Origin of the sequence: Streptomyces olivaceus (assembly GCF_000721235.1) — a bacterium.
In the GTDB taxonomy this organism is placed as follows: Bacteria; Actinomycetota; Actinomycetes; order Streptomycetales; family Streptomycetaceae; genus Streptomyces; species Streptomyces olivaceus.
This window is the reverse complement of record NZ_JOFH01000023.1, coordinates 1-56,783: the sequence shown is the minus strand read 5'-3', so window position 1 is coordinate 56,783 and position 56,783 is coordinate 1. Positions and strand designations below refer to the sequence as shown.

The following is a 56,783-nucleotide window of genomic DNA, read 5'->3' as shown; positions in this document are numbered from 1 at the left end:
CCGTCGCGGACGTCTCCTTCGACGTGCGCAAGGGCGAGGTCTTCGTCGTCATGGGCCTGTCCGGCTCCGGCAAGTCCACCCTCGTACGCTGCCTGACCCGCCTGATCGAACCGACGGCCGGGTCCATCGCCATCGACGGCGAGGACGTCCGCGCGATGGACAGGTCCCGGCTGCGGTCCCTGCGCCGGCACCGCGCCGCCATGGTCTTCCAGCACTTCGGCCTGCTCCCGCACCGCACCGTCCTCGACAACGTGGCGTACGGCCTGGAGATCCAGGGCCTGAGCCGCGCCGAACGCCGCGAGCGGGCCGCCGGAATCGTCGCCAAGGTCGGCCTGGAGGGCCTGGAGCAGCGCAGGCCCGGCCAGCTCTCCGGCGGACAGCGCCAGCGCGTCGGCCTCGCCCGCGCCCTCGCCGTCGACCCCGAGGTGCTGCTCTTCGACGAGCCGTTCAGCGCCCTCGACCCGCTGATCCGGCGGGACATGCAGGAGGAGGTCGTCCGGCTCCACCGCGAGGAGGGCCGCACGATGGTCTTCATCACCCACGACCTCCAGGAGGCCCTGAAACTCGGCGACCGCATCGCCCTGATGCGCGACGGCCGCGTCGTGCAGCTCGGCACGCCGGAGGAGATCGTCGGCTCGCCCGCCGACGACTACGTCCGCGAGTTCGTCCGCGACGTCCCGCGCGAGCAGGTCCTCACCGTCCGTACGGCGATGCGCCCCGCCTCCTCGTCCGACGAGGCGGGCACCGGCCCGGAGATCCGCCCCGGGGCCACGGTCTCGGAGGCCATCGAGGCCGTCGCGCGGGCGGGCGCACCGGCCCGCGTGATGGACGACGGCCGCTGCGTGGGCGTGGTGGACGCGGACGCGCTCCTCGAAGTGGTGGCGGGCACGGCCGCGAGCGGTCGCGGCACCGGAACGGCACGTGCGGGCGCCGTGAGTGCCCCCGGGCGGGAGAGGCCGAGCGCGGGGGAGAAGCCGAGCCCGGAGGGGAAGCCGAGCGCGGGGGAGAAGCCGGGCGTGGAGGAGAAGCCGAGCCCGGACGAAGAGCCGAGCGCGGAGGACAAGCCGAGCCCGGACGAGAAGCCGGGCGTCGGGGAGGCACCGGCCACGCGCCGCGAGCCGACGACCCCGCCCTCCACCGAGGAGCCGGTCTGATGGCAACGCTCACGGCCACGGCCCACAAGCCCGCCCCACCCGGCATCCTCGCCAACCGAGCCGTCCGCAAGCTCCTCGTCCTCGCCGTCGCCGCAGCGGTCCTCGCCCCCGTCGCCGCCACCCAGTGGCCCGGCGCCGCCTGGCCCACCGCCCTCACCGTGGACCTCTCCGAGCCCCTCGGCAGGGCCAGCGACTGGATCATCGACAACCGCGACAGCCACCCTCTGTTCCTCTACTTCTTCGGCCACGTCAGCAACGTCGTTGTCCTCGCCGTACGCGCCGTCTACCTCGCCCTCCTCGCCGTCGGCTGGGCCGGGGTCACCGCGGTCGGCGCCCTGGTCGCCTGGCGCGTGGCCGGCGTGCGGCTGGCGCTCGGCACCGCCGTGGCGTTCCTGGCCTGCGGACTGCTCGGCATGTGGGTGCCGACGATGCAGACCCTCGCCCTGATGGTCGTCGCCGTCCTCGCGTCGGTCGTGGTCGGCGCCCTGCTGGGCCTGGCCGCGGGCCTCTCCGACCGGATGGACCGTGCGCTGCGGCCGGTCCTCGACACCATGCAGGTGCTGCCCGCCTTCGCCTACCTCCTCCCCGTCGTCCTGGTCTTCGGCATCGGCGTCCCCGCCGCCGTCCTGGCGACCGTGGTCTACGCCGCCCCGCCCATGGCCCGGCTCACCTCGCTGGGCCTGCGCGGCGCCGACAAGGAGGTCCTGGAGGCCGTCGAGTCGCTCGGCACCACCGCCCGCCAGCGCCTGCTGACCGCCCGTATCCCGCTGGCCCGCAAGGAGCTCCTCCTCGGCGTCAACCAGACGATCATGATGGCGCTCTCCATGGCCGTCATCGCCTCCGTCATCGGCGCCGGGGGCCTCGGCGACCGCGTGTACCAGGCGCTCGCCTCGGTCGACGTCGGCGCCGCGCTCGCGGCCGGCATCCCGATCGTGCTGCTCGCCGTCGTCCTCGACCGGGTGACCGGCGCCGCGGGGGAGCGGCTCGGTGGACCCGGGGAGGCCGGGAAGTCCCCGCTGACCTGGCTGTACCTGCTGCTCGCCGCCGCGGCCGTCGCGGTCGCCGGGCGTCTCGGGGACTTCCTCGACTGGCCCGACGGGTGGGAGCTGAACATCGCCGAACCCGTCAACCGGGCCGTCGACTGGATGACCGCCCACCTGTACTCCGACGTCCCCGTCGTCGGCGGCACCGCCGACTGGGCCGCGCACTTCACCAGCTGGGTCCTCAACCCGCTCCGGGACGGCCTGCAGTGGCTGCCCTGGTGGTCCGTGCTCCTCGTCGTCGCCGCCCTGGCCTGGCTGATCGGCACCTGGCGCACCGCCCTCACCGCCGTCCTCGCGATGGCCGCGATCGGCGTGCTCGGCGTGTGGGACCCGTCCCTCGACACGCTCTCGCAGGTGCTCGCCGCCGTCGCCGTGACCCTCGTCATCGGCTTCGCCACCGGTATCGCCGCCGCCCGCAGCGACCGCTTCGAGCGGCTGCTGCGGCCCGTGCTCGACGTCTTCCAGACGATGCCGCAGTTCGTGTACCTGATCCCGGTCGTCGCCCTCTTCGGCGTCGGCCGCGCGCCGGCCGCGGCCGCCGCGGTCGTCTACGCCCTGCCGGCCGTCGTCCGCATCACCGCCCAGGGCCTGCGCCAGGTCGACCCGGCCGCGCTGGAGTCGGCCCGCTCGCTCGGCGCCAGCAGCGGGCAGCAACTGCGCCAGGTCCAGCTGCCGCTGGCCCGCCGGTCCCTGCTCCTCGCCGTCAACCAGGGCGTCGTCCTCGTCCTCGCCGTCGTCATCATCGGCGGACTCGTCGGCGGTGGCGCGCTCGGCTACCAGGTCGTCTTCGGCCTGGCCCAGGGCGACCTGGCGGCCGGCCTGGTGGCGGGTGCCGCGATCGTCTGCCTCGGGCTGATGCTCGACCGGGTGACCCAGCCCACCGAACGCCGTACGCCGAAGAAGGGAGCCTGACATGCGACTGCGTACGACCTCGGCCGTCGCGGGCGCGGCCGCGCTCGCCCTGCTGACCGGCTGCGGCGCCGCCGACATGACGAAGCAGGCGTCCCCGTTCGCGAACGCCCAGGGCGCCAGGACGGTCACCCTCTCCGTGCAGTCCTGGGTCGGCGCGCAGGCCAACGTGGCCGTCGCCCAGTACCTGCTGGAGCACGAGCTGGGCTACCGCGTCGACACCGTCCAGGTCGACGAGGTCCCCGCCTGGGACGCGCTCAGCCAGGGCCGCGTCGACGCCATCCTGGAGGACTGGGGCCACCCCGAGCAGGAGCAGCGCTACGTCGAGGACAAGAAGACCATCACCGCCGGCGGCGACCTCGGCGTCACCGGCCACATCGGCTGGTACGTCCCGACGTACTTCGCGAAGCAGCACCCGGACGTCACGGACTGGAAGAACCTCAACAAGTACGCCGACCTGCTGCGCACCGCGGAGAGCGGCGGCAAGGGCCAGCTGATGGACGGCTCCCCGTCCTACGTCACCAACGACAAGGCCCTGGTGAAGAACCTGGACCTGGACTACCAGGTCGTCTTCGCGGGCTCCGAGGCCGCCCAGATCACCCAGATGAAACAGTTCGCCAAGGAGAAGAAGCCCTTCCTGAGCTACTGGTACACCCCCCAGTGGCTGACCGAGAAGGTGCCGATGACCGAGGTGAAGCTGCCGCCCTACAAGGAGGGCTGCGACGCCGACCCGGCGGAGGTCGCCTGCGCCTACCCGGTCACCCCGCTGCAGAAGTACCTCAACACGGGGTTCGCGGAGAACGGCGGCAGTGCGGCCGAGTTCCTGAGGAAGTTCAAGTGGACGACCCAGGACCAGAACCAGGTCTCCCTGCTGATCGCCGAGCAGAAGCTGCGGCCGGAGGAGGCCGCGAAGAAGTGGGTGGACGGCCACGAGTCCGTCTGGAAGGGGTGGCTGTCCTGACCCTCGCCGTCCCCCGCCCGCGTACCTGCGGGCGGGGGCCGCGCGGTCACCGCTTCCCGCTCACCGGTCCGTGCCGTGCGTCGGACGGGCCGTCGCGGGAGAGGCGGTCCCGGTCGTCACGCGTGCTGCCCCGGGCGGTAGTGGCCGGGCGTCAGGCGGCAGGTCACGCCGAAGCGGTTCCAGGTGTTGATCACGGCGATGGCGGAGATCAGCTGTGCCAGCTCCGCCTCCCCGAAGTGCGCCGCGGCCTTCCCGTACACCTCGTCCGGCACGAAGCCGTCGGTCAGGACGGTGACCGCCTCGGTCAGCTCGATCGCCGCCAGCTCCTTCTCCGTGTAGAAGTGCCGCGACTCCTCCCACGCGGCGAGCTGCACGATCCGCTCCACGCTCTCGCCGGCCGCGAGGGCGTCCTTGGTGTGCATGTCGAGGCAGAACGCGCAGTGGTTGAGCTGCGAGGCGCGGATCTTCACCAGCTCGGACAGCTTCGGGTCCAGGCCCTGGGTGGCCGCCTTGTCCAGGCGCAGCATCGCCTTCCAGACCTCCGGGGCGTGCTTCGCCCACTCCAGCCGGGGGGACTGCTCGGCGGCAAGCGGCTCGGTGGCCGGGACGGTGTTCTCGTCGGTCGTCGTCATGCCACCGAGCCTAGGAACGAAGCAGCCCACGGGTATGGTCCACTTCCATGGCGAAACCCTGGGCCACTCTCGGCTTCGACCTGCACCTGGAACCGGCGGGCCCCGGCCTGCGCCGCGGCCTGACCGGCGCCCTGCGCGAGGCCGTCCGCACCGGCCGCCTGGCTCCCGGCACCCGGCTGCCCTCCTCCCGCACCCTCGCCGCCGACCTCGGCATCGCCCGCAACACCGTCGCCGACGCCTACGCCGACCTGGTCGCCGAGGGCTGGCTCACCGCCCGGCAGGGCTCCGGAACCCGCGTCGCCGACCGCGCCGTCGTACCGCCCGCCGACACCGCGCCCCTCCCGCGCGGACCGGCCCGCCCCGCCTACGACCTGCGTCCCGGCACCCCCGACCTGGCCTCCTTCCCGCGCGCCGAGTGGCTGAAGGCCGCCCGCCGCGCCCTCACTGCCGCCCCCAACGACGCGCTCGGCTACGGCGACCCGCGCGGCCGTCCCGAACTGCGCGGTGCGCTGGCCGGCTACCTCGCCCGGGCCCGCGGCGTCCGCGCCGACCCCGAACGCCTGCTGGTCTGCGGCGGCTTCGCCCACGGCCTGACCCTGCTCGCCACCGTGCTGCGGGCGCGCGGCGTGCACACCGTCGCCGTCGAGTCGTACGGTCTCCACGCCCACCGCGACCTGCTGGCCGCCGCCGGACTGCGCACCGTCCCGCTGCCCCTGGACGCGCACGGCACCGACCCCGACGTCCCCCCGGGCGCGGGCGCCGTCCTGCTGACGCCGGCCCACCAGTTCCCGCTCGGCATGCCCCTGCTCCCCGACCGGCGGGCGGCCGTCGTCGACTGGGCGCGGCGCAGCGGCGGCCTGGTCCTGGAGGACGACTACGACGGCGAGTTCCGCTACGACCGCCAGCCCGTGGGCGCCCTCCAGGGCCTCGACCCCGACCGAGTGGTCCACCTCGGCACCGCCAGCAAGTCCCTCGCCCCCGGCCTGCGGCTGGCCTGGATGGTGCTGCCGCCCGGCCTCACCGACGCCCTCACGGCGGCCCGCGGCGGCCAGGACACCAGCGGGGCCCTGGACCAGCTGACCCTGGCCGAGTTCCTGTCCTCCGGCGCCTACGACCGCCACGTACGCTCCGCCCGCCTGCGCTACCGCCGCCGCCGTGACGCCCTGGTCGCCGAGGTCGCCGCCCGCGCCCCCGAGGTGCGGGTCACCGGCATCGCGGCCGGCCTGCACGCCGTGCTGCGGCTGCCGCCCGGCACCGAGCGGCCGGTGCTGCGGGCCGCGGCCTGGCAGGGACTCGGCCTGCACGGCCTGGCGCCCTTCCGCCACCCCGACGCCACGACCGACCCGGTGGACGCCGTCGTCGTCGGCTACGGCACCCCGCCTGACCACGCCTGGGCGGGGGCCCTGGAGGCGCTGTGCCGGGCGCTGCCGTAGAGTCCCTCCGCGATGTCGGCCGTACACTCGATCAGTCCAACTGACGTATGAAAAGCCGAAAGACGCGCAGCAGCAGCGACGCGCACCGATGACGCGCGCCGAAGGCATACGACGAAGCCGCACGACGAAGCCGCAAGACGAAGACGCACACCGGGGGAGAGAAGAACATGGCGGACACCCGACGACGGCTCCGGTCGAGCACCGTCGTGCTCGGCGGCATGGGAGTGCTGGCGGCGACCCTGAGCGCCTGCGGCTCGGACCCCGACCGCCGCTGCGTGGACCGCGACAGCTACGACTACCTCAACGGCTACAAGGTCGTCGCCGACAAGAACTGCAAGTCCGGCGCGTCCGGCGGTTCCTCCGGCAGCAGCTCCTCCGGCGGCTCGTACGGCAAGGGCGGCAAGAACAAGGGCGGTTCGAAGTCCGCGGGCCACGCCGACTGGTACTACGACGGCGACGTCAGCGGCGGCTGGGCCGACTCCGGCACCTTCAGCCGGTCCGAGGCCGTCGACCGGGGCGGCTTCGGCTGCTCGGGCTCCGGCAGCGGCGGCGGCTGACCCCGCCCGTGGAACGCCGCACCCTCGCGCCCCGCCCCGGCTGGCAGCAGACCGTCGAGGAGCAGGGGCTGATCTACCCGCTGACCCGCTACCCCGACGACTCCCTGCGCCCCTACTGGGACGAGAGCGCCCACTACGTCTTCTCGCTGCCCGAGGTCGAGGCGCTGGAGGAGGACGTCGAGGAACTCCACCGCATGTGCCTGACGGCCGCCGGGCACATCGTCACGCGGAACCGGTTCGCCGACCTCGGCATCACCGACCCGCGCGTCGTCCGCGCCGTCACCGAGGCCTGGCACCGCCGCGCCGAACTCCCCTCCGTCTACGGCCGCTTCGACCTGCGCTACGACGGCACGGGGCCTGCCAAGCTCCTGGAGTACAACGCGGACACGCCGACCTCCCTCGTCGAGGCCGCGTCCCCGCAGTGGTTCTGGATGGAGGAGCGCTTCCCCGGCGCCGACCAGTGGAACAGCCTCCACGAACGCCTCGTCGACGCCTGGCGCGAGCAGGCCTCCCTCCTCCCGCCCGGAAACCCCCTGTACTTCGCGCACTCCTCGGACGACGAACTCGGCGAGGACCTGATGACGGTCGCCTACCTCAAGGAGACCGCCGAGCAGGCAGGACTGGAGACCGACTGGATCTCCATGGAGGAGATCGGCTGGGACCGCCTCTCCGGCCGCTTCGTCGACAAGAAGCTCCGTTTCATCCGCAGCCTCTTCAAGCTCTACCCCTGGGAGTGGCTCACCACCGACCGCTTCGCCGGCCACGTCCTGGACACCCTCGACAACGGCGGCGGCACCGGCACCACCCTGTGGATCGAGCCCGCCTGGAAGATGCTGCTCAGCAACAAGGCGCTCCTCGCCATCCTGTGGGAGCTGTACCCGGACCACCCCAACCTGCTGCCCGCCCACCTGGACGGCCCCCGGCGGCTGGCGACCACGACCGGCTGGGTCGCCAAGCCGCTGCTGGGCCGCGAGGGCGCGGGCGTCACGGTCCACGAGCCCGGCACCGACCCGGCCCCGCGCCCCGAACCGTGCTGCTACCAGGAACTGGCCCCCCTGCCCGACTTCGACGGCAACCGGGTCGTCCTCGGCGCCTGGGTCGTCCGGGACGAGTCCGCGGGCCTGGGCATCCGCGAGTCGTCCGGCCTGGTGACGGACGAGTATGCCCGCTTCCTGCCGCACGTGATCCTCTGACCCCGGGGGGGTGCTCTCCCGCATCCCGGACACCGCCGCGTCGCCCGGACCCACCCGGTACCCTGGCCGCGGGCCGTGACTGGCGCGCTGGGATGGGAACGACCATCGGGGAGCGGCCCGGGAAGAACACGTGCCGTGCGCCTGGGCCGACCGAACGCCGACTACAACGTCCGGAGACCCCCATGCCCGCAGACCTCACCCCCGAGTCCACCGCCTACCGCGCCGCTCTCGACGTGATCCGCACCGTCGAACCCCGTGTGGCGGACGCCATCGGCCAGGAGGTCGCCGACCAGCGCGAGATGCTCAAGCTGATCGCCTCGGAGAACTACGCGTCCCCGGCCACGCTCCTCGCGATGGGCAACTGGTTCAGCGACAAGTACGCCGAGGGCACCGTCGGCCGCCGCTTCTACGCCGGCTGCCGCAACGTCGACACCGTCGAGGCCCTGGCCGCCGAGCACGCGCGCGAGCTGTTCGGCGCCCGCCACGCCTACGTCCAGCCGCACTCCGGCATCGACGCCAACCTCGTCGCCTTCTGGGCCGTCCTCGGCGCCCGCGTCGAGGTGCCCTTCCTGGAGCAGGCCGGCGCCCGCCAGGTCAACGACCTGACCGACGCCGACTGGGCCGAGCTGCGCCAGGCCTTCGGCAACCAGCGGATGCTCGGCATGTCCCTGGACGCCGGCGGCCACCTCACCCACGGCTTCCGCCCGAACATCTCCGGCAAGATGTTCGACCAGCGCTCCTACGGCACCGACCCGGCCACCGGCCTCATCGACTACGAGGCCCTGCGCGCCTCGGCCCGCGAGTTCAAGCCGCTGATCATCGTCGCGGGCTACTCCGCGTACCCCCGGCTGGTGAACTTCCGGATCATGCGCGAGATCGCCGACGAGGTCGGCGCGACCCTCATGGTCGACATGGCGCACTTCGCCGGCCTGGTCGCGGGCAAGGTGCTCACCGGCGACTTCGACCCGGTCCCGCACGCGCAGATCGTGACGACGACCACGCACAAGTCGCTGCGCGGCCCGCGCGGCGGCATGGTCCTGTGCGACGACTCCCTCAAGGACCAGGTCGACCGCGGCTGCCCGATGGTCCTCGGCGGCCCGCTCCCGCACGTCATGGCCGCCAAGGCCGTCGCCCTCGCCGAGGCCCGGCAGCCCGCGTTCCAGGACTACGCGCAGCGCATCGTCGACAACGCCCGCGCGCTCGCCGAGGGCCTGACCCGGCGCGGCGCCACCCTGGTGACCGGCGGTACGGACAACCACCTCAACCTGATCGACGTGGCGTCCTCCTACGGCCTCACCGGCCGCCAGGCCGAGGCCGCCCTCCTCGACTCCGGCATCGTCACCAACCGCAACGCCATCCCGGCGGACCCGAACGGCGCCTGGTACACCTCCGGCATCCGCATCGGCACCCCGGCGCTGACCACGCGCGGTCTCGGCACCGCCGAGATGGACGAGGTCGCGGGCCTGATCGACCGCGTCCTGACCGCCACCGAGCCCGGCACCACCAAGTCCGGCGCCCGCTCCAAGGCCTCCCACGTCCTGGACGCGAAGGTCGCCGACGAGATCGCGCACCGCGCGACCGACCTGGTGGCCGGCTTCCCGCTGTACCCGGAGATCGACCTCGGCTGACCCGGACGGTGTTCCCGCGGGGGCGTCCCTGACCGACCAGGGGGCGCCCCCGCCGCCGTACCCGCTGTCCCCCCCCGCAGACGGACTGGAGACGGACTGGAACACCCCTGTACCGAACCCGTGCCGGAGTGCGCCCCGGGGCCTGAGAGAATGATGAACATGGCCTCTGAACGTCCCCGCGTGCTCTCCGGTATCCAGCCGACCTCCGGCTCGTTCCACCTCGGCAACTACCTCGGCGCCGTCCGCCAGTGGGTCGACATGCAGGACACCCACGACGCGTTCTACACGGTCGTCGACCTGCACGCGATCACGGTCCCCCAGGACCCGAAGGAGCTGCGCGAGAACACCCGCGTCGCCGCCGCCCAGCTCCTCGCGGCCGGCCTCGACCCGGACCGCTGCACCCTGTTCGTGCAGAGCCACGTCCCCGAGCACGCCGAGCTGGCCTGGCTGGTGAACTGCATCACCGGCTTCGGCGAGGCCTCCCGGATGACCCAGTTCAAGGACAAGTCCGCCAAGCAGGGCAACGACCGGACCACCGTCGGCCTGTTCACGTACCCGATGCTGATGGTCGCCGACATCCTGCTCTACCAGGCCGACCAGGTCCCCGTGGGCGAGGACCAGCGCCAGCACCTGGAGCTGACCCGCGACCTCGCGGACCGCTTCAACCAGACCTACGGCGACGCCTTCACCGTCCCGAGCGCCCACATCCTCAAGGAGACGGCGAAGATCTACGACCTTCAGGAACCGACTGCCAAGATGAGCAAGTCGGCGGCCACCCCGAAGGGCCTGATCAACCTGCTGGACGAGCCGAAGGCCACCGCCAAGAAGGTCAGGAGCGCGGTCACGGACACCGACACCGTGATCCGCTTCGACCGCGAGCACAAGCCCGGCGTCAGCAATCTGCTGTCGATCTACTCCACCCTCACGGGCACCGGGATCGCGGAGCTGGAGCAGAAGTACGAGGGCAAGGGCTACGGCGCGCTGAAGACGGACCTCGCCGAGGTCGTCGTGGAGTTCGTCACGCCGTTCCGCGAGCGCACCCTGGAGTACCTGGACGACCCCGGGACGCTGGACGCGATCCTCGCCAAGGGCGCCGAGAAGGCCAGGACCGTCGCCGCGGAGACACTCGCCCGGGCGTACGACAAGGTGGGCTTCCTGCCCGCCAAGCGCTGAGCCCCGGCGGCGTCCGGGCCCACCGCCCCCCGCCGCACCCGCCGCCACCCGTGCGCCCCGGCATGCCGCCGTAGCGCTGCACATCACTCCGGTTGCGCCTGCCCCGGGCGTGGCGGTGGCCGTACAGTCGATAACCGGGTGTCCGGCAGAAGGACACACAACGACAGGAGACGAAGTGGGGACCGTAACGATCGGCGTGTCGATCGCGGTCCCGGAGCCTCACGGCAGCAAGCTCCAGCAGCTGCGCGCGGGCTTCGGCGACCCCGCGGCTCACGGCATCCCCACGCACGTCACCCTGCTGCCGCCGACGGAGGTCGACGGCGGCGCGCTGCCCGCGATCGAGGCGCATCTGGCCGAGGTGGCGGCGCGCGGCCGGCCCTTCCCGATGCGGCTGTCCGGCACCGGCACCTTCCGCCCGCTCTCACCCGTGGTCTTCGTCCAGGTGGTCGAGGGCGGCGCGGCCTGCTCCTGGCTGCAGAAGCGGGTCCGCGACACGCACGGCCCGGTACCCCGCGAACTGCAGTTCCCGTACCACCCGCACGTCACCGTGGCGCACGGCATCGAGGAAGCGGCGATGGACCGCGCCTACGAGGAGCTGTCCGACTACGAGGCCCAGTGGCCCTGCACCGGCTTCGCGCTCTACGAACAGGGCACCGACAGCGTGTGGCGCAAGCTGCGCGAGTTCCCGTTCGGCACCGCCACGGTGCCCCCGCAGACGGGCCGCGTGGAGAGCGGCACGCTGCCCGGCCGGTAGGCTCCCGCGGTCACACCGGCAGCCGCCGGAACACCGTCCGCGGCAGGTGCCGCAGGGCCGACATCACCACCCGCAGCGCGCCCGGCACCCACACCGTCTCCGAGCGCCGCCGCAGCCCCAGCTCGATGGCCGCGGCGACCGCCTCGGGCGTCGTGGCGAGCGGCGCCTCCTCCATCCCCTCGGTCATCCGCGACCGCACGAACCCGGGGCGTACGACCATGACGTGCACGCCCGTGCCGTGCAGCGCGTCGCCCAGGCCCTGCGCGAAGGCGTCGAGGCCGGCCTTGCTGGAGCCGTAGATGAAGTTGGCGCGGCGGGCCCGCTCACCGGCGACGGAGGAGAGCACCACCAGCGAGCCGTGCCCCTGCGCCTGCAGCGAACGGGCGGCGACCAGCCCGGCGCAGACCGCGCCGGTGTAGTTGGTCTGCGCGACCCGCACCGCGTTCAGCGGCTCGCGCTCGTCGTGCGCCTGGTCGCCCAGGACGCCGAAGGCCAGCAGCACCAGGTCGATGTCGCCCTCGGCGAACACCTTGCCGAGCGCCTCCTCGTGGGACTCGGGGTCGAGCGCGTCGAAGGCGACGGTGCGCACCTCGGCGCCCGCGTCCCGCAGCTGCTCGGCCGCGCCGTCCAGAGCGGGGGAGGGGCGTCCGGCCAGCCAGACGGTGCGGGTGCGGCGGGCCACCAGACGGCGCACGGTGGCGAGCGCGATCTCGGAGGTGCCGCCGAGGACGAGGAGGGACTGGGGGAGGCCGAAGGCGTCCTTCACGACTGCTCCAGAGGTGTCGGGGGTGGCGGGGGCGTCACAGGGCGAGGCGGCGGGCCAGGTCGGAGACGAACACCCCGCGGGGGTCCAGTTCCGCGCGCAGGGCGCGGAAGTCGTCCAGGCGCGGGTACATCGAGGCGAGCAGGTCAGGGCGCAGCCGGGAGTCCTTGGCGAGGTAGACCCGGCCGCCCGCGCCGGCGACCTCCTCGTCCAGCTCGTCCAGGAGGGCGCCCAGGCCCGGCAGACCCGCGGGGACGTCCAGCGCGAGCGTCCAGCCCGGGACGGGGAAGGAGAGCCAGCCCGGGTCGGCCTCGCCGAACCGCTTGAGGACGGCCAGGAACGAGGGGCAGCGGCGGGCGGAGAGACGCCGGACGATCCGCCGCAGCGCCTCCTCCCGGCCGGTTCCGACGACGAACTGGTACTGCACGAAGCCCCCGCGGCCGTAGACCCGGTTCCAGTGCGGGACGCCGTCCAGGGGGTGGAAGAAGGTGGAGATGCGCTGGAGCCGCCCCCGGCTGAACCGGGGTGCCTTGCGGTACCAGACCTCGTTGAACAGGCCGACCGTGGTCCGGCCGAGCAGCCCGTCCGGTACGAGGTCGGGGGCGGCCGGCAGGCGGGAGGTGCGGAAGGCCAGCGGCGCACGCCGGGCGCGGGAACGGGCGGGCAGCGCGTCCAGCGGGGCGTGGTCGCCGCGGGTGAGCACCGCGCGGCCGGTCGCCCTGCCGCGCGCGAGGAGGTCGATCCAGGCGACCGAGTAGCGGTAGCGGTGGTCGGTCGCCGTCAGACGCGCCATCAGGTCGTCCAGGTCGGTGGCGCGCTCGGTGTCGACCGACATCAGCGACGTCTCGACCGGCTGGAGCCGCAGCGTTGCCGTGAGGATCACGCCGGTCAGCCCCATGCCGCCCGCGGTCGCGTCGAACAGGGGCGTGCCCGGGACGACGGTGCGGACCGTGCCGTCGGCGGTGAGCAGCTCCAGGGAGAGCACGTGCCGCGCGAACGACCCGGACACGTGGTGGTTCTTGCCGTGGATGTCGGCGCCGACGGCCCCGCCGACCGTCACGTAGCGGGTGCCGGGCGTCACCGGCACGAACCAGCCGAGCGGCAGCAGCACCTCCATCAGCCGGTGCAGGGACACGCCCGCGTCGCACAGCACGGTGCCGCCGTCGGCGTCGATCGCGTGCACGCGGTCCAGCGCCGTCATGTCGAGGACGGCGCCCCCCGCGTTCTGCGCCGCGTCCCCGTACGCCCGCCCCAGTCCCCTCGCGATGCCGCCGCGCGCCCCGCAGTCCCGGACGGCGACGGCCGCCTCCTCGTACGTCCGCGGACGGACGAGGAGCGCCCCGGTGGGTGCGGTGCGGCCCCAGCCGGTGACGGTGCCCCAGTCGGCGTCGGGGCGGTGGGCGCCGGTGCCCCGGTCGGTCTCGGGAACGGTGTCGGCAGACATGGCGGTGACCGTATCGCCCCTATGTGACTGATTAGTTCTGAAACATCATGCTCATACCCGAAACGGGTGATTAATGGTATGTCGCACGATCATGCCCGCCCTTCCGTGCCGCGGGCGGGAACAGTGAGCCCCCATGGACGACCCCTACGACATGGACCACCGGATCGTCACGGCGCTCAGGGCCTGCGGCACCGACCCGCGCGTGGCCGGCGCCGCGCGCGCCCTGTCCTGGGCCGGGGAACACGGGGCGCTGTGGCTGGCGACGGGGCTCGTCGGCGCCGCCGTGGACGCGCCCCGGCGCACGGCCTGGCTGCGCGGCACCGCGCTCACCGCGGGCGCCCACGCCGTCAGCGTGGGCGTCAAGCGGATCGTGCGCCGCCCGCGCCCCGCGCACGTCGTGCCTCTGGTACGCACCGCGGGCCGGCACTCCTTCCCCAGCTCCCACGCCACCTCCGCCGCGGCGGCCGCCGTCGCCCTCGGCGCCCTCGGGGTGCGTGCCGCCCGGCCGCTCGCCGTCGCGGTGTGCGTCTCCCGGCTGGTCGCCGGCGTCCACTACCCCTCCGACGTCGCGGCGGGCGCCGCCCTGGGCGCGCTCACGGCCCGGCTCGGCGCCGACTGGATGCGTGGAGGCACCCTTGGCTGACACCGCCGTGACCGGTACCGCGGTCACCGACCCCGCAGTCCTGCCGGACCGCGCCCCGGGACGGCGGCGGGAGCCCGCGCCGCCCCGCGCGGGCGGTGTACCGGCCGGCCTGCTGCGGACCGCGCGCCCCCGCCAGTGGGTGAAGAACGTCCTGGTCGTCGCGGCCCCGGCCGCCGCCGGCGAGCTGTTCTCCGGTCACGTCCTCGGCCGCCTCGCCCTGGTCTTCGTCCTGTTCACCGCCTGCGCCGCCGCCGTCTACCTCGTCAACGACGCCCGCGACGCCGAGGCGGACCGCGCCCACCCCGTCAAACGCCACCGCCCGATCGCCGCCGGGCAGGTCCCGGTGCCGCTCGCGTACGCCGTCGGCGGCACCCTGGCCGTCCTCGCGCCAGCCGCCGCGGCCCTGCTGTGCCCGCCGCCCGTCGCGGTCCTCCTGACCGCCTACCTGCTGATGCAACTCGCGTACTGCGTCAGCCTCAAGAACGTCCTGGTCGTCGACCTGGCCGTCGTCACCACCGGCTTCCTGATGCGCGCGGTCGCCGGCGGACTCGCGCTCGGCATCCCGCTGTCGCGCTGGTTCCTCATCACGACCGGCTTCGGCGCGCTGTTCATGGTCGCCGCCAAGCGGTACTCCGAAGCCGTGCAGATGGCCGGGAAGGCGGGCGCCACGCGCGCGCTGCTCACCGAGTACACCACCGGTTACCTCCGCTTCGTCTGGCAGCTCGCCGCCTCGGTCGCCGTCCTCGGCTACTGCCTGTGGGCCCTGGAGGAGGGCGGTGTCCCGCACGCCAGCGTGCTGCCATGGCGCCAGCTCTCCATGGTCGCCTTCGTCCTCGCCGTCCTGCGCTACGCCGTCTTCGCCGACCGCGGCACCGCCGGTGAGCCCGAGGACGTCGTCCTGCGCGACCGCGCCCTCGCGCTGATCGGCGTGGTCTGGATGGCCATGTACGGACTGGCGGTGGCCAATTGGTAGCCGAACACCGACGCGAACTGCTGGGCTTCGCCTCGGCCGGGCTGCTCGCCTACGCCGTCGACCTCGGCCTCTTCACCTGGCTGCGCGGCCCGGCCGGACTCGACCCGCTCACCGCCAAGGCGCTGTCCTTCGTCGCCGGGTGCTCGGTCGCGTACGCGGGAAACGCGCTGGGCACCTACCGCCGCACCAGGACCCGGGGCCTGCGCCCGTACGCCGTGTTCTTCGCCGTGAACGCCGCCGGAGCCGCCGTGCAGCTCCTCTGCCTGGCCGTCAGCCACTACGGGCTCGGCCTGACCTCGCAGCGCGCCGACACCGTCTCCGGCGCCGGAATCGGCATGGTCCTGGGCACGGCCCTGCGTTTCTGGGGCACTAGAACGCTGGTCTTCCGATCCGGTGACGGCGCCGGGGAGGAGACCGGACCGCTCACCCGGGGTGGATCCGGTGACCGGACGAGATCATGGAACAGGACGAGCGGGGGCAGGGTCGGATCATGGACTGGCTGAAAAAACTCCCCGTCGTGGGGCCTTGGATCGCGCGCCTGATGACCACGCACGCGTGGCGCTCGTACGAACGCCTCGACCGGGTGAAGTGGTCCCGGCTGGCCGCCGCCATGACCTTCACCAGCTTCGTCGCCCTCTTCCCGCTGCTCAGCCTGGCCGCAGCCGTCGCCGCCGCCACGCTGAGCGGGAAGCAGCAGGAGAAGCTCCAGGACAAGCTCGCCGACCAGATCCCCGGCATCTCCGACCAGCTGGACATCCAGGGCCTCGTCGACAACGCCGGCACGGTCGGCGTGATCGCCGCCCTCGCGCTGCTCTTCACCGGCATGGGCTGGGTCGAGGCCACCCGGGGCTGCCTGCGCGCCGTGTGGGAGCTGCCCGACGAGGAGGAGAACCCGGTCCTGCACCGGGCCAAGGACGCGGGCGTGCTCGTCGGCCTCGGCGGTGCGCTGCTGGTCACCGTGGCCATCTCCACCGTCGCCTCGGCGCTGGTCGGCTGGATCATCCGCTCGATCGGCCTCGCCGAGGGCGGTGTCGGCGGGGCCCTGCTCCACGTCGCCGCCTTCGCGGTCGCCGTACTCGCCGACTTCCTGCTCCTGCTGTACGTGCTGACCCTGCTCCCGGGCGTCCAGCCCGAGCGCCGCCGCCTGATGGTGGCCGCACTGATCGGCGCGGTCGGCTTCGAACTGCTGAAGCTGCTGATCAGCGGCTACATCCAGGGCGTCGCCGCGAAGAGCATGTACGGCGCCTTCGGCGTCCCCGTCGCCCTGCTGCTGTGGATCAACTTCACCACGAAGCTGCTGCTGTTCTGCGCCGCCTGGACGGCGACGGACAGTGAGAAGCACCCAGACGGCGAGGACGGCGGGAGCGGCGCCGGGGGCGGCACCGGTCAGGGCGTCACGGACGGGTCCGGCGGCGGACCAGGTCCGGCAGCGGCCACTTCCGGTTGACCAGGAACGCGCCGCCCGCGAGCAGCACCAGCACCCCGGCGGTGATGCCGGCCGCGATCCCGACCCCGCCGCCGCCCGTGGCCTGCGCGCCCGCGACGGGCTCCGTGCCGGCGGCGCCCTTCCCGGCGCCGCCGGCCTCGCCGGACGCCTCGGGGGAGGGGTTCTCGGCGCTCTTCGGGCCCACCAGCCGGCCCACCGGCTGGACCTTGCCGGTCGCCTTGAAGCCCCAGTCGAAGAGGCGGGCGGTCTCCTTGTAGACCTCGTTGTGCTCGTCCTTCGCCGGGTTCATCACCGTGACGAGCAGCACCTTGCCGCCCTGCTCGGCGACGCCCGTGAAGGTCGAGCCCGCGTTGGTGGTGCTGCCGTTCTTCACGCCCGCGATGCCCGGGTAGACCTCCACGTCGGAGTCGCCCGACAGCAGCCGGTTGGTGTTCTGGATCTCGAAGGACTCGCGGGACGTCTTGCCCTTCTTGTCCTTCTTCGTCTCGCCCGGGAACTCGGCGCTGACCGTGGAGGCGTACTCGCGGAAGTCCTTCTTCTGCAGCCCCGAACGGGCGAACAGCGTCAGGTCGTACGCGGAGGAGACCTGCCCCGGCATGTCGTACCCGTCGGGGCTGACCACGTGGGTGTCGCCGGCCTGCAGTTCCTCGGCGTGCGCGTTCATGTCCGCGACGGTCTTCTCGACGCCGTCGTTCATCGCGGACAGCACGTGCACCGCGTCGTTGCCGGAGCGCAGGAAGACGCCGAGCCACAGGTCGTGGACGGTGTAGGTCTCCTCCTCCTTGACCCCGACCAGGCTGGAACCGGCCCCCATGCCCGCCAGGTCGGAGAACTCGACCTTGCGCTTCGCGGTCTTCGGCCACTTCGGCAGCAGCGTGTCCGCGAACAGCATCTTCAGGGTGCTCGCCGGGGCCAGCTTCCAGTGCGCGTTGTGCGCGGCGAGCACGTCGCCCGACTCGGCGTCCGCCACGATCCACGAACGGGCCGTCACGTCCTTCGGCAGCACCGGTGCCCCGCCCGCCAGGTCCACCTGCGTCCCGGGCTTCCCGAGCCGGGCGCCGCCCACGGCCGACATCGACGCGGGCGGAGTGGCCGACGGGCTCGACGAGGGGCTCGGGGCGGCGAGCGCGGCGGGAGAGATCACCGCGAGAGCGGTCAGGGCGGCGGAGGTGACCGTCAGGGAGCGCCTGAGGGCCTTCTTGGGTGCGGGCACGAGCGGAAACGTACCCTCCGCGAGCGGCGCCCTCCCACCCCCCTCCCCACCCCGTGCACGGATCCGGACGGCGTGCGGCGATACTGAAACCCTGCCGTGCTCACCCGGGGGGCCACCCCCGGACCCCCGGCCGCTCGCCGGTGCGCGGAGTTGTGAGGAAAGGTCCGTTTCTGTGAAGCTCAGCCGCCCCGTCTCCTGGTTCCTGCTCGCTTTCGGGGTGTGGAGCTGGTTCATCTGGATCACTTTCGTCAAGAACCTGGTCAACGACGGCAGCGGGCTCGCTTTCGAGGACGGCGACCCGACGGCCTACTTCTGGGTGCACCTGCTGCTCGCGATCGTCTCCTTCGTATTGGGGACGGTCGTCGGGCTCATCGGGTTGCGCTCGGTGCGCGCACTGCGCCGAACGTCATAGGCGTCGAGGACGTCACAAGCGAGGGGATACGACGACATGGTGGTCGTCTTCGTGCTGGCCGCGCTACTGGTGGTGGGCGTCCTGGTGACGGCCAACTGGTACGTGTGGCGGCGCCTGTTCCGCGACACGACCCGGGCTCCCGGACCCGTCCGCAGGATCGGCGCGGCCGTGATCGCGGGCGGCTGGGTGCTCACGGTCGGGGCGCTGGTCGCCGAGCGCGCGGGTGCGCCCTTCTGGCTCCAGCGGGCCCTGGCCTGGCCCGGCTTCCTGTGGCTGGCCCTGTCGCTGTACCTGCTGCTCGCGGTGGTGGCGGGCGAAATCGTCCGGCCCCTGCTGCGGCGGTACCTGGAGCGCAGGGCGGCCGCCCGGCAGGCGCGGGCGACGACGGGGGCGGAGACGGGGGTGGAGCCGTCGGCCTCCCCGGCCGCCGCCGACGAGCGCATACCGGCCGGCACGGCCCCGCCGCAGACGTCCGACGCGCCCGACGCGCCGCAGACGTCCGACACGCCTGACACGCCGAAGGCGCCCGACGCGCCCGAATCGCCCGACACGCCGTCCTCCAGGACCACCGACACCACCGAGGGCGCCGACGGCTCGGACGCCGGAGCCGCGAGTCCCCTGGCCCGCCCCTCCCGCCGCCTGTTCGTCTCCCGCGTGGTCGCCGGTGCCGCCGCCGCGGCGGCCGTCGGGACGGTCGGCCACGGCACGTACGGCGTCCTGAGCGGTCCCAAGGTCAAGCGGGTCACCGTGCCGCTGGCCAGGCTCCCGCGCGCGGCGCACGGTTTCCGCATCGCCGTGGTCAGCGACATCCACCTGGGCCCGGTGCTCGGCCGGGGCTTCGCCCAGCAGGTCGTCGACACGATCAACTCCACGCAGCCCGATCTCGTCGCCGTCGTCGGCGACCTGGTCGACGGCAGTGTGAAGGACCTCGGCCCGGCCGCGGCGCCGCTGTCCCAGCTGAAGGCCCGGCACGGCGCCTACTTCGTCACCGGCAACCACGAGTACTTCTCCGGCGCCGAGCAGTGGGTCGCCGAGGTACGGCGGCTCGGCCTGCTCCCGCTGGAGAACGCCCGCACCGAGCTGCCGCACTTCGACCTCGCCGGCGTCAACGACGTGGCGGGCGAGGACGAGGGCCAGGGACCCGACTACGCCAGGGCCCTCGGCGACCGGGACCGCTCCCGCGCGTGCGTGCTCCTCGCCCACCAGCCGGTGCAGATCCACGACGCCGTCGACCACGGCGTCGACCTCCAGCTCTCCGGGCACACCCACGGCGGCCAGCTCTGGCCCGGCAACCTCATCGCCGGTGCCGCCAACCCCACGGTGGCCGGCCTGGAGCGCTACGGCGACACCCAGCTGTACGTGAGCCGCGGCGCGGGCGCCTGGGGGCCTCCCACGCGCGTGGGGGCGCCCTCGGACATCACGGTGATCGAACTGGCCTCGCGGAAGGCTTAGCTTCGGCAAGGCGCCGTCACGGCACGCTCACACTGCTCTGCCAGGTTGGCGGCCATGACGAACCGACCTGATCGACCACTGCGCCCGTCCCGCCGCCGGACCCGCCGCGGACGGGCCGCCCTCGGCGCCGGCCTCGCGCTGGCCGGGACGGCGTACGGCATGGGAACGGCCCTCGGGCAGCCCGTGCCGGGGCCCGCGACCGCGCCCGCCGACGGCGGTGTCCGGGCGTACGACGTCGCCGGTTACGACGTGCGGGTGACCTACGACCCCGAGGCGTCCCGGCTGGAAGGCGACGCCGAGGTCGCGGTGCGGGCCACCGCGGACCTCGCGCGGTTCGACCTGGACCTCGCACTGACCGCTCGCTCGGTCGACATCGACGGGGAGCCCGCGCGGAGTTTCTCGCGGTCCGGGGACGGCAGCGTCACCGTGGTCCCCGAGGAAGCGATCGAGGAGGGCCGCACCTTCACCGTGCGGGTCCGCTACGACGGGGACCCGGGCCGGTCCAACCCGAGCTGGGCCAGGGGCGAGGACGGCGGCGTCATCACGGTCCTGGCCCCCGTGGGCACCTGGTTCCCCGGGAACGGCGACCCGGACGACACGGCGGACTTCCGGCTGGCGGCGACCGTGCCGGACGGCTGGACCGTCGTCTCCGGCGGCCGGGACAGGCCGGTACGGAGACACGGGGGCCGGTCCACCTTCGACTGGCGCTCCACGAAGCCCCTGCCCGCGAAGGACGCGCTGTTCGGGGTCGGGAAGTGGGACGTGGAGCGCACGCGGCTCGCCGACGGGACACCGCTCACCACGGTCTACGCGGCGGGCCGGAAAGCGGAGTTCGAGAAGTACGCCGATCAGCAGCGCGAGATCATGTCGTTCCTCTCCTCGGAGTTCGGCCCGTATCCGAACGACACGCTGGTCTCCTACTTCCTCGACTCCGTCTCCGAGGAGGTCCCCAACCTGGCGGTCCAGGGAGGTGTGATCTTCCCGAACGCCGAGAACGAGGCGTACTTCGACGCCACCGTCGTGGCCCACGAGCTGACGCACCAGTGGTACGGAAGCCTGGTGCGGGAGAAGGAGCAGCGGAACCTCTGCCTGAGTGAGTGCTTCGCGTCGTACGCCCAGTGGATGTGGCCGGAGTTCGGCGCGGGCGAGGACCTGGACGCGAAGTACCGGCAGGAGATCGAAGAGCACCGCACCGACGACGGGTTCTGGCAGCAGCGGCTCTCCGAGGGCCGGGGCGTCTACGACAAGGGGCCGGTCATGCTCCACGCACTGAGGCGGCAGATCGGCGAAGCCGCGTTCGCCGAGGTGCTCAGGGAGTGGCCGGCCCGGTACGGCGGCACGGCCCCCGAGTGGGCCGAGCTGGAGAAACTGGTCCAGGAGGTGTCCGGACAGAACCTCAAGGGCTTCTTCGACGCCTGGGTACGGGGCGACCGCGCCCCCGCCGACGCCTACCTCCGCTCCCGCTCCTGAGACCGGGACGCCGTCTTCTTCGCCGGGTCCGGCAGGGCACTGGTCATCCCGGGCAGGAAGTCCGTGAACAGTTCGTGCACCTCGCGCACCAGCGGGCGCAGCACCCGGAAACGGGCCAGTACGACGCCCCGCGCGGTGAGCCGGGCGCCGCGCTCGGCGAGGCGGTAGCTGCGCTCGCGGCCCTCCGTGCGGTCGAAGATCCAGTACAGGACGAGGCCCATCTGGGAGAGCCACATCAGCTCGGGCAGGACGTCCCGCAGGTCCTCGGGGACCTTCGTCTTCGCCCCGGCGAGCACCGCGCGGTGGATGCTGATGGCCTCCACGCGCGCGTGCTCCGACTCCGGGGAGAAGGGGCTGAGCGGGCTGTCCGGGTCGGCGGCGTTCTTGAAGAACTGCACCGCGAACTCGTGGTACGGCGTGGCGATGTCCAGCCACACCTTCAGCACGCCCGCCAGCCGTGCCTCCAGGTCGGTCTCCTCGGCGAGCACCGCGCGGACCGCCGCGCGGTGCTCGGCGGCGATCCGGTCGTAGAACCCCTGGATCAGGTGCTCCTTGCCGGCGAAGTAGTAGTACGCGTTGCCGACGGAGACCCCGGCCTCCTGGGCGATGGCCCTCATCGTCGTCCGGTCGTAACCGCGTTCCTGGAACAGCCGCATGGCCGTCTCCAGGATCAGCGCGCGGGTCTGCTCGGACTTGCTGAGGTGGGCTCCGCCGTCGGGGCCGTCGTTGGTCGCAGGCACGGGTCCGAAGCCTATCCAGTGGCGCAGGCGCCGCCGTCACAGCCCGGCCCGGTGTACAGCCAGCCCAGGCGCGGGTCGTACACCCAGCCGTCCGCGCGGCGGTACGCGCGGCCCCCCGGCGGACGCTGCCCGGCGCGCCACTTGGCGGCGGCCAGGACGGCTCCGCGGGCCAGCGCGGCTCCCGCGGGCGTGCTGAGCCGGTGGGAGAGCCCGCGGTACCCGCGCAGCGCCCACAGGACGACGACCCAGGCGGCGGCGCCCCGGTAGACCTGCCCGGCGTCGCCGACGGCGGTGACCTCGTCGAGGGCGGCCGCGTGGTCGAGCCCGGGGAAGCGCTCGCGGGCCTCGTCGGACCCGGCCGGGACCAGGTCCAGCGGCACCAGCCGGGGCTGGCGCAGGAGCCAGTCCCGCACGTGGGTGCACAGGGAGCACTCGGCGTCGTAGAGGACGGTGAGCCGGCGCACGGGGGCGCCGGCTGTCGTCCCCGGAGCGGGGGCCATCGGCTCAGGCCCCGGCCGTCGGGGCCACCCAGCCCTGCGGCGGAACCGGCGGCACCTGCTCGCGCTCCATCATCCCGCGCCGCCGGATCCTGTTGAGCACGTACACGTTGCCCAGGTGCATCACGCCGAGCACGAGCAGCACCACGCCGAGCTTGGTCGAGAGCGCCTCGAAGACGCCGCGGGTGTCGGCGATCGTGTCGTCGCCGCTCAGGTAGAGGGCGACGAAACCGAGGTTGACGAGGTAGAAGCCGACCACCAGGAGGTGGTTGACGGCGTCGGCGAGCTTCTCGTTGCCGTGCAGGACGTCGGAGAGGAAGACCCGTCCGTTGCGGCTGAGCGTGCGGGCCACCCAGATGGTCAGACCGATGCTGACGACCAGGTAGATGACGTAGGCGATGACGGTGCGGTCCATGCCCCACCCCTTCTTGAACGCGTTCAAAACGCTGGCAGAGGTGACTGTAGACCCGTTTTTGAACACGTTCAAGCCGCATGCCGGCTCACCGGGAGCGGCTCAGGCACGGCGGCCCAGTTCTGGGCGCTTGGAGTAGTCGGTCAGGCCGATGACGTTGCCCCACGGGTCGGCGAACTCGACGGTCCAGCCGGTGGCCACGGGGAACGGCTCGTCCAGCGGCGGCACCCCCGCCTCGCGCAGTGTGCGCGCCGCCTTCCGGGCGTCGGTCACCTCCAGCCACACCCGCGAGGAGGGCCACATCGGCGGCTGCCGCCCGAACTCCTCCGCGCGCAGCAGGAGTCCCGGCGTCTCCGCGCCCACCTTCAGCAGGGCGATCCCGGCCTCGTCGAGCCGGTAGGCGACCGGGAACCCGGCCCGCTCGTAGAACCCGACGGCCTCGGCGAGGTCCCCGACGGGCAGCAGTACGTTGTCGAACCCGAGCAGTTCGTACGACTCGTCATCTGACATGGCGTCAGGCTAGGACGATCGTCGCCGGGAACGGCTGATTGTCAGTCCCCGTCGGGCGCGCTCTTCGGCCGTCCGGCGGCAAGGATCTCGGCGACGTCCAGGGTGACCTCCGCGCCGAGCGAGTCGGGCAGGGTGACGATCTCGCCGGGGGAGTGCACACGGTGGGTGTAGTAGTCGGCGCAGTCCGGGTCGGTGAGCACGTGCAGGCGCTGGTGCTTGCGGTCGACGATCACGTAGACGGGCACCATGGCGGCGGCGTAGGCGGTGACCTTGGCCTTGAGGTCGTTCTTCCAGTTGCTGGAGGTGACCTCCAGGACGAGGCGGAAGCAGACCGGGTCGTAGCAGTTGTTCTCGACGAGGTGGTCGTCGATGTCGGCGTCCACGACCGCCAGGTCGGGGATCGCGTAGTCGTCGGCGTTCATGGGAAGCCAGAGACCGATGCCCTGGTGCACCTCGGTTACGCCGTCGTCAAGGCCCGCGGCGATGAACGGGCGCATGAGTTTGGTCAGCGCCCGCGAGTGCGGAACGTCCGGTGGCGGGGTCACGACGAGCTGGCCTCCGATGATCTCGACGCGGTAGCCCGGATTGCGGTCCATGAGGCGGTTCGCCTCCGCGGTCAGCGGAAGGTCGCCGTGGGGCAGCTCGACGGATGCTGCGGACATCGCGTGCCTCCTAGGGGCTGGTGTCGAGGCCATCATCGTAGGACGAAGGGTAGCCGTAAGGCCCGTTGCCGACGGGTTCACCCGATCGTGTGGCATATGCCAAAGGGCCCCGTCTCCAGCGGAAACGGGGCCCTCACCGCCGTGGACCGGCGTGCGCCGACGGCGTCAGAAGCGGCGCGTGATCAGCGCTCGCTTCACCTCCGCGATGGCCTTGGTGACCTCGATGCCGCGCGGGCAGGCGTCCGTGCAGTTGAAGGTCGTGCGGCAGCGCCAGACGCCGTCGCGGTCGTTGAGGATCTCCAGCCGCTGCTCGCCGGCCTCGTCGCGCGAGTCGAAGATGAAGCGGTGGGCGTTGACGATCGCGGCCGGGCCGAAGTACTGGCCGTCGTTCCAGAACACCGGGCACGACGACGTGCACGCGGCGCACAGGATGCACTTGGTCGTGTCGTCGAAGCGCTCGCGGTCCTCGGCGGTCTGGAGGCGCTCACGCGTCGGCTCGTTGGTGTCCTTCGTGATCAGGAAGGGCATCACGTCCCGGTACGCCTGGAAGAACGGCTCCATGTCGACGACCAGGTCCTTGAGGACCGTCAGGCCCTTGATGGCCTCGACCGTGATCGGCTTCTCGGGGCTGACGTCCTTGATCAGCGTCTTGCAGGCCAGGCGGTTCTTGCCGTTGATCCGCATGGCGTCCGAGCCGCAGATGCCGTGCGCGCAGGAACGGCGGAAGGTCAGGCTCCCGTCCAGCTCCCACTTGATCTTGTGCAGCGCGTCGAGGACGCGCTCCTTCGGGTCGATCTCCAGCTGGAAGTCTTCCCAGGTCGCCTCGGCCGCGACCTCCGGGTTGAACCGCCGGACGCGGAAGGTGACCGTGATGTAGGGGGAGTCGGCGAAGCCCGGCTCGGGGGCCTGGTCGCTCTTCTCCATGACAGGGGTAGCCATCAGTACTTACGCTCCATCGGCTGGTAGCGGGTCTGGACGACCGGCTTGTAGTCGAGCCGGATGGACTCGGCGCCGTCGTCGCCCACCTCGCGGTACGCCATGGTGTGGCGCATGAAGTTGACGTCGTCGCGGTTGGGGAAGTCCTCGCGGTAGTGGCCGCCGCGCGACTCCTTGCGGGCGAGGGCGGACACCGCCATCACCTCGGCCAGGTCGAGCAGGTTGCCCAGCTCGACGGCCTCCAGCAGGTCGGTGTTGAAGCGCCGGCCCTTGTCCTGGATCGACACGTTCTGGTAGCGGGCGCGCAGGTCGGCGATCTTCTCGACGGCCGTCTTGATCGTCTGCTCGGTGCGGAACACCATGACGTTGGCGTCCATGGTCTCCTGCAGCTCGTTGCGCAGCGCCGCCACCCGCTCGTTCCCGGTGGCGGAGCGCAGCCGCTCGATCTGCCCGACGACCAGGGACTCCGGGTCCTCCGGCAGCTCGACGAAGTCCGCCTTCTGGGCGTACTCCGCGGCGGCGATGCCCGCGCGGCGGCCGAAGACGTTGATGTCGAGCAGCGAGTTGGTGCCCAGGCGGTTGGCGCCGTGCACGGACACGCAGGCCACCTCGCCGGCCGCGTACAGGCCCGGGACGACGGTGGTGTTGTCCGCGAGGACCTCGCCCTCGACGTTGGTCGGGATGCCGCCCATGGCGTAGTGCGCGGTCGGCTGGATCGGGATCGGGTCCGTGTAGGGCTCGATGCCGAGGTAGGTCCGCGCGAACTCCGTGATGTCGGGCAGCTTGGCGTCCAGCTGCTCCGGCGGGAGGTGGGTGAGGTCCAGGTAGACGTGGTCGCCCTCGGGGCCGCAGCCGCGGCCCTCGCGGATCTCCGTGTAGATGGAGCGCGAGACGACGTCGCGGGAGGCCAGGTCCTTCATGACCGGCGCGTACTTCTCCATGAAGCGCTCGCCGTCCTTGTTGCGGAGGATGCCGCCCTCACCGCGGGCGCCCTCCGTCAGCAGGATGCCCATGCGCCAGATGCCGGTCGGGTGGAACTGGAAGAACTCCATGTCCTCCAGCGGCAGCCCGCGCCGGTACACGGCCGCCTGGCCGTCGCCGGTCAGCGTGTGCGCGTTGGACGTCACCTTGAAGAACTTGCCGGTGCCGCCGGACGCGTAGATCACGGACTTCGCCTGGAAGACGTGGATCTCGCCGGTCGCCAGCTCGTAGGCCACCACGCCGGCGGACTTCTTGACGCCGTCGACCTCGGTGATCAGCTGGTCCAGGACGTAGAACTCGTTGAAGAACTCCACGCCCTCCTTCACGCAGTTCTGGTACAGCGTCTGGAGGATCATGTGACCGGTGCGGTCGGCCGCGTAGCAGGACCGGCGGACCGGCGCCTCGCCGTGGTTGCGGGAGTGGCCGCCGAAGCGCCGCTGGTCGATCGTCCCGTCGGGCGTCCGGTTGAACGGCAGGCCCATCTTCTCCAGGTCGAGGACCGAGTCGATGGCCTCCTTCGCCAGGATCTCGGCGGCGTCCTGGTCGACCAGGTAGTCACCGCCCTTGACCGTGTCGAAGGTGTGCCACTCCCAGTTGTCCTCCTCCACGTTGGCCAGCGCGGCGGCCATGCCGCCCTGCGCGGCGCCCGTGTGGGAGCGGGTGGGGTAGAGCTTCGTCAGCACGGCGGTGCGGCTGCGCTTGGTCGACTCGATGGCCGCGCGCATGCCGGCGCCACCGGCGCCGACGATGACGGTGTCGTACTTGTGTACCTTCATGATTTTCGCAGCCCCGTGCCTAGCGGATGTTCGGGTCGAAGGTGAAGATCACCAGCGTGCCCAGCAGGATGGTGAACACCGTGGCGGTGTAGAGCAGTCCCTTGAGCCACAGGCGGGTGTTCGGGCGCTCCGCGTAGTCGTTGATGATCGTGCGGAGGCCGTTGGCGCCGTGCAGCATCGCGAGCCAGAGCATCAGGAGGTCCCAGACCTGCCAGAACGGCGAGGCCCAGCGGCCCGCCACGAAGGCGAAGCCGATCTTCGAGACGCCCCCGTCGAGGACCAGCTGGATCAGCAGGTGCCCGAGGACCAGGACGACCAGGACCACGCCGGACAGGCGCATGAAGAGCCAGGCGACCATCTCGAAGTTGCCCCGGGTGGACTTCGGGGTCTTCTTCGTGCGGGCGCGGGGCGCCTCGATGAGCGGCGCGGGGTTGTCGACGGTGTACTGGGAGGCGCCCTCGACGGGGCCGATCCCGGTGGCGGGGGATTCAGTCGTGGACATTGGCGTCAGCTCCCGAAGAGTTCACGAGCGGCGTGGCCGAGGACGGGGTAGATCGCCCCGAGCATCAGCACGACCCACAGGGCGACGACGGTCCAGAGCATCTGCTTCTGGTAGCGGGCGCCCTTGACCCAGAAGTCGACGGCGATGACGCGCAGGCCGTTGAGCGCGTGGAAGAGGATGGCGGCGACGAGGCCGTACTCCAGCAGCGCGACGATCGGCGTCTTGTAGGTGGCCACGACGGTGTCGTAGGCCTCGGGGGACACCCGCACGAGAGCGGTGTCCAGCACGTGAACGAACAGGAAGAAGAAAATGAGGACGCCGGTGACTCGATGAGCCACCCAGGACCACATTCCTTCCCGGCCGCGGTACAGCGTTCCAGCCGGCACGGAAATTTCCTCCGGGAGCGGGGATTGGGGCCGCGCCGGCTTTCCTTGTCGGTCGGGCCCGGCCGGGTACGGTCCACCGGCCCCCAGCATGGTAGCGACGTGTGCCCGTGGTGCTTACAGGGGGCCTGCCGTTGTGATCAAACTTGCACTCAAAGGAGCAGTGGGGTTGCTGCGGGGGCGGCTGCCGGGGCGGGGGTTCGGGTGTTTTGTCCGGTACGCGTAGTCAGCGCTTGCCCGTGCCCTGCGGCGGAGCCGCCGATGTCGCAGCTGTCCCGCGGCGGAGCCGCCGATGTCACCGTCCCGCGTCCCCGAGTGAGCTGGTCAGTCTGCTTCGTGCGAGGCGCCGGAGTTCCTCTGCCGCCACCAGGCGTTCGTCGTCCGGGTCGTTGTTCAAACGTGACCGGATGGCTGCGAGGACGTGGTCCAGGGCCTCGTCGGTACTCAAGGCGTCCAGGCAGATGACGAACACGTGTCCGAAGCGGGACTCGTACGCCGCGTGGGCCGCGTTCAGGGCCGTGTGGGCCGCCGCGTAGGTGTCCTCCGGCAGGGAGGGCAGCGTCTCCGCGGCCAGGGCCTCCGCCAGGTCCTCCGGCGTCAGGTCGTACGCCGCCTCGTCCGCCGCGGCGAGGAGGGCCGGGAGGTCCGGGTAGGGGCGGTGGGCGGTGAGGCGGTGGGCCCAGGCGCGGCTGCCCAGGCAGGCGAGGAGGGCCTGGGCGGCCTCCTCGGGGCGGGCCGTGTTGAAGGGCTCCAGCGGGGTGGCCGTCGCCGGCGTGGCGCGCGTTTGCACCGGTACCGGTATGGCCACTCGGCCGGGGGAGTCTGGGAGGGGATGCACAGGCGGCGTGGGTCCTCGTGGGCGTCACGTGTGTGTCGGCAGGGGATGGTGCGAAAGATGCGGCGTCACGTTATCGAGTGACGGCAACGCGTGTCCGTCCGATGCCCGAATTTCACCCGAACGGGAGAGTTTCAGAACATGTGGTGGACGCACGACGGCAGCAGCGGCCTTAGGTTGGCGCTGTGAGCCAGCACGGACGCCGGATACCGGCGAACAAGGTGAAGCAGCGGGCGGTCGTCGCCGGTGCGGTGGTCGCCTCGCTCGGCGTGGGAGTCGGCCTGTGGGCCACCGACGGGGACGGCGACGGGGACCCACCGGGCTCGGCCGCGCGGTCCTCCGGAGAGGCGGCCGCGCCCAGCCCCAGCCGCTCCTATCCGCTGTCGAAGGAGCCGCGCACCATACCCGCCGTACGCGACCACACCCCCGCCCGCGGGCCCGGCTGGCAGCCGGAGAAGGGGAACCGGGTCGTCGTCGCCGACTCCGGTCTCGCCGACGAGGGCAAGCTGGTCGCCGGTGAGCTGGGGATGGCGTACGCGGGGGAGAAGGACGACGAGCGCGCCGGGGACCTGCTGCTCGACGTCAAGGCCGACAAGGGCGCGAACCCCGAGTCGTACACCATGACCGTGCGCGACGGCCGCGTCACCGTCACCGGGCCCGCCGAGGCCGGGGTCTGGTTCGGCACCCGCACCCTGAAGCAGGCGGTGGACGGCGGCGGCACCGCGCCGGAGGGCGTGGTGAAGGACGAGCCGGCCAAACCGAAACGCGGGTTCTCGCTCGACATCGCGCGCAAGCACTACGACGCCGACTGGATCAAGGACCGGATACGCGAGCTCGGCGACCTCAAGTACAACGAGCTGGGCCTGCACTTCTCCGACGACCAGGCCTTCCGTATCGAGTCCGACTCGCACCCCGAGATCGTCTCGGACGAGCACCTGACCAAGGCCGAGACGAAGGAGATCATCGATCTCGCGACCTCGCGCCACATCACCGTCGTCCCCGAGATCGACTCGCCGGGCCACCTCGGCGCCGTGATCGCCGCCCACCCCGACCTCCAGCTCCGCAACGCGCAGGGCACGGCGACCCGCGGCGCGATCGACATCTCCGAGCCGGAGGCCGCCGAGATCGTCGACGACCTGCTGGACGAGTACGCCGACCTGTTCCCCGGCTCCCAGTTCCACCTGGGCGCCGACGAGTACCAGGCGCTCGTCGTCTCCGACCCCGAGGCGTCCTACCCGACCCTGGCCGCCGCCGCCCGCAAGGCCTACGGCTCCGACGGCACCGTCGCCGACCTCACCACCGGCTGGCTCAACGGCCGCGCCAAGACCGTCATGGCCCACGACCGCACCCCGCGCGCGTGGAACGACGGCTTCTTCAAGGACACGTCCGTCGAACCGGTCAAGGACCTCAAGGTCGCGTACTGGACCGGCAAGGAGATCGGCGCCCGCCCGCCGGCGGAGTACCTGGGCGCCGGCCGCGAGGTCCTCAACTACAACGACGAGTTCCTCTACTACGTGCTCGGCGAGCCGCAGACCTTCGTCTACCCGACCGGCGAGCGCATCTACGAGCAGTGGACCCCGCGCGTCCTGCGCGGCACCCGGGCCGTCGACGCCAAGTACGACGACCAGATACTCGGCGGCAGCTTCGCCGTCTGGGGCGACATCCCGAGCGCGCAGACCCAGGCCCAGGTCGCCGACGGCATCCGGCTGCCCCTGGCCGCGACCGTCCAGAAGCTGTGGGATCCCGACAAGCCCGAGCTGTCCTGGGCGGACTTCAAGTCGCTGGCGGACCGGCTCGACTGACGCCGGACGTCCGCGCCCGGTCCGGGCGTACCGGAGACGTCCTGGTGGCGGCGCGCCGATTGTCGGATCCTGCTGCGAACTCCCGTACGACTGTGGTGGTCTTTCCAGCGAGCCGAACCGACACGCCGGGGGGATCCGGGACATGGGCTACTGGGGCTATTTCGTCGTGGGCCGCGCGGAGCGGCCACTCGCGGAACTGGACGCGCTGGCCGGCGCCGCGGACATGACCCTGCGCCGGTCCGCGCCGGACGGCTGGCAGGTCTGGGAGTTCCCGGGCGGCGACGGAGACGTCGGGAACATGAACGGCCTGGCCGGACAGACCGGAGCACCCGCGCTGTTCGGGTACGTCATGGACAGCGACTGCGTGGTGGTGGAGGCGGCGGCGCCGGAGAGCGGGGCGTGGACGACCTGCCTGGCACGGTCCGCGATGGCCGGGTACCTCGGCGCGGAGCGGGACGGACTCACGCTGGAGGACTACTTCCTGGAGCCCGGTGACGCCGCCGAACGCGCCGTCGCCTGGGCCGCGGAGGCGGGCCGCGCCGCGAACGCGGGTGAGCTGGCCGAGGTGCTCTCGGCAGATCCGGCCGCGGACACGGCCGCGGACACGGACGCGGATGCGGACACGGACGCGGGTGCGGGAGCGGACCCTGACTCCGGTCCCGTGGCCGAAAACCTCTTCTTCCGGTTCCTCGACCGGCTGGGCGTCGTGCCGCTGTGACACTCCCGGGCCGCCGCACGCAGTAAGGGTCAGTGCGGGCCCCCTGGTGGTCGGTGGGGCGATGCGGCCGGAAACAGGGAGGCACCCGATGGGCCTGGTGGAACTGATCGCGCGGGCCGACACACGCGGACTCGCCGCGAGTGGACTGGCTTGTTTGGATCGCTGTCTGCCGCTGCTCGAAGGCGACGACGAGATCCTCAGACCCCTGTGGGCGGCCCTCGCGGACGACACCGGCGGAGGGTCCGGGCGGGACTGGGCCGACGGACTGGCGAAGGCGCGCGCCGAGCTCGCGGGCCCCGACGCCACCGGGGAGGACGAGGCGGTGCTCCTGGCCCGCCGCATGCTGGCCTCCGCGCCCGACGACTGCGCCGGCCCCGGCACGCGCGCCTGGGCCGACGCCTGCTCCGTCGCCGCGCTCCGGATCCACCGGCTCCTGGACCCCGCGGCGGACGCGTCGGGGGATGCCGACGTCCACCGGGAGGACGCCGCGGACGGGGCGTCCCCGCTCGTCGCCGCCGAACTGCGCCGCCAGACCGCCGTCCTGGAACTGCTCGCCGGGTACGGTCCCGCCGGGCTGCGCCCCGCACGGGAAGCCTCGACGGAGGGACGGCGGGTGCTGCGCGCGGTCGTGTCCCGCAGGGCGCGCGCCCGCTGCTGAACCCGGCCCGGGGCGCCGGTGACCGCCGTGCGGGTTGCGGCACCACGGGGCCGTGTCCTGGCGACTCCGGTGGCCGGGGCCACCGACAGCCCGGCCCCGAGGAGCACCGATCGATGCCCGATGCAGTTCAAACGGAGTGCGACGCTTTATGTCGAAGTACACTTAGACGGAATAGAGCCTCATCGACATGACCCTGCGGAGCGCGAGTGACGGAAAGCCTGCTGACCAAGCCGGGTGACGTGATCGACCGGGACCGGGAGTGGGATCTGCTCGCGGAGTTCCTCGCCGATCCGGATCCGGCGATGCGGCTCGGCATCGTGTCGGGCCGGCGGCGGCACGGGAAGTCGTACCTCCTGCAGGCCCTGTCGGAGCGGGTCGGTGGCCTGTACATCACGGCGGTCCGGGAGGAAGGGCGGCTGCCCGCGATCCAGCGGTTCAGTGACGCGGTCGCCGTCCACACCGGCCTGCGTCCCGGAAGCCTGCGTCTGCGCGACTGGCGTGACGTCCTCTCCAACGCTCTGGACGTGACCGCCCGTTCGTCCCGTCCGCTGCTGGTGATCGACGAGTTGCCGTACTTGCTCCAGCACTCGCCCGAGATTCCCGGACTGCTGCAGCAGCTTTACGACGAACGCCAGCGTGGCTCCCGGCCCGGTACCGGGCCGGGACCCCGGCTGATCCTCTGCGGATCGGCGATGAGCGTCATGCACGAACTGCTCTCGGGGACCAAGCCGCTACGGGGACGCGCCGTGGTCGATCTCCGGCTGGGTGCCTTCGACTACCGGAACAGCCGGGCCTTCTGGCAGATCGCCGACCCGCTGATCGCGCTGAAGGTGCACGCGGTCCTGGGCGGAGCGCCTGGCTATCGGCCGGTGGCGGGGCGACCGCATCCGGACGACGGCTTCGACACCTGGCTCACCCGGACGCTGCTGGACCCGGGACGGGCGGTGTACTCACGAACCGAGACTGAGTACCTGCTGCGCGAGGACCCGAGGATCACGCAGCACACGCTGTACTACGACATCCTCACCGCGATCGCGAACGGGGCCACCACTCCGAGCAGGATCGGCGCCGCCCTGGAGCGCCCACGCAACGCCGTCGCCCACCCGCTCGGCGTGCTGGAATCCACCGGCTACATCCGGCGGGAACAGGACATCCTCCGCTCCAAGCACCCCGTCATCACCCTCGCCGACCCCGTCATCCGCTTCAACCAGCTCATCACCCTCCCGCAGGCCGCCGCCGTGGAGCAGGGCTTCGCCGGGCAGGTGTGGGAGCAGGCCACCCCCACCTTCAACTCCAAGATCCTCGGACCGCACTTCGAGGACCTGGCCCGCGACTTCACCCGTCGCTACGCCCACGTCCTGTTGCCCGGCGGGCTGCCGGGACCTGTCGGTACCACCGACGTCGCTGACCGGGCCGGCAGGACGAAGCACGAGGTCGACGTCATCGCCCTGGCGGCCGGTGAACGTCCGCAGGCTCCCCGTGCGAGAGTCGCGCTGCTGGGCGAGGCCAAGGCGACCGCCGCGCGTCGGGGGACAGGGGACCTGGAGCGCCTGGAACGTATCCGGGCCCTGCTCACGGATCAGGGGTACGACACCGTGGGCACCACTCTTGCTCTGTACTCCCTGCACGGCTTCTACCCCGACCTCATCGAACTGGCCCAAGGTCGTGACGACGTCCTTCTGGTCGACCTGCCGATGCTGTACGGCAGCTGACGCGAGGGCGCCGCGGGGACGGCCGGGGCCGCCACCCCCCACAGGAGAGGCCCCGGCCGTCGCGCGGTACGGGCCGCGCGGCGGCCCGTACTCACTTCAGCGTCGGGGCCGCGTTTTCTGTCACACCCCCGTGCGTCACGGGTTAGTTGCATCTTGTACGGCATTGGAGCCGGACATGGACGAGCGGCGGTTTCAAGACGTAACGTGCCATTCGCGCCGATGCAGCGGGGGCTCGTTCCTGCGGCGGGGCCGACAGAGACCACCGCGACCATCGATTGAGAAACCACGACGGCGAGGACCACGTCCGCGAGAGCGGCGCCGGTTTAGGCGCAGAAAGGCTTCTCGGTGCTGGGGGACGACGCGGAGCTGACGACCGCGGTGCGTGCGGCACAGGGCGGGGACGAGGCCGCCTTCCGGACCGTCTACCGCGCGGTGCATCCACGGCTGCTGGGTTACGTGCGCACGCTCGTCGGCGAGCCCGACGCCGAGGACGTGGCGTCCGAGGCCTGGCTGCAGATCGCCCGTGACCTGGAACGCTTCGACGGCGACGCCGACCGGTTCCGCGGCTGGGCCGCCCGCATCGCCCGCAACCGCGCCCTGGACCACATCCGCATGCGCGGCCGCCGGCCCGCGATCGGCGGCGACGAGACGGAGCTGACCGGCAGGCCGGCCGAGTCCGACACCGCGGGCGAGGCCATGGAGGCCCTGGGCACCGGCCGCGCCCTCGCCCTGATCGCCCGGCTGCCCCAGGACCAGGCCGAGGCGGTCGTCCTGCGGGTGGTGGTGGGCCTGGACGCCAAGAGCGCCGCCGAGACGCTGGGCAAGCGGCCCGGCGCCGTCCGTACGGCGGCGCACCGGGGTCTGAAGCGGCTGGCCGAACTGCTCGGCGCCGATCCGGAATCCGGCGGCGGGCTCGACGGCCTGCCGCCGCAGCGAGAACCGCGCGACGGCGCGGTGACGTCCGCGAGTGTGACGGATACGCGTGCGCGGACGCAGAAGGACATGTGATGGCCGACGAGCAGAACGAGTGGCTGGACCGCGAAACGGCGGAACTCCTGCTGTGCGGAGAGTCTCCGGAGGCTGTCCATCCCGGGTCCCGGAAACGGGCCGAACGACTCGCGGCGGCCCTGGACGCACTCTCCGGCCCGCCCGGGCCGCAGGCGTCGTCCGTGTCGGCCGACGCCGAACTCCCGGGCGAGGAAGCCGCGTTGGCCGCTTTCCGCAAGGTGAACGCGGAACGGTCGGACGCCTCGGCGAGGATGCCCGCCGCCCTCGGTCGCGGCACCCCCGGGCGGACCCGCGACGCCGGACCGGTCCGCCTCGGCCGGCGCGGCGACGGCACCCGGCGACCCCGCCGGCACCGTCCCCTGCGCCTCGGGCTGGCCGCCGCGCTGACCGTCGGCATGGTCGGCTCGGTGGCCGTCGCGGCCGGGACGGGAGTGCTGCCCGCGCCGTTCGGCGGCACCGAACCGGAACCCGTCGCCACCGTGTCGGCCGCGGCCTCCCCCGAACGCCCGCTCATGTCGCCCTCTCCCGGAGACGGGGCCCAGGAGGGTACGCAGGGCGGGCCGTCGTCGCCCGTCGGCACGGCACCTGGCGTGCCCGACGAGGACACCGGGCGGGACAGCGGCGCGGCCGGGGATCCCGACGCCGGGGGCCGGGCGGAGGGCGGCACCGGCGGCCACCGCCCGGACCTCGTCGAGTCCTGCCGCAGGGTGGGCGCCGGCAAGGAACTCGACGACGCCCGGGCGCGTGCCCTGAGGCAGGCGGCCGGCGGCGCGTGGCGGGTCGGGAAGTACTGCGGCGCCCTCCTCGCCGCCGGCGACTCCGCAGGCGGGGGCGGCGAGAAGGCCGGCGGCGGCTCCGGCCCGGCGGTCCGGGAGGGCGAACTGCGGTGGGACACCGGCGACGGCCGGGGCCACGGCGACAGGAGCGACCGGGGCGGCGAGAACGGCAAGGGCGGCGAGAACGGCAAGAACGGCAACGGTGGCGGGAACGGCGAGGGCGACCAGGGCAAGGGAGGGAAGAACGGCGACGGTGAGGGCGGCCGGGGTGACGACGGCGACGGAGGCGAAGACGACGGTCCGGACGGCGACGACTCCCGCACATCCCCCGTGTCCCCGCCCGTCCGCCACTCCCACCAACCCCGACAGCCCCACCGTTCTCATCACGCCAACCACTCGCGTGCCACGGACACGACGGTCACTCCGCACGCCACCGCAACTCCCTGACCTGCGGCGTCGCGCGCGGCGACGAGGTCTTCGCCGCGAGGTGTGACACTTTCGGCCGTCCGAGCGCAGTAAGGAATGAGCCGACTGGTCATCGGCTTCCGCACCGAGCCGGGGTTCCCCCCGTACCTACGGCTCGTGCACCCCGGCGCGGGCGGGACACGTTCCCCCGGTCCCGCCCGCGCCCCCGAGCGCCGTACTTCGCCTCACTGGTACACGACGACCTTGTCGCCGTTCCGCACCTGCGCGTACAGGTCCGCGATCGTCCCCTCGTCCCGTACGTTGACGCAGCCGTGGGAGGCGCCCGCGTAGCCGTGGGCCGCGAAGTCGTACGAGTAGTGCACGGCCTGGCCGCCGCTGAAGAACATGGCGTAGGGCATGGCCGAGTCGTACAGCGTCGACCAGTGCTCGCGGGACTTCCAGTAGACCTCGAAGACGCCCTCGCGGGTGGGCGTGCGCTGCGAGCCGAAGCGCACCGCCGTCGTCGACACGGTCCGGCCGTCGATCATCCAGCGCAGGGTCCGGCTCGACTTGCTGATGCACAGCACCCGGCCGGTCAGGCAGCGCGGGTCGGGCGCGGCGGCCGGCTGCCCGCCCATCAGGTACAGGTCCCACTGGCCCGGCTCGTGCGTCATGTCCAGCAGCCGCTGCCAGGTGGCCGTGTCCGTGGTGCCGGTCCTCGGCAGCCCGCGCTTGCCCTGGAAGCCGCTCACCGCCTGCCCGGTCGGCTCGTCGTACGTCCCGGTGGGCCCGTCGTCGAGCCATTCGACCTGGCGCAGCCGCGCCTGGAGTTCGCGTACGTCCCGGCCGGTGTCGCCGCTCTTCCAGAGCACCCGGGCCGGCGGGCGGGCCGGCGGGGCGCTCGACGGCCGGCGTTCGGCCGGGCTGCGTCCTTCCGGGCTGTGCTCTTCTGGGCTGTGCTCTTCCGGGCTGTGTCCGCCCGGGCTGTGCTCGGGAGAGCTGTGCCCGGGCGTGGCCGCCCTGGAGACGTCGATGTGCACCGGCGCCCGCCCCTTCCCGTCCGGGCCGGTGCCCTGCACGGTGCAGCCGCCCGCCACCAGGGCGGCCCCCAGGGCGAGGACGACCGCCCGTCCCGTGTTCCCCATGCCCCTCATACGCATCACGGCTCCCCGCCGTCTCACGGTCCCGCACGGATGTTCCCTGACTCCTGCACGAACGTCCCTGAGATGTTCCCCCCGGAAGACGCCCCGTGAACGGCACGGCATGGTTGTGACCGGGACCGCACGGAGCTTGTGAGCAAGGTCCCAGCGTGGGTCACTCCACCGGGTGCAGGCGCGCGGATACAGTCCGTCGGGGAATTCGGCCTGCACTGCGGGTAAGCAGACGGGTAGTTCGAGCATGTACTCAGCGGGAGGCACCAACCATGACGCGTGAGTCCGAGTCCGGGCTGCCCATCGAACCGGTCTACGGTCCCGACGTCCTGGCGGACTGGGACCCTGCGCGGCAGCTGGGCGAGCCGGGGGCGTTTCCGTACACGCGCGGTGTGTATCCGTCGATGTACACGGGCCGGCCGTGGACGATGCGCCAGTACGCCGGCTTCGGTACGGCTACCGAGTCCAACGCCCGGTACAAGCAGCTGATCGCGAACGGCACGATGGGCCTGTCGGTCGCCTTCGACCTGCCCACCCAGATGGGCCACGACTCCGACGCGCCGATCGCCGGCGGCGAGGTCGGCAAGGTCGGCGTGGCCATCGACTCCATCGACGACATGCGGGTGCTGTTCGGCGGCATCCCGCTGGACAAGGTCTCGACGTCGATGACGATCAACGCGCCCGCCTCCCTGCTGCTCCTGCTCTACCAGTTGGTCGCCGAGGAGCAGGGGGTGAGCGCCGACCGGCTCACCGGCACGATCCAGAACGACGTGCTGAAGGAGTACATCGCGCGCGGGACGTACATCTTCCCGCCGAAGCCCTCGCTCCGGCTGATCGCGGACATTTTCAAGTACTGCCGGGCCGAGATCCCGAAGTGGAACACCATCTCCATCTCCGGCTACCACATGGCCGAGGCGGGCGCCTCTCCCGCGCAGGAGATCGCCTTCACGCTCGCGGACGGCATCGAGTACGTGCGCACGGCGGTCGCCGCCGGCATGGACGTCGACGACTTCGCGCCGCGCCTCTCCTTCTTCTTCGTGGCGCGTACGACGATCCTGGAGGAGGTCGCCAAGTTCCGCGCGGCCCGCCGGATCTGGGCGCGGGTGATGAGGGACGAGTTCGGCGCCCAGAACCCCAAGTCGCTGATGCTGCGCTTCCACACGCAGACGGCGGGGGTGCAGCTGACGGCCCAGCAGCCCGAGGTGAACCTGGTCCGGGTGGCCGTGCAGGGCCTGGGCGCGGTCCTGGGCGGCACGCAGTCCCTGCACACCAACTCCTTCGACGAGGCCATCGCCCTGCCGACCGACAAGAGCGCGCGCCTCGCGCTGCGCACGCAGCAGGTGCTGGCGTACGAGACGGACGTGACGGCGACCGTCGACCCCTTCGCCGGTTCCTACGTCGTGGAGAAGATGACCGACGACGTCGAGGCGGCGGCGCTGGAGCTGATGGGCAAGGTCGAGGACCTCGGCGGCGCGGTCGACGCCATCGAGCACGGCTTCCAGAAGAACGAGATCGAGCGCTCCGCCTACCGCATCGCCCAGGAGACCGACTCCGGCGAGCGGGTCGTGGTCGGCGTCAACCGCTTCCAGCTCGACGCGGAGGAGCCGTACGAGCCCCTCCGTGTCGACCCGGCCATCGAGGCCCAGCAGGCCGAGCGCCTGGCCAGGCTCCGCGCGGAGCGCGACCAGGGCGCGGTGGACGCCGCACTGGCGGCCCTGAAGAAGGCCGCCGAGGGCGAGGACAACGTCCTGTACCCGATGAAGGACGCGCTGCGCGCCCGCGCGACCGTCGGCGAGGTGTGCAACGCGCTCCGCGAGGTCTGGGGGACCTATGTGCCCTCGGACGTCTTCTGAGGCTCGGGCCCCCGGGCCGGGCCGCTGCCCCGAGAAGGTGACCGAGGAGCGTACGGCCCGTCAGCCGGCCAGCCCGAACCGGCCCAGGTAGCCGTCCAGCCCCTCCGGCGTGTCCCCGGCCCACCCGACGTACCCGTCCGGCCGTACGACGAACAGCCCCGCGCCGTACGCTCCGTGCGCGTCCCCGCGCACCACCCGCACCGCCGCGCCCACGTTGCCGGGCGCGTCGGCGCCCAGGGCCAGCAGGGTCCAGTGCGGCCCGCGGAAGGCGTCGAAGAGCCGTACGCCGCCCACCCGGCCGTCGGGGGCCCGGTCCCCGGCCCGCACCGCGCCCTCCGCGACCGCCGCCCGTGCCTCCACCGTCAGGGACGACTCCCGGTAGCCCAGCCCCATCTGCCGCGTCGCCCCGCCGCGCTGCACCTTGCCGTGGTGGACGTCGGTCGACAGTTCGATCATCTGCTCGGCGATCGGGCGCCGTTCCTCCTCGTAGCTGTCCAGGAGGGCGGCCGGGGCGTGGCCCGCCAGGACCGTGCCCAGCTTCCAGCCCAGGTTGTAGGCGTCCTGGACGCTGGTGTTCAGGCCCTGGCCGCCCGCCGGCGAGTGCACGTGGGCCGCGTCTCCCGCGATGAAGACCCGGCCCGCCCGGAAGCGGTCGGCCAGGGCGGCGCGCGGCCGGAAGTCCGTGGCCCAGCGCACCTCGGTCACGTCCTCGGGGGCGAGGTGCGTGCGGTCCGCGACGACCTTGCGGATGGCGTCCGGACCGAGGTCGACGACCGCGCCCTCGTCCAGGAACTGCGCGATCAGCTGGAAGTCCTCGGTGCCGGCCAGCGGGCAGAGGGTGAGGATGCCGACGTCGTCGGTGGGCGGGAAGATGTGCCAGTTGTCGCGGTCGAGGCCGGTGATCCGGACGTCCGCGACCAGCGTCGGCTTCGGGTCGACGGTCTCGCCGGTCATGCCGACGCCCAGCGCGCGGCGCACCGCCGACCGGCCGCCGTCGGCGGCGACCAGGTAGCGGGCGTGTACCGTGCCGCCCGAGGAGAGGTGCGCCGTGACGCCGTCCGCGTCCTGGTCGAGGCCGGCGACCTCCTGGCCGAAGGCGACCTCGCCGCCCAGTTCGGCCAGCCGCGCCGCCAGGATCTCCTGCGTCCGCCACTGCGGCACCATCCACGTCCTGTTGTACGGCGAGTCCGCGCTGGGCCGCACCGTCGGGTCGAACATCTGCTGCTCGCCGACCCGCTCGCCGTCGCGCCAGACCATGCCGACCGGGTAGGTGCCGCCCACCGCGTGGAGGGCGTCGAGGACCCCGAGGTCGTCGAAGACCTCCATCGTGCGGGGCTGGAAGCCCTTGCCCCGCGAGCCGGGGAACAGCGCGTCCGCGCGCTCCAGGACCAGCGCGTCCACTCCGCGCCGGGCCAGGTCGACCCCGAGGGCGAGACCGGTGGGGCCCGCGCCGACGACCAGTACGTCCGTGTTCATGCGCATCTCCTTAACTTCGTTAAGTGCCGCTTGGGTCCGAGGATGGCCTTAACGGCGTTAAGCTGTCAAGCGTGAGTACGGAACGACGCGCCCCCCTCGACCGCCGACGGGTCGCGGACACGGCGCTGAAGCTGCTGAACGAGGTCGGTCTGGACGGCCTGACCCTGCGCGCCATCGCCAGGGAACTGGACGTCAAGGCGCCCGCCCTCTACTGGCACTTCAAGGACAAGCAGGCCCTGCTCGACGAGATGGCCACCGAGATGTACCGGCGGATGGTCGCCGCGACCCCGCTCGACCCGGCCGACACCTGGCGGGAGCGGCTGCTCAAGGCCAACCGCGGCCTGCGGGCGTCGCTGCTCGGCTACCGGGACGGCGCCAAGGTCTTCAGCGGCTCACGCTTCACCGGCGCGGTGCACGCCCAGCAGATGGAGGAGACGCTGCGGCTGCTCATCGCCAGCGGGCTCACCCTCGCCCAGGCGGTGCGGGCGGCCACGACGACGAACCTGTTCACGCTCGGCTTCGTCACCGAGGAACAGGGCGTCGAGCCCCTGCCCGGCGAGCGCCGGGAGGGCTTCGACGTGGACGAACGCGCCCGCCTGCTGGCCGACTACCCTCTGACGGCCGCGGCGGGCGCGGAGATCTTCACGGACTACGAGAAGCACTTCGAGGAGTCGCTGGCCCTGGTGATCGAGGGCCTCGCGGTCACCTACGGCCTCGACTGAGCGGCCCCCGCCGCCTTGCCGGCCCCGCCCGCCCTGGCCCGCTGCGCCGCAAGGTACCGGCGCACCGTGCGGGTGACGACCGGCGGCAGCAGGTCGATCGCGACCCGGCGGGGGAGCGAGCGCGGCTTCGGCGGCCGGGACGCGGTCCGGCCCGGCGTGCCCGCGGTGCCCGGACGGCTCGCCGCGGGCGCCGCCGGAACGGGCGCCGGTGCGGGCGCGGGCTTCGGCGCGGGTTCCGGAGCGGGCGCGGGGTGCCGGGAGGCGGGGAGCGAGGGCGCCGGCGACAGCCGTTTGACCCGGGCGCGGGTCCGCACCAGCCGGTGCCCCGCCGCCTGCTCCACGGTCACGGCGATGTCCTCGCGCTCGCCCAGAGCGGCCAGCAGCTCCTCCTGGACCGGCTCCGGGTCGCCCCAGGTGCCGTACAGCTTCTGGCTGCTCAGACAGACCGGGCGCAGCCCGCGGTTGAGTACCGCCTCCCAGGCCGCGACCGCGACGCCCGGGGTGTGCTCGCTGCGGAAGTCGTCGAGGACGACGATCCCCTCGGGCACCAGCAGCTTCTCGGCGGCGCCGATGTCCCCCTCGACGTGCTCGTACAGGTGGGAGGCATCGACGTGCACGAAGCGGCAGGAGCCGGGTGCGACCTCGTCGACCACCGCGGAGCTGGGGGCCTGGACGATCGTCGGCAGGCTGTCGTGGAAGGAGAGGTAGTTCCGCTCGAAGGCCTGCCGGGTCAGCGAGGAGTACGACTGCGCGGCCTCCGCCCGGTTGGCCGCGTCCGGCGGCTCCGCGCCGAACAGGTCGCAGACGGTGAGCCGCTCGTCGTCCCGCAGCCGGTCGCCCAGCAGGATCGCGCTCTTGCCCAGGTAGGCGCCCAGCTCCAGCAGATCGCCGTGCGTGTCCAGCCGGTCCTGGCGTTCCAGGAACCAGGAGAACAGCATCTGGTCGAGCGGCCAGAACCAGCCTGGCACGTCGTTCAGCTCACCGGGGTACTTGTGCGTCTCTTGAGCAGTCGCCATGGGGAAGAGGATGCACCCGCGGCAGGCTGGAATCAGCCTTTACGCACAATCTTATGGACGGAAGATCACAGAAATCGCTCAACGGGTTAACGCCGTCACCCACAGTGCCCAGCCGCCCGCGCCGCCGACCGGCGAACGGTCGGCGCACGGTCGGTGCACGGCGCGGCGGCACGGTTCGGGACGGCCCGGGTACACGGTTCAGGACGCGCGCAGGTACGCCGAGTGGGCCGCCTTCCCCAGGTACGTGAAGCGGGTCTCGCCCTTCAGATGACCGTCCAGGGCCTCCTTGATCCCCGGCCACTGCGCGTCCCCGTAGTCGTCCAGGACGACCACCGCGCCGGGCGCGGCGATCTCCTCGGCCCACTGCAGGTCCTGCGCGACGCCGCCTGCCGAGTGGTCGCCGTCCACGACGATCACCCCGTAGCGCCGGTCCGAGACGGCCGCGCGGGTCTCGGGGTCCTCGGAGTAGCCCCGCCGGATCCGGGCCGCCGTGCCGGCCGCTCCGGCCAGCGCGAGGTTGGTGCGTACGGCGTGCTCGTCGACCGGGGCCCCGGTCGGGTCGGCGGCCTCGCCGGTGCCCGGCTGGAGCTGGATGCCGGCGAAGGGGTCGACGATCGTCAGGTCCGGACAGCGGCCGTCGCGCTCCATCATCCGCAGCAGCCCGGCGGAGAACATGCCGTACAGCGTGCCGATCTCCAGGATGTCGTCGTTCGGCGGGTCGAGCAGCGGGACGGTGGCGAGCTTGCCGCAGATGTTCATGGTGCCGCCCGCGATCCGGCCGACCCCCAGCGACTCCAGGGCGACCAGCAGGCGGTAGGCGGCGGCGACGTTGCGCTCCGCCGCGTCGCGGTCGTCCGCCAGGGCCGCGACCTCGCCGTAGAGCCGCTCCAGCGGGGCGCCGGCCAGGATGCGGGAGTTGCGGCGTCCGTGCGGGCCGACGAGCAGTTCGAAGGAGAGCAGGCGGTGCCTGAGCCGGTCGACCTCGCGGGTCAGGCGCTCGGTGTCCCCGCCGCCCGCCGCCGCACCGGTCGTGCGCTTCAGCGCCGACCTGACCTGTCGTTCGATGCGCTGGTCGATCAGGTCGGCCACCGGGCGCAGCAGCCGCCGGGAGACCGAACTGCGGAGAAGTGCACGGCTGTTCATCGTCCGGGGACCTCGATCCGTTGTAGAGCGTCCGTGGTGGGGCGTCTGTGGTGGAGCGTTCCGTTGTGGGGGTCCGTGGTGGGGCGGCCGGGTCAGCGCGGCTTGGAGAGCGCGGTCCGCAGCCGGGGGGTGAGCGTGTTCTCGACGTACCGGTTCAGCAGCCACGCCAGCACGAGCATGGCCACGACGGTCAGCCCGAAGGTGGCGTACGAGGGGATGCCCAGGTCCTGGTGGAGGGCCTCGATGACGACCCAGCCCAGGTGCTCGTGGACGAGGTAGAAGGGGTAGGTCAGCGCGCCCGCGACCGTCAGCCAGCGCCAGTTCGCCCAGTGCAGCCAGCCGAGCGCGATGGCGGCGACCAGGGCGAAGCCGAGGGTGACGACGAGGATGATGCCCAGGGACGACCGGTTGGCGAAGGCGTCCGGGGACGGGGGGCGCCACAGGCTCTGCACGGTGGCGTGCTGCCCGAGCAGCCAGCTCACGGCGACGATGCCCCAGGCGTACACGTCCCGCCGGTCCCGGTGCACCAGGTACAGGCCGATGCCGCCGATGAAGTACGGGGCGTACTCGGGCATCAGGGTCAGGTCGAGCAGCGGCTCGTCCGCCGCCTGGGCGATCACCGCCGCCAGCGTCCAGCAGGCGCAGAAGAGGATCACCCGCCGGCGGGTGGCGCCCGGCAGGACGACGCAGAGGGCGAAGAGGGCGTAGAAGCGGATCTCCACCCACAGCGTCCAGTCCACGCCGAGGACCCGGTCGGCGCCGGTGGACTCGTGCAGCAGGGTCAGGTTCGCCAGGCCGTCGCTCGGCGACACCGTCGCGTAGGCGACGGACGGCAGAGCGAACACGAGCGTCACCAGGATCACCGCGGCCCAGTAGGCCGGCAGCAGCCGGGCGGCACGGGAGGCGAAGAAGGACCGCAGGGACCGCCCCCACCCGCTCATGCAGATGACGAAGCCGCTGATCACGAAGAACACCTGCACGCCCAGGCAGCCGTACGCGAACAGCGTGTGGAGCGTGGGGAACTGCAGCTCGGCCGACGACCCCCAGGCCTTGGTGACCTCGCCGCCGCGTCCTCCGTAGTGGTACGCGGCCACCATCAGCGCGGCCAGCAGCCGCAGCCCGTCCAGGGCGCGCAGCCGGGGCACCCTGCGCGCCGGGGGAGCGGATTCCGGCGCGGGCGTCGGCGCGGATTCCAGGGCTTCCGGGGCGGATTCCGGCGCGGGCGCCCCCTCGGCCACCGGTCGGACGGGCGCGCTGGTCACGGAATTCTCCTCGGCGGATGTGTGGCAGCGGTGGCACCGCTGTGAGGTACCGGAGCACGGTAACCAGTACGTCAGTCCGATTCACACACGAGATTGTTCGATGCAGCAACGATTCGCCCTGTGGACCCGGCCCGTTCACCTGTGCGTCGCTATTGCTTTCTAAATTCACCCGACATCCCCCACCCCGCAGCCGGGAAAACCGCTGTGCCGAAGAAGTAAAAAAGACGCGAAAAAGAAGACCAGGAGTGGCATGACGAGGGTCCGGAACAGACGTGAGCGCGGGGGTGAGCCGGCCGCCTGCCTGCGCGCCTGCGCGGTGCACAGCGGCAAGCTGGTGGGCAGCCTCGACCGGCGCCGCGTGGAACTCGCCGAGGAACTGCGCAAACTCCTCGTCGTCTGGGGGACCCGGAGCACCGAGGAGCCCGCCGCGCCCCCGTCCGGTGCCACCGCCCTGCTCAAGCGCGCCGTCAAGGGCGCGCCCGCGCCCGCCCCCGCCATCCCGGGCGACCTGCTCGACGCGCTGCTCGCGGTGGGCAACAAGGCGCTCCAGTGCGGCTACGACGACGAGCTGAACCTCGCCCTCGTCGTCAGCGACACCGTCCTCGCCCAGCGGAAGAACTCCCGCGCCGGCTGGCGGCTGCGCGCCCGGCTCCTCGAGGCGCTCGGCGACGAGGCCGGGGCAGTCGAGGCGTACGAGAAGTACCTCGCGCTCACCGACACCGACGGGTTCGGCATCCGCTCCCGCGTCGCCGGTCTGCGCGGCGCGGCGGAGCAGGAGCGCGAGCTGCTCGGCCTGCTGGCCCGGCAGTGCCCGCGCGCCCGGGACCACGCCCGCCGCCCGGCCACCGACGTGTGGGCCGAGGGGCTGGCCGCGCACGACGCCGGGGACTGGGCGGCGGCCGAGCCGCTCCTGGTGGGAGCGCTCCTGATCCTGGCCGAGGACCAGGCGCCCGCCGCCGGCCTGCGGGAACTGCTCGACCAGTACCTGGACCTGCGCATCCCCCTCGACCGGGACCTGCCGGCCCTCACCGAGGTCCTCGCGCTCTACGCCGAACAGCGCCGCAACCGGATGCGCGGCCCCGTCGCCGACCCCACCGTCGGCGGCGTGCGGTGGATCTCCCTCGGCGAGTTCCGCAACCGGATCGCCGGCAAGTCCGTCTGCCTGGTCGCCAACTCCGGCCGGGTCGGCGCCGGTTCCCTGGGCCCCGAGATCGACGCCTACGACCTCGTCGTGCGCTTCAACTCGTACCGGATCGACCCCCAGCACACCGGCAGCCGCACCGACATCCACGCCACCATCCACAAGCACGCCTTCAACTGGGACCAGAAGGTCTCCACCCGCCTCGTCTTCGGCGGGGTCTCCGGCGACTGGAAGTGGTCCCTGCGCAACCGCCTCGTCCCCGGCGCCCAGGAGTACCTCGGCGACGAGTCGCTGCGCTGGCCCGTCCGCAACATCGGCAGGCTCGGCTCCGACGCCTGGTCGGGCATCCCGACCACCGGCTTCAACATGCTGTTCCTGCTGGACTTCCTGGACGTCAGCCCGAAGCTCGACCTGATCGGCTTCGACTTCTACGAGAGCGGCGCCTACCGCGTGCCGGAGGCCATGAAGCTCGCCATCACGTCCGTGCACGAATACACCAGCGAGAAGGAATGGGTCATGCAGCGGGCCCAGCACGTGACCGACACGAGGATATCCCTGCGATGACGACGACCTCCCCGGCACCGGCCGCCGCGTCCCCGGCCCCGGTGACCGCCGCCCACGACCTCACCGGCAAGCGCCGCATCGCCTTCGCGTCCTACGTCGACGAGAACTACCTCCCCGGCTTCCTCGCCCTGCTGCGCAGCCTCGCCCTGTCCAACCCCGGGGTGTGCGAGGACTTCGTCGTCCTCCACGACGACCTGCGGCCCGCCTCGATCGCCAGGATCCGCGCCCTGCACCCGCGCGTCGTGCTGCGCCGGGTCGACACCGGGCGCTACGACGCGTACAAGAAGGGCGACCAGGACAACTACCTGGTGCGCAAGGCGTATTTCATCCTGGACGTCTTCCGCATCCGCGAGTACGACACCGTCATCACCCTCGACACCGACATGGTCGTCCTCGGCGACCTCGGCGAACTGCTCCGCCTCCGCGAGGGCCTGGCGGCCGTCCCGCAGTTCTTCTACGGGCAGCACAAGCTCAACTCGGGGCTCCTCGTCATCCAGCGGCCGTACCTGTCCGACGCGTTCTGCGCCCGGCTCGACGCCACCGGGCACAGCGGCGACTACGAGCTGGACAAGCACGACCAGGGCATCCTGAACGCCGTCCTGGACGGCGACTTCGTCCGCCTCGACGCCCGCTACAACTTCGTCAAACGGCGCCTGTCCGGCGACCTGCCGGTCCCCGACGACACCGCGATCCTGCACTTCACCGGGCGGCACAAGCCCTGGCAGGGCGGCGAGGCCGGGTACGCCCTGGCCGAGGACCGCTGGCGCGAGTTCGACCTGAGCGACGCCGAGTTCCACGCCGCCTGGCTCGACTCCCCGGGCGCCCTCCACCACGACCTCCTGGTGCACTTCGGCACCCCGCACGTCAGGCGCACCGGCAACGTCGAGTACGCCCGCAAGGTGGCCGCCGCGCACATCGCGGCCGGCGACTACCAGGACGCCGTCGACATCCTGAGCGGCGTGCGCATCCCGCTCGACGAGGCGTGGCCGCACGAGGTCCTCGGCCAGGCCCTGATGAGCGTCTCGCGCGACGAGGAGGCCAGGGCCCGGCTGCTGCTGGCCTCCGCCGCCCCCAACCGGGCCGCCGTCGCCCACGCCCGGCTCGCCCAGATGGCCTGGGTGCGCGGCGACGACGCCGAGGCACTGCGGCACGCCACGGCCGGGCTCTCCGTCGACATCACCCACCGCTCCAGCCGCCTGTGGGCGCAGCGCGCGGCGACCGTGCCCGCACAGGAGCTGGGCGCCCCCGAGGACCAGCTCGCCCACGTCGCCTTCTACATGGACCGGCAGGGCAACGCCGGCGACAAGCTGCTGCCGGAGACCGTGCGGCTCGGCTTCGGCGCGGACACCACCAGCCGGCGCTGGCACTCCGTCCACGCCCACCGCTACTTCGACCGGGCGGCCGTGGCCCGGGTCAACGCCCGGCGCGGCCTGGTCATCGGCGGCGGCGGACTGTTCATCCCGGACACCATGCCCAACGGCAACAGCGCCTGGCAGTGGAACGTCCCCGACGAGCACCTGCGCGCCGTCGACGTGCCGATCATGGTGTACGCGGTCGGCTTCAACGCGTTCGACGGGCAGTCCTACCGGGCCGGCCGGTTCCGGGAGAGCCTGCGCCTGCTGGTGGAGAAGTCCTCCTTCTTCGGGCTGCGCAACCACGGCTCGATCGCCAAGGTCCGGGCCATGCTCCCCGCGCACCTGCACGACAGGGTGCGCTTCCAGCCCTGCCCGACCACGGTCAGCCGGCAACTGGTCCCCGGCTGGACCGACCCGGCCGACCGCGAGGACACCGTCCTGCTCAACGCGGCCTACGACCGCGCGGGCCTGCGCTTCGGCCACGACTACGGGCACTTCCTCGGCGAGATCGCCAAGGCCGTGCGGAGCATCGGGGCGCACACCGAGGTCCGGTGCGTGGCCCACTCGCTCGACGACGAGAAGATCGCCTTCGACCTGCGGCGCGAGTACGGCATCTCGCTGCCGGTCGTCCCGATGTACGACTTCGACAACGACGAGATCCGCGACCTGTACGCCAGGACCCGCCTGGTCATCGGTATGCGCGGCCACGCGGGCATGATCCCGTTCGGTGTCGGCACGCCGATCGTCAGCCTGATCTCGCACCCGAAGATGGCGTACTTCCTGGCCGACATCGAGCGCCCCGAATGGGGCGTGTCCGTCCATGACAAGGACCTGGGCGCCGTCCTCACCGAGCGGGCCCTGGGCATCCTGGACGACCACGCCGGGACGGTCGCCGACGTCCACGGCCGCCAGCGGGAGCTGTGGAAGGTCACGGAGGCCAACGCCGCCGACATCAGGGCGATCCTCGGCTCCTGACGCCGACGCGCCGGCCCCCTGCCCGGGAGGGCCGGCGCGTCGGGGTCAGCGGCCCACGGCCTTCTTCACCAGGCGCCCCAGCCGCGAACCGCCCCCGCCGCGCTCCCGGTCCTGCTCGTACGCCCTGCGCACCTGCGCGAAGTGGTCGGCGCGGGTCCGGCTCAGATAGGCGTCGGACGTCAGCGGCTTCGCGATCGACCAGGCCCGCCGGTGGTCGCCCGCGTAGTGCGCGACGTAGGCCTTGGCGAACTCCAGGACCGGCTTGAAGGGGATGCCGCCGGTGTGGTCCAGGTCGACGCGGTCCTGCACGGCGCTGATCAGCGCCAGCTTCTCGTCGACGGTGTAGGCGTCCTCGGCGATCCGCCGCAGCACCTCCTCGGGGATCGGCCGGACCACCTCGAAGGCGAGCGTGGAGCGGATCGGCGGACCGGCGATCTCGACGTAGGGCAGCAGCGCGCCGGTGCTGTGGTGCAGCCACGGCAGCCGGGGGCGGGCGAAGTCCTGGTGCAGCACGACCGAGCCGGGCCGCAGCCGGGTGAGGAACCGCTCGGTGACACAGCGGAAGACCCGGGCGGTCTTGGCGATGTCGACGTGCAGGAACTCCACCGGGCCGGTGTCCAGCGGGTCGGAGGTCTGCCACAGGTCGCCGGCGTGTATCTCCAGGAACGGCAGGAACGGCTCCAGCCGGGAGCGGAAGTCGTCCAGGAAGGAGTCCTCGCCCTCCGGCCTGCTGCCCGAGGTGAAGAACTTCTCGCTGGCGAACGTGCCCTTGCCGATCCGGAAGAAGTCGTAGGCGTGCAGCCGGCCCGTCCGCTCGTCGAAGACGGGACTCTCCCGGAGGCCGAGGGCCAACGCGTACGTCGACCCGCCCCCGCCCGACCCCAGTTCGACCAGCCGGTCCCCGCCCGTCAGGTGATGGCGGCCCAGCAGGTAGAGGAACCGCAGCTCCCAGGAGCTGACCTGGGAGTAGGGGATCGCCTCGCCCGGCAGGCGGACGTCGTCGAGGAGGTCGTAGAGCCGGCCGAGGTGCGTCATGTCATGCCTCACGGGATCGGTGGCGCGGAGGTATGGGAGGTGGCGTGCGATCGGTGGCGCGGAGGCGGGGGAGGCGGCGTGCGCGGGGTCAGCGGCGGCCCACCCGGCGCTTCAGACCGCGGGCCGTGCGCACCACGCGCCGTGCCGTCGCGTTGCGGGGCAGGAAGGCCAGCTGGGACGGGACACCGCCGGGCAGGCCGAGGGAGGTCAGGCGGCGCTTCTTGAAGTACCGGCGGGTGCCGGTGTCCAGGTGGGCCCGCAGGTACTCCTCGGCCGCCGGGCGCAGCTCGGGCAGAATCTTGGGCTGCATCGCGAACCCGACGGCCCGCACCAGCGAGGCGAGGGCGTCGGTGCCGGTGCCCGGCCGGCGCTCGGTGACGGCGGCCGGCTCGGACGGCTCCGGCAGCAGCGCGTCGACGATGGTGACCGGGACGCGGTTGCTGTTCTCGTACGGCGTGAGCCGCTCGAGCAGCGTCTCGGTGCCCACCCGGGCGACCGGCAGGCCGTACAGCGCGGAGGCGGTGATCAGGGCCGTGGAGAAGCAGCCCACCACCAGCGCCGGACGCATCCGCCGGTACAGCACCTCGGCGAGGACCGGCGTGTCCACCACGGTCAGTTCGACGCCGAGCTTCTCGGCCTCCTGCTCCAGCGTGCTGGTGTACCGGGCCGGGGCCGTGGGGTGCGGCTTGAACACCACGCGGGTGTGCCCGAGGCCGACGGCGCCCGTCAGCATCCGCACGTGCAGGTCCTCCTCCTCCTCGGCGGTCAGGATGCCCAGCGCCGACAGGTACTGCCCGAGCAGCACCGCGGGCCCCTCCACGTCCGGCAGACCGGCGCCGGTGCCGGCCAGTTCGGCCAGCACCTTGGTGAACGCCTCCGTCGGCACGATCTCCGCCCCGACCTCGAACTCGGTCAGCAGCAGCGGCGCGAGCCCCGGCACCAGGTCCAGGTGGAGCAGCCGCTCCACGCGCGTGCCGACCAGCGGGTCGAGCTTGTTGCGGGTGGGGCCGTAGCTCATCAGGCCGTCGGCGTAGACGGTGAGCGGCGCGTCCGTGAAGATCTGCGCCACGCCGAGCGCCGGGTGCACCTGGATCGACTCCACGGCCAGCGCCACGTCGTCGTCGCCGAGCCCCCAGGCCAGCCGCAGATACCGCTCCCACATCGGGGCGTCGTCCACCCGCGGGGACCAGCCGCCGGGGTGGAAGGGGAAGATCGTCTCGTTCCACGACAGCACGTCGTCGAAGCGCGTGCGCAGCTCCTCGAAGCCCGGCATCACGTCGAGGGACGGCGTCGTCTCGGGCGTCGCCGCGTTGTTGGAGACCAGCAGGATCCGCCGGTCGGCCGCGTCGAAGCAGCCGCTGTCCAGGGCGGCGGCGAGCGTCGCCGCGCCGTACAGGGTCGACGCCATGAAGATCTGCGTGGTCACGCCGCCACCTCCGCACCCGGCAGGGCGCGGCGGCGCAGCCTGCGCAGCCGGGTGGCCCGCTCGGCGTCCATCGACCCGAGTACGTCGTCGAGCGCGTCCTGCGGCATCCGCCGCAGCGCGGCGGCGCTCATCGCCTTCAGTTTGCGGGCCACGGCAGGCTCGAACCTTTCAACGGAACCGAGATGGTGGGAGATGATCGCGCAGTACGTGCGCACGGCCTTCGGCAGCAGGCGCGCGGCGTCGGCGTCCCCGGCCGCGCCCGCCACCACCTCGTCGAAGGCCCGGACGAAGTCGAGCTGGCGGACGTCGCCGATCTGGGTGAGCGAGGACGCCACCCCGCGCCGGTAGAAGACGCCGAGCAGCCCGGTCACCGCGAACGACTCCGCCTCGCGGTGCAGCTTCCAGATCCACGGCCGGTCCTCGGCGGTGCGCAGCCCGTCGGTGAAGTGCAGCAGCCCGCGCTCGACCAGCCGGCGGTGGTAGACGCCGGCCCACGCGTAGGCGTAGTCGACGGAGGTGGAGCGGTGCGCGGGCAGGATCGCGTCGCGCGGGTTCAGCCGCACGTTGCGGCGGCCGTGCGGCACCCGCTGCACCAGCCGCGCCCGTGCCGTGCACTGGACGTGGTCGGTGCGTACGAAGTCGCAGCCCAGGTCCTCGATGGCGGCGACGAGCCGGTCGTAGTATCCGGGGGCCAGCCAGTCGTCGCCGTCCAGGAAGGTCAGGTACTCGCCGCGCGCCCGGTCGATGCCGGTGTTGCGGGCGGTGGCCAGGCCGCCGTTGCGTTCGTGTCGGACCAGCACCGCCCCCGGCAGCTCGGACTCGGCGCGTTCGAGCAGGTCCGCGGTCCCGTCGGACGAGCAGTCGTCGACGAGAATGAATTCGAAGTCGTCCCGCGCGTTCGCGCGCAGACTCCGCAGGGTGTCGGGGGCGTACTGCCGCACGTTGTAGAACGGCACGATGACGGAGAGCTTGGGCACGGGAATGACGCTAGGCGGCAGCCCGGCACCGTGCTTTACCTGAACCTTGACACGCGGTGAACGGGGCGTGGCGAAGCCGTGAAGCGCACGCTCGTAAAAGCGCCGGGCGGCCTGATTCCCCATTCGTCGATGTTCTGTTCACCGTTTGTTGGATTCCGGTTGGGCGGTTCCTAGAAATGCCTTCCTAGCGTCTACGACGTGCCAGCAAGTGCAACGAAGGCCCTGCGAGTCGCCGTACTGGCGGATTCCGACACCCGGTGGAAATGGGGCGCGCTCACCGCGTCCCGCGTCTCCCCCGAGACCCCCGACGACACGGACGTCCGTCTCGACGGCTACCTGCTGCGCGGCCGAGCCACCCCCACCGCCCGCCAGCTGCGGGAAGTCGGCGTCGACGCGGACTCGCTCCGCGAGGTGACCGCCGTCGAGTTCCTGCGCGCCATGGACGAGGCGCGGGACGAGGAGTCCTACGACCTCCTCGTCCTCGCCCTGGTCGGCGGCGGTGTCCAGGCGATGCTGCACGGGCTGGCCCGGATCTGGCAGGACCGCGCCGACCGGCCCGTCGTCGTCACGGGCTACGTCGGCGTCGTCTACGAGAAGCTCGCCGACGGCCTGCTGCTGCGGCACGGCGCCGACCTCGTCCTCGCCAACTCCCGCCAGGACGCGGACCGCTTCCGCGCCGTGTACGAGGGGGTCGGCGCCGACGCGTCCGCCGTGACCGAGGTCGCCCTGCCCTTCCTGGGCGGCGCCGCCTACGCGGGCGAACCGGCCGGCGAGGGCGGAGGGGAGCGCCCCTACACGGTCGTCTTCGCGGCCCAGCCCTCCGTGCCGGACAGTCGCCGGGACCGTACGTACCTCCTCGAACGGCTGATCCGGCACGCCCGCCGGCACCCCGAGCGCGAGGTCCTGCTCAAGCTGCGCTCCCGGCCCGGCGAGCACACCACGCACATCGAGGAGCTGCCCTACCAGAAGCTGGTGCAGCGGGCCGACCCGCCGGCCAACTTCCGCCTGGTCTACGGGCACATGGGCGAGGTCCTCGACCGCACCGACCTGCTGGTCACCGTCAGCTCCACGGCGGCCCTCGAATCCCTGCACCGCCGCATCCCCACCGTCGTCCTGAGCGACCTCGGGGTGCGCGAGGCGCTCGGCAACCACCACTTCGTCGGCTCGGGCTGCCTCGCCTCCTGGGACCAGCTCGACGAGGGCCACCGCCCGGCGCCCGACCCCGAGTGGGTCGCCCGGCAGGGCGTGGCGGCGGACGGCGGCTACGAGACCGCCTTCGACGAGGCGCGGGGGCGCATCGCCCGCCTCCTCGCCAGGACCGGCGGCCTGCCCCCGCTCGCCCCCTACTACACGCTGGTCACCGCGCCCGGCTATCTGCCCGGCATCCTCGCCCGCCACCACCTCGCCCCCGACGGCACCCCGCTGCCCGGCGCCCCCGCGGCCGACCGGGCCCCGGGACCCGTCCGCCAGGTCGTCCGCCGCGCCGCCCGGGGCGCCTACCGCCACGGCGTCCAGCGGGTGGCCCCGGTGATCCGCCGGATGGGGGAGCTGTGACCGGCCGCCCGACGCCCGCGAGCGCGGCCCCCTCCCGTACCCCGGCCCCTTCGCGGCCCCCGACCCCTCCGCGGACCCCGAACGTCCCGCAGCCCCCTGCGCAAGGAGCAGACCCCATGTCCCATCCGGAAGCGGGCCAGGGCGCCTCGGTGCGCCGGGTGCTCGCCGTCATTCCCGCGCGCGGCGGCTCCAAGGGAGTGCCCGCGAAGAACCTCGCCTCCGTCGGCGGCGTCCCCCTGGTGTCCCGCGCGGTGCGCGAGTGCCGGGCCACCCGCCTGGTGACGGACGTCGTCGTCTCCACCGACGACCAGGCCATCGCCGCCGCGGCCCGCGAGGCCGGCGCCGAGGTCGTGCTGCGCCCCGCCGCCATCGCCGGGGACACGGCCACCTCCGAGGCCGCCGTACTGCACGCCATGGACACCCACGAGGCCCTGCACGGTGCCGCCGTCGACGTGGTGCTGCTCGTGCAGTGCACCAGCCCCTTCATCGTCCGCGAGGACATCGACGGGGTGGCCGGCGCGGTCGCCGAGGACGGCGCCGACACCGCCGTGACCGTGGCCCCGTTCCACGGCTTCGTGTGGCGCGACGGCGCGGACGAGGCGTCCGAGGACGGGACGCGCCGGGACACCGGCGGCTACGGCGTCAACCACGACAAGGCGTACCGCCCGCGCCGCCAGGACCGCCCGCAGGACCTGCTGGAGACCGGCGCCGCCTACGCCATGGCCGCCCCCGGCTTCCGCAAGCACGGGCACCGCTTCTTCGGCCGCACCGAACTGGTCCGCACCGACGCGGCCCGCGTCCTGGAGATCGACGACCCGCACGACCTGGCCCGCGCCCGCGCCCTGGCCCCGCACTTCGACGCCGCCCGCCCGGGCGCCCTCCCGACCGCCGACGACATCGACGCGGTCGTCCTCGACTTCGACGGCACCCAGACCGACGACCGGGTGCTGATCGACTCCGACGGGCGCGAGTTCGTCTCCGTGCACCGCGGCGACGGACTCGGCATCGCCGCCCTGCGCCGCAGCGGACTGACGATGCTGATCCTGTCCACGGAGGTGAACCCGGTCGTCGCCGCCCGCGCGCGCAAGCTCAAGCTGCCCGTGCTGCACGGCATCGACCGCAAGGACCTCGCCCTCAAGCAGTGGTGCGAGGAACAGGGCATCGCGCCCGAGCGCGTGCTCTACGTCGGCAACGACGTCAACGACCTGCCGTGCTTCGCCCTCGTCGGCTGGCCCGTGGCGGTCGCGAGCGCCCACGACGCCGTACGCGGCGCGGCGCGCGCCGTCACCACCGTCCCCGGCGGCGAGGGGGCGGTCCGCGAGGTCGCGACCTGGCTCCTGGGCCCCTCGCTGGACGCCCTCGACCCCGCCGGCACGCCCGGAACCACCCTCGAATCCCCCACGCTCACCCAGTCCAAGTAAGGAATCCCCAGCATGAGCACCAACTCCCGCATCCGCAGCTTCGGCACCCGCGAGGCCGGCCCCGGCCGCCCCGTCTACGTCACCGGCGAGATCGGCATCAACCACAACGGCGAGCTGGAGAACGCCTTCAAGCTGATCGACGCCGCAGCCGAGGCCGGCTGCGACGCCGTCAAGTTCCAGAAGCGCACCCCGGAGATCTGCACCCCGCGCGACCAGTGGGACATCGAGCGGGACACCCCCTGGGGCCGCATGACCTACATCGACTACCGCCACCGCGTGGAGTTCGGCGAGGACGAGTACCGCCGGATCGACGAGTACTGCAAGACCAAGAACATCGACTGGTTCGCCTCCCCGTGGGACACCGAGGCCGTCGCCTTCCTGGAGAAGTTCGACGTCCCCGCCCACAAGGTCGCCTCCGCCTCGCTGACCGACGACGAGCTGCTGCGCGCCCTGCGCGCCACCGGCCGCACGGTCATCCTCTCCACCGGCATGTCCACCCCGAAGCAGATCCGCCACGCGGTCGAGGTCCTCGGCTCGGACAACATCCTGATGTGCCACGCCACGTCGACGTACCCGGCGCAGGCCGAGGAGCTGAACCTGCGGGTCATCAACACCCTCCAGCAGGAGTTCCCGAACGTCCCGATCGGCTACTCCGGCCACGAGACCGGCCTGCAGACCACGCTCGCCGCCGTGGCGCTGGGTGCCACCTTCGTCGAGCGCCACATCACCCTGGACCGCGCCATGTGGGGCTCCGACCAGGCCGCCTCCGTCGAGCCGCAGGGCCTGACCCGACTGGTCCGCGACATCCGCACCATCGAGGCCTCCCTCGGCGACGGCGTCAAGAAGGTCTACGACTCCGAGCTCGGCCCGATGAAGAAGCTGCGCCGCGTCACCGGTGTCGTCGCCGAGGCGGACATCGCCGCCGCCGCGGGCGAGCCGGTCACGGTCTGACCCCAGTACGGCACCCGGGGCCGGACGCCCTGTCCGGCGCCGGGTCCCGACACCCCCATCAGGCCCTCACCACGGGACGGTCCCACACCGATGAGCCCCCGCGCCGGGAACGCCGGCCCCCGCACTCTCGCCTTCGTCGAGAGCCCGGTACAACTGCTGAACGTGCTGGAGTGGGCGCACACCCGCGCACCCGGCGCGGAGCTCACCCTCGTGGTCCTCTCGCCCGTCGACCCGATGACCCGCGGCCAGCTGCGCCGGATGGCGGAACTGGCCCGCAAGGAGGGCCACGAGATCCGCTGGGAGGAGGCCAGGGGCGGCGCCACGGCGCCCTTCCGCACGGTCGGCGGCCTCACCACCGAGCTGCGCCGGGCGGAACGGATCGTCATGGGCGACCCCTTCTCCCGCTACGTGCAGCTGCTGCTGACCATCACCCGTGCCCACGACCTCGTCGTCGTCGACGACGGCACGGCCACGATGGAGTTCGTCACCCAGCTGGCCCACGGCGAACGCCTGGTGCGCTGGCACCGCAAGGGCAGTCGTCCCGGCCCGCGCGACCTGCTCTTCGCCCCGGTGTCCCGGTCCGCCCGGCACCGCCTGACCCCGGCCGGGGACCGCGAGGTCTCGGTCTTCTCCTCCATGCCCATCGAGGACGTCCCCCACGGCGTCACCGTCACCGCGAACGACTTCGCCTGGACCCGCTCCCGCTTCGGCCCGCCCCGTGTCACCCAGGGCGCCGACATGGTCGGCACCTCCCTGGTCGAGACCGGCGTGGTCGACGCCGACCGCTACGTGGACGCCGTGCGCGGCCTGGCGAAGGCGCACGGCGCGGCCCGCTACTTCGCCCACCGCCGCGAGAGCGCCGAGAAGCTGCACCGGCTGGCCGTGGAGACGGGGCTGCAGATCGTCCGCCCCGACCTGCCCCTCGAACTGATCGCCCGCCGCGGCCCGGTCGGCCGCACCGTCCTCAGCTTCCCCTCCACCGTCGTGCACACCCTGCCGCTGGCCCTGGCCGGCACCGAGGTCCGCGTCGCCGTCTGCGACATCGACCCCGCCTGGCTCACCGAGACCGCCTCACCCCGGGCGCGCGGCTTCCTGTCCGGCGTGACGGGCTCGGCCCGCGACGTCCACCGGCTCTCGGCGGTGACGGGCGCGGGGTAGGGGCGCGGGGCAGGCCCCCCGCAGGCACCCCCCGCC

52 protein-coding genes and 1 riboswitch (1 of these 53 running past the window's edge) are annotated in these 56,783 nt (G+C 72.5%); of the genes, 30 read left to right on the top strand and 22 right to left on the bottom strand.

Translation table 11 applies throughout. The annotated features are described in order from the left end of the window. The 3 genes in view from IG94_RS0124760 to IG94_RS0124750 are tightly spaced (at most 1 nt apart) and all read left to right on the top strand, a layout consistent with a single transcriptional unit that may run on beyond the window. Positions 1-1,154, top strand: partial view of a quaternary amine ABC transporter ATP-binding protein gene (locus tag IG94_RS0124760; protein WP_224326273.1) — the 3' portion only. Its footprint begins 181 nt before the window's first position; only the last 1,154 of its 1,335 coding nucleotides appear in the window; its start codon lies off the left edge, out of view; it ends in the stop codon at positions 1,152-1,154. Beyond that, on the top strand, positions 1,154-3,109 hold the full coding sequence (locus IG94_RS0124755) for an ABC transporter permease (protein WP_031041231.1): 1,956 nt from the start codon (positions 1,154-1,156) through the stop codon (positions 3,107-3,109). The genes IG94_RS0124760 and IG94_RS0124755 overlap by 1 nt, the downstream gene beginning before the upstream one ends. A gap of 1 nt (position 3,110) precedes the next feature. Continuing rightward, positions 3,111-4,067 carry an ABC transporter substrate-binding protein gene (locus IG94_RS0124750; RefSeq protein WP_031041228.1) on the top strand — a complete coding sequence of 319 codons (957 nt, stop codon included), beginning with the start codon at positions 3,111-3,113 and terminating at the stop codon, positions 4,065-4,067. 116 nt (positions 4,068-4,183) lie between these two features. On the opposite strand, the gene IG94_RS0124745 is transcribed toward IG94_RS0124750, so the two are convergent. Beyond that, positions 4,184-4,699: a carboxymuconolactone decarboxylase family protein gene (locus tag IG94_RS0124745; RefSeq protein WP_031041225.1), complete on the bottom strand. Its 516-nt coding sequence runs from the start codon at positions 4,697-4,699 to the stop codon at positions 4,184-4,186. Positions 4,700-4,746: 47 nt separating this feature from the next. On the opposite strand from IG94_RS0124745, the gene pdxR reads away from it, so the two are divergent. The 6 genes from pdxR to IG94_RS0124715 all read left to right on the top strand — a co-directional run bounded on the left by pdxR (position 4,747) and on the right by IG94_RS0124715 (position 11,437). Beyond that, complete coding sequence (pdxR, locus tag IG94_RS0124740; protein WP_031041221.1) at positions 4,747-6,132, top strand: MocR-like pyridoxine biosynthesis transcription factor PdxR; 1,386 nt, start codon at positions 4,747-4,749, stop codon at positions 6,130-6,132. A gap of 167 nt (positions 6,133-6,299) precedes the next feature. Then, on the top strand, positions 6,300-6,689 hold the full coding sequence (locus IG94_RS0124735; protein WP_031041218.1) for a hypothetical protein: 390 nt from the start codon (positions 6,300-6,302) through the stop codon (positions 6,687-6,689). Positions 6,690-6,697: 8 nt separating this feature from the next. Next, a complete protein-coding gene (locus tag IG94_RS0124730; RefSeq protein ID WP_031041215.1) occupies positions 6,698-7,882 on the top strand; it encodes a glutathionylspermidine synthase family protein in 1,185 nt (394 codons plus the stop codon). 65 nt (positions 7,883-7,947) lie between these two features. Beyond that, positions 7,948-8,036: riboswitch (ZMP/ZTP riboswitch) on the top strand. Between the two features lie 28 nt (positions 8,037-8,064). Next, positions 8,065-9,510, top strand: coding sequence for a glycine hydroxymethyltransferase (locus IG94_RS0124725; protein WP_031041212.1), 1,446 nt, complete (start codon positions 8,065-8,067; stop codon positions 9,508-9,510). A 153-nt stretch (positions 9,511-9,663) separates the two neighbouring features. Beyond that, positions 9,664-10,683 carry a tryptophan--tRNA ligase gene (trpS, locus tag IG94_RS0124720; RefSeq protein WP_107060674.1) on the top strand — a complete coding sequence of 340 codons (1,020 nt, stop codon included), beginning with the start codon at positions 9,664-9,666 and terminating at the stop codon, positions 10,681-10,683. Between the two features lie 175 nt (positions 10,684-10,858). After that, complete coding sequence (locus tag IG94_RS0124715) at positions 10,859-11,437, top strand: 2'-5' RNA ligase family protein (RefSeq protein WP_031041210.1); 579 nt, start codon at positions 10,859-10,861, stop codon at positions 11,435-11,437. A gap of 10 nt (positions 11,438-11,447) precedes the next feature. Here the strand turns inward: IG94_RS0124715 and dprE2 are convergent, their stop codons facing one another. Both dprE2 and dprE1 read right to left on the bottom strand, forming a co-directional pair. Continuing rightward, entirely contained in the window at positions 11,448-12,203 is a 756-nt protein-coding gene (gene dprE2, locus IG94_RS0124710; RefSeq protein ID WP_031041208.1) for a decaprenylphospho-beta-D-erythro-pentofuranosid-2-ulose 2-reductase, read from the bottom strand. Between the two features lie 34 nt (positions 12,204-12,237). Continuing rightward, entirely contained in the window at positions 12,238-13,644 is a 1,407-nt protein-coding gene (gene dprE1, locus IG94_RS0124705; protein ID WP_031041205.1) for a decaprenylphosphoryl-beta-D-ribose oxidase, read from the bottom strand. Positions 13,645-13,777: 133 nt separating this feature from the next. On the opposite strand from dprE1, the gene IG94_RS0124700 reads away from it, so the two are divergent. From IG94_RS0124700 to IG94_RS0124685, 4 genes are read left to right on the top strand one after another with little or no spacing between them, the layout of a single operon-like run. Beyond that, on the top strand, positions 13,778-14,287 hold the full coding sequence (locus tag IG94_RS0124700; protein WP_031041202.1) for a phosphatase PAP2 family protein: 510 nt from the start codon (positions 13,778-13,780) through the stop codon (positions 14,285-14,287). 40 nt (positions 14,288-14,327) lie between these two features. Then, positions 14,328-15,260: a decaprenyl-phosphate phosphoribosyltransferase gene (locus IG94_RS0124695; RefSeq protein ID WP_224221491.1), complete on the top strand. Its 933-nt coding sequence runs from the start codon at positions 14,328-14,330 to the stop codon at positions 15,258-15,260. Continuing rightward, positions 15,221-15,763: a GtrA family protein gene (locus IG94_RS0124690; protein ID WP_194963138.1), complete on the top strand. Its 543-nt coding sequence runs from the start codon at positions 15,221-15,223 to the stop codon at positions 15,761-15,763. Before IG94_RS0124695 ends, IG94_RS0124690 begins: the two co-directional genes overlap by 40 nt. Then, positions 15,751-16,707: a YihY/virulence factor BrkB family protein gene (locus IG94_RS0124685; RefSeq protein WP_224221429.1), complete on the top strand. Its 957-nt coding sequence runs from the start codon at positions 15,751-15,753 to the stop codon at positions 16,705-16,707. Before IG94_RS0124690 ends, IG94_RS0124685 begins: the two co-directional genes overlap by 13 nt. Here the strand turns inward: IG94_RS0124685 and IG94_RS0124680 are convergent. After that, a complete protein-coding gene (locus tag IG94_RS0124680) occupies positions 16,655-17,920 on the bottom strand; it encodes a D-alanyl-D-alanine carboxypeptidase family protein (protein WP_031041191.1) in 1,266 nt (421 codons plus the stop codon). The two genes, IG94_RS0124685 and IG94_RS0124680, sit on opposite strands and share 53 nt — an antisense overlap. A 172-nt stretch (positions 17,921-18,092) precedes the next feature. On the opposite strand from IG94_RS0124680, the gene IG94_RS0124675 reads away from it, so the two are divergent. Genes IG94_RS0124675 through IG94_RS0124665 form a run of 3 tightly spaced genes read left to right on the top strand, consistent with a single transcriptional unit; the run spans position 18,093 to position 21,254 of the window. After that, a complete protein-coding gene (locus IG94_RS0124675) occupies positions 18,093-18,332 on the top strand; it encodes an SCO4848 family membrane protein (protein ID WP_031041189.1) in 240 nt (79 codons plus the stop codon). Positions 18,333-18,368: 36 nt separating this feature from the next. Further along, on the top strand, positions 18,369-19,784 hold the full coding sequence (locus IG94_RS0124670) for a metallophosphoesterase (protein WP_031041186.1): 1,416 nt from the start codon (positions 18,369-18,371) through the stop codon (positions 19,782-19,784). Between the two features lie 54 nt (positions 19,785-19,838). Then, positions 19,839-21,254, top strand: a complete 1,416-nt coding sequence (locus IG94_RS0124665) for a M1 family metallopeptidase (RefSeq protein WP_078892415.1) — start codon at positions 19,839-19,841, stop codon at positions 21,252-21,254. Here IG94_RS0124665 and IG94_RS0124660 read toward each other — a convergent pair. The 10 genes from IG94_RS0124660 to IG94_RS0124615 form a co-directional block, all read right to left on the bottom strand. After that, on the bottom strand, positions 21,233-21,994 hold the full coding sequence (locus IG94_RS0124660) for a TetR/AcrR family transcriptional regulator (protein ID WP_031041181.1): 762 nt from the start codon (positions 21,992-21,994) through the stop codon (positions 21,233-21,235). The genes IG94_RS0124665 and IG94_RS0124660 overlap by 22 nt on opposite strands. An 11-nt stretch (positions 21,995-22,005) precedes the next feature. Further along, positions 22,006-22,494, bottom strand: coding sequence for a thiol-disulfide oxidoreductase DCC family protein (locus IG94_RS0124655; RefSeq protein WP_031041178.1), 489 nt, complete (start codon positions 22,492-22,494; stop codon positions 22,006-22,008). 4 nt (positions 22,495-22,498) lie between these two features. Next, on the bottom strand, positions 22,499-22,906 hold the full coding sequence (locus IG94_RS0124650) for a hypothetical protein (RefSeq protein WP_031041175.1): 408 nt from the start codon (positions 22,904-22,906) through the stop codon (positions 22,499-22,501). Positions 22,907-23,005: 99 nt separating this feature from the next. After that, positions 23,006-23,413, bottom strand: coding sequence for a VOC family protein (locus IG94_RS0124645; RefSeq protein ID WP_031041172.1), 408 nt, complete (start codon positions 23,411-23,413; stop codon positions 23,006-23,008). 41 nt (positions 23,414-23,454) lie between these two features. Beyond that, positions 23,455-24,075 (bottom strand): Uma2 family endonuclease, encoded by a 621-nt coding sequence (locus IG94_RS0124640; RefSeq protein ID WP_031041168.1) that lies wholly within the window; start codon positions 24,073-24,075, stop codon positions 23,455-23,457. Between the two features lie 165 nt (positions 24,076-24,240). Further along, positions 24,241-25,014: a succinate dehydrogenase iron-sulfur subunit gene (locus tag IG94_RS0124635; RefSeq protein WP_031041163.1), complete on the bottom strand. Its 774-nt coding sequence runs from the start codon at positions 25,012-25,014 to the stop codon at positions 24,241-24,243. Continuing rightward, complete coding sequence (gene sdhA / locus IG94_RS0124630; RefSeq protein WP_031041157.1) at positions 25,014-26,768, bottom strand: succinate dehydrogenase flavoprotein subunit; 1,755 nt, start codon at positions 26,766-26,768, stop codon at positions 25,014-25,016. Before sdhA ends, IG94_RS0124635 begins: the two co-directional genes overlap by 1 nt. Before the next feature lie 19 nt (positions 26,769-26,787). Next, positions 26,788-27,270: a succinate dehydrogenase hydrophobic membrane anchor subunit gene (locus tag IG94_RS0124625; protein ID WP_031041154.1), complete on the bottom strand. Its 483-nt coding sequence runs from the start codon at positions 27,268-27,270 to the stop codon at positions 26,788-26,790. Between the two features lie 5 nt (positions 27,271-27,275). Then, positions 27,276-27,656 (bottom strand): succinate dehydrogenase, cytochrome b556 subunit, encoded by a 381-nt coding sequence (gene sdhC, locus IG94_RS0124620; protein ID WP_003974113.1) that lies wholly within the window; start codon positions 27,654-27,656, stop codon positions 27,276-27,278. 292 nt (positions 27,657-27,948) lie between these two features. Further along, positions 27,949-28,443, bottom strand: coding sequence for a 2-oxo-4-hydroxy-4-carboxy-5-ureidoimidazoline decarboxylase (locus IG94_RS0124615; protein WP_037760593.1), 495 nt, complete (start codon positions 28,441-28,443; stop codon positions 27,949-27,951). A 230-nt stretch (positions 28,444-28,673) separates the two neighbouring features. Between IG94_RS0124615 and IG94_RS0124610 the strand changes: the two genes are divergently transcribed. The 6 genes from IG94_RS0124610 (at position 28,674) to IG94_RS0124585 (ending at position 35,609) form a co-directional block, all read left to right on the top strand. Then, the gene (locus tag IG94_RS0124610) at positions 28,674-30,290 is read left to right on the top strand and encodes a beta-N-acetylhexosaminidase (protein WP_052410842.1); all 1,617 of its coding nucleotides are present in this window, start codon (positions 28,674-28,676) and stop codon (positions 30,288-30,290) included. A gap of 142 nt (positions 30,291-30,432) precedes the next feature. Beyond that, complete coding sequence (locus tag IG94_RS0124605) at positions 30,433-31,008, top strand: hypothetical protein (protein WP_031041145.1); 576 nt, start codon at positions 30,433-30,435, stop codon at positions 31,006-31,008. Between the two features lie 88 nt (positions 31,009-31,096). Next, positions 31,097-31,666: a hypothetical protein gene (locus IG94_RS0124600; protein WP_031041142.1), complete on the top strand. Its 570-nt coding sequence runs from the start codon at positions 31,097-31,099 to the stop codon at positions 31,664-31,666. A 206-nt stretch (positions 31,667-31,872) separates the two neighbouring features. Continuing rightward, the gene (locus IG94_RS0124595) at positions 31,873-33,378 is read left to right on the top strand and encodes an AAA family ATPase (protein WP_031041139.1); all 1,506 of its coding nucleotides are present in this window, start codon (positions 31,873-31,875) and stop codon (positions 33,376-33,378) included. Between the two features lie 345 nt (positions 33,379-33,723). Beyond that, entirely contained in the window at positions 33,724-34,386 is a 663-nt protein-coding gene (locus IG94_RS0124590) for an RNA polymerase sigma factor (RefSeq protein WP_031041135.1), read from the top strand. Beyond that, entirely contained in the window at positions 34,386-35,609 is a 1,224-nt protein-coding gene (locus IG94_RS0124585) for a hypothetical protein (RefSeq protein WP_052410841.1), read from the top strand. Before IG94_RS0124590 ends, IG94_RS0124585 begins: the two co-directional genes overlap by 1 nt. Before the next feature lie 203 nt (positions 35,610-35,812). On the opposite strand, the gene IG94_RS0124580 is transcribed toward IG94_RS0124585, so the two are convergent. Further along, a complete protein-coding gene (locus tag IG94_RS0124580; protein WP_031041132.1) occupies positions 35,813-36,727 on the bottom strand; it encodes a L,D-transpeptidase family protein in 915 nt (304 codons plus the stop codon). Between the two features lie 263 nt (positions 36,728-36,990). Between IG94_RS0124580 and IG94_RS0124575 the strand changes: the two genes are divergently transcribed. Then, the gene (locus IG94_RS0124575) at positions 36,991-38,571 is read left to right on the top strand and encodes an acyl-CoA mutase large subunit family protein (RefSeq protein ID WP_031041130.1); all 1,581 of its coding nucleotides are present in this window, start codon (positions 36,991-36,993) and stop codon (positions 38,569-38,571) included. 60 nt (positions 38,572-38,631) lie between these two features. On the opposite strand, the gene IG94_RS0124570 is transcribed toward IG94_RS0124575, so the two are convergent. Beyond that, positions 38,632-40,047, bottom strand: a complete 1,416-nt coding sequence (locus tag IG94_RS0124570; RefSeq protein ID WP_031041126.1) for an FAD-dependent oxidoreductase — start codon at positions 40,045-40,047, stop codon at positions 38,632-38,634. A gap of 71 nt (positions 40,048-40,118) precedes the next feature. Here IG94_RS0124570 and IG94_RS0124565 point away from each other — a divergent pair, with 71 nt between their 5' ends. Then, on the top strand, positions 40,119-40,769 hold the full coding sequence (locus tag IG94_RS0124565; protein ID WP_031041123.1) for a TetR/AcrR family transcriptional regulator: 651 nt from the start codon (positions 40,119-40,121) through the stop codon (positions 40,767-40,769). On the opposite strand, the gene IG94_RS0124560 is transcribed toward IG94_RS0124565, so the two are convergent. The 3 genes from IG94_RS0124560 to IG94_RS0124550 all read right to left on the bottom strand — a co-directional run bounded on the left by IG94_RS0124560 (position 40,754) and on the right by IG94_RS0124550 (position 44,190). After that, positions 40,754-41,785: a class I SAM-dependent methyltransferase gene (locus tag IG94_RS0124560; RefSeq protein ID WP_031041120.1), complete on the bottom strand. Its 1,032-nt coding sequence runs from the start codon at positions 41,783-41,785 to the stop codon at positions 40,754-40,756. The two genes, IG94_RS0124565 and IG94_RS0124560, sit on opposite strands and share 16 nt — an antisense overlap. 198 nt (positions 41,786-41,983) lie before the next feature. Continuing rightward, entirely contained in the window at positions 41,984-42,928 is a 945-nt protein-coding gene (locus IG94_RS0124555; protein ID WP_031041102.1) for a class I SAM-dependent methyltransferase, read from the bottom strand. Between the two features lie 92 nt (positions 42,929-43,020). Further along, entirely contained in the window at positions 43,021-44,190 is a 1,170-nt protein-coding gene (locus IG94_RS0124550; protein ID WP_078892414.1) for an acyltransferase family protein, read from the bottom strand. Between the two features lie 250 nt (positions 44,191-44,440). On the opposite strand from IG94_RS0124550, the gene IG94_RS0124545 reads away from it, so the two are divergent. Both IG94_RS0124545 and IG94_RS0124540 read left to right on the top strand, forming a co-directional pair. Then, positions 44,441-45,895, top strand: a complete 1,455-nt coding sequence (locus IG94_RS0124545) for a glycosyltransferase family 29 protein (protein WP_031041097.1) — start codon at positions 44,441-44,443, stop codon at positions 45,893-45,895. After that, positions 45,892-48,225 (top strand): glycosyltransferase, encoded by a 2,334-nt coding sequence (locus IG94_RS0124540; RefSeq protein ID WP_031041094.1) that lies wholly within the window; start codon positions 45,892-45,894, stop codon positions 48,223-48,225. The genes IG94_RS0124545 and IG94_RS0124540 overlap by 4 nt, the downstream gene beginning before the upstream one ends. Before the next feature lie 45 nt (positions 48,226-48,270). Here the strand turns inward: IG94_RS0124540 and IG94_RS0124535 are convergent, their stop codons facing one another. The 3 genes from IG94_RS0124535 to IG94_RS0124525 all read right to left on the bottom strand — a co-directional run bounded on the left by IG94_RS0124535 (position 48,271) and on the right by IG94_RS0124525 (position 51,663). Beyond that, positions 48,271-49,260: a class I SAM-dependent methyltransferase gene (locus tag IG94_RS0124535; RefSeq protein ID WP_031041092.1), complete on the bottom strand. Its 990-nt coding sequence runs from the start codon at positions 49,258-49,260 to the stop codon at positions 48,271-48,273. 88 nt (positions 49,261-49,348) lie between these two features. Beyond that, positions 49,349-50,686 (bottom strand): polysialyltransferase family glycosyltransferase, encoded by a 1,338-nt coding sequence (locus tag IG94_RS0124530; RefSeq protein ID WP_031041089.1) that lies wholly within the window; start codon positions 50,684-50,686, stop codon positions 49,349-49,351. Continuing rightward, positions 50,683-51,663, bottom strand: coding sequence for a glycosyltransferase family 2 protein (locus IG94_RS0124525; RefSeq protein ID WP_031041085.1), 981 nt, complete (start codon positions 51,661-51,663; stop codon positions 50,683-50,685). Before IG94_RS0124525 ends, IG94_RS0124530 begins: the two co-directional genes overlap by 4 nt. A gap of 198 nt (positions 51,664-51,861) precedes the next feature. Between IG94_RS0124525 and IG94_RS0124520 the strand changes: the two genes are divergently transcribed. The 4 genes from IG94_RS0124520 to IG94_RS0124505 all read left to right on the top strand — a co-directional run bounded on the left by IG94_RS0124520 (position 51,862) and on the right by IG94_RS0124505 (position 56,747). Continuing rightward, positions 51,862-53,217 carry a DUF6716 putative glycosyltransferase gene (locus IG94_RS0124520; protein WP_031041082.1) on the top strand — a complete coding sequence of 452 codons (1,356 nt, stop codon included), beginning with the start codon at positions 51,862-51,864 and terminating at the stop codon, positions 53,215-53,217. Positions 53,218-53,333: 116 nt separating this feature from the next. After that, a complete protein-coding gene (locus tag IG94_RS0124515) occupies positions 53,334-54,638 on the top strand; it encodes an N-acylneuraminate cytidylyltransferase (protein WP_031041079.1) in 1,305 nt (434 codons plus the stop codon). A 12-nt stretch (positions 54,639-54,650) separates the two neighbouring features. Beyond that, positions 54,651-55,589: an N-acetylneuraminate synthase family protein gene (locus IG94_RS0124510; RefSeq protein ID WP_031041076.1), complete on the top strand. Its 939-nt coding sequence runs from the start codon at positions 54,651-54,653 to the stop codon at positions 55,587-55,589. A gap of 90 nt (positions 55,590-55,679) precedes the next feature. Next, entirely contained in the window at positions 55,680-56,747 is a 1,068-nt protein-coding gene (locus IG94_RS0124505; protein ID WP_031041073.1) for a hypothetical protein, read from the top strand. The last annotated feature ends 36 nt before the right edge of the window (positions 56,748-56,783 follow it).

Coding starts and splice junctions, on each gene's coding strand:
- IG94_RS0124755 (WP_031041231.1), top strand. CDS start 1,154: ATGGCAACGCTCACGGCCACGGCCCACAAGCCCGCCCCACCCGGCATC.
- IG94_RS0124750 (WP_031041228.1), top strand. CDS start 3,111: ATGCGACTGCGTACGACCTCGGCCGTCGCGGGCGCGGCCGCGCTCGCC.
- IG94_RS0124745 (WP_031041225.1), bottom strand. CDS start 4,699: ATGACGACGACCGACGAGAACACCGTCCCGGCCACCGAGCCGCTTGCC.
- pdxR (WP_031041221.1), top strand. CDS start 4,747: ATGGCGAAACCCTGGGCCACTCTCGGCTTCGACCTGCACCTGGAACCG.
- IG94_RS0124735 (WP_031041218.1), top strand. CDS start 6,300: ATGGCGGACACCCGACGACGGCTCCGGTCGAGCACCGTCGTGCTCGGC.
- IG94_RS0124725 (WP_031041212.1), top strand. CDS start 8,065: ATGCCCGCAGACCTCACCCCCGAGTCCACCGCCTACCGCGCCGCTCTC.
- trpS (WP_107060674.1), top strand. CDS start 9,664: ATGAACATGGCCTCTGAACGTCCCCGCGTGCTCTCCGGTATCCAGCCG.
- dprE1 (WP_031041205.1), bottom strand. CDS start 13,644: ATGTCTGCCGACACCGTTCCCGAGACCGACCGGGGCACCGGCGCCCAC.
- IG94_RS0124700 (WP_031041202.1), top strand. CDS start 13,778: ATGGACGACCCCTACGACATGGACCACCGGATCGTCACGGCGCTCAGG.
- IG94_RS0124685 (WP_224221429.1), top strand. CDS start 15,751: ATGGACTGGCTGAAAAAACTCCCCGTCGTGGGGCCTTGGATCGCGCGC.
- IG94_RS0124670 (WP_031041186.1), top strand. CDS start 18,369: ATGGTGGTCGTCTTCGTGCTGGCCGCGCTACTGGTGGTGGGCGTCCTG.
- IG94_RS0124665 (WP_078892415.1), top strand. CDS start 19,839: ATGACGAACCGACCTGATCGACCACTGCGCCCGTCCCGCCGCCGGACC.
- IG94_RS0124655 (WP_031041178.1), bottom strand. CDS start 22,494: ATGGCCCCCGCTCCGGGGACGACAGCCGGCGCCCCCGTGCGCCGGCTC.
- IG94_RS0124650 (WP_031041175.1), bottom strand. CDS start 22,906: ATGGACCGCACCGTCATCGCCTACGTCATCTACCTGGTCGTCAGCATC.
- IG94_RS0124645 (WP_031041172.1), bottom strand. CDS start 23,413: ATGTCAGATGACGAGTCGTACGAACTGCTCGGGTTCGACAACGTACTG.
- IG94_RS0124640 (WP_031041168.1), bottom strand. CDS start 24,075: ATGTCCGCAGCATCCGTCGAGCTGCCCCACGGCGACCTTCCGCTGACC.
- IG94_RS0124635 (WP_031041163.1), bottom strand. CDS start 25,014: ATGGCTACCCCTGTCATGGAGAAGAGCGACCAGGCCCCCGAGCCGGGC.
- sdhA (WP_031041157.1), bottom strand. CDS start 26,768: ATGAAGGTACACAAGTACGACACCGTCATCGTCGGCGCCGGTGGCGCC.
- IG94_RS0124625 (WP_031041154.1), bottom strand. CDS start 27,270: ATGTCCACGACTGAATCCCCCGCCACCGGGATCGGCCCCGTCGAGGGC.
- IG94_RS0124605 (WP_031041145.1), top strand. CDS start 30,433: ATGGGCTACTGGGGCTATTTCGTCGTGGGCCGCGCGGAGCGGCCACTC.
- IG94_RS0124600 (WP_031041142.1), top strand. CDS start 31,097: ATGGGCCTGGTGGAACTGATCGCGCGGGCCGACACACGCGGACTCGCC.
- IG94_RS0124585 (WP_052410841.1), top strand. CDS start 34,386: ATGGCCGACGAGCAGAACGAGTGGCTGGACCGCGAAACGGCGGAACTC.
- IG94_RS0124580 (WP_031041132.1), bottom strand. CDS start 36,727: ATGCGTATGAGGGGCATGGGGAACACGGGACGGGCGGTCGTCCTCGCC.
- IG94_RS0124575 (WP_031041130.1), top strand. CDS start 36,991: ATGACGCGTGAGTCCGAGTCCGGGCTGCCCATCGAACCGGTCTACGGT.
- IG94_RS0124570 (WP_031041126.1), bottom strand. CDS start 40,047: ATGAACACGGACGTACTGGTCGTCGGCGCGGGCCCCACCGGTCTCGCC.
- IG94_RS0124560 (WP_031041120.1), bottom strand. CDS start 41,785: ATGGCGACTGCTCAAGAGACGCACAAGTACCCCGGTGAGCTGAACGAC.
- IG94_RS0124555 (WP_031041102.1), bottom strand. CDS start 42,928: ATGAACAGCCGTGCACTTCTCCGCAGTTCGGTCTCCCGGCGGCTGCTG.
- IG94_RS0124545 (WP_031041097.1), top strand. CDS start 44,441: ATGACGAGGGTCCGGAACAGACGTGAGCGCGGGGGTGAGCCGGCCGCC.
- IG94_RS0124540 (WP_031041094.1), top strand. CDS start 45,892: ATGACGACGACCTCCCCGGCACCGGCCGCCGCGTCCCCGGCCCCGGTG.
- IG94_RS0124535 (WP_031041092.1), bottom strand. CDS start 49,260: ATGACGCACCTCGGCCGGCTCTACGACCTCCTCGACGACGTCCGCCTG.
- IG94_RS0124515 (WP_031041079.1), top strand. CDS start 53,334: ATGTCCCATCCGGAAGCGGGCCAGGGCGCCTCGGTGCGCCGGGTGCTC.
- IG94_RS0124510 (WP_031041076.1), top strand. CDS start 54,651: ATGAGCACCAACTCCCGCATCCGCAGCTTCGGCACCCGCGAGGCCGGC.
- IG94_RS0124505 (WP_031041073.1), top strand. CDS start 55,680: ATGAGCCCCCGCGCCGGGAACGCCGGCCCCCGCACTCTCGCCTTCGTC.